Genomic DNA, 57,671 nt, shown 5'->3' with positions numbered 1-57,671 from the left:
CCCGTGCTTGGGCTCGCCGGAATTTCGAGCGCGCGCAGTCCGAGGCTCTCCAGTACCTGCAGCAGGCCAAAAAAACATGGCGATTCGACCGCGACGGTGTCCCCGGGCTGCGTCACCGCGCGCAACGCGAGGTTCACGGCTTCGATGCCGCCGTGCGTCATGATGATCTCATCCGCGCCGATCTCGATGCCGCCTTCGAGCGCACGCCGCGCGATGATCGCGCGCAAAGCCGGATCGCCGAAGTCAGGGCCGGCCGAGGTCAGCAGCTTGGGCTCGCGGCGCAACGCGCGCATGGCTGCCTGCTGTAGTGCATCGGTCGGATAGAGATCGGGTGCCGCGGTTGCGCCACCGAGATTGAGCGCCTGCGGATAGCGCTGGTACCTCGACACGATCGCCGAAATCGTCGCATGGATGCCGACGAACTGCGCCTCGCCCGGCGGCATCGTCAGATCCGGTTCGGAGGCATTGGGCAGCACCGTGGCGGGCACGCGGACGAAATAGCCTGAGCGCGGCCGCGCATCGATCAACGCGTCGCGCTCGAGCACACGGTAGCTCTCGGTCGCGGTCGCGAGGCTCACGCCATGCCGCTGCATGAACGCACGCATCGACGGCATGCGGTCGCCTGGGCGCAGCACGCCGTTGCCGATCGCGCGGCGATATTGATCGGCCAGTTGCCGATAAAGAGGCTGGCGGTCCGCTGAAGGGGTAGCGAACGCGTCGCGCGGTTCGAAGGTCAGTTTGCTCATACGCCGATCGTGCGGACAGTCCGCGCGGAACAACAGATACACAACGGCACGATTGGGACCGATACAGCACGGCGAAAGCTTTCGCTGTATCGGTTCCGATCGTCGATGGATGTCGCTGTTCGCACGTCAGTGGACTCAATAAGCTGTACCGCATGAAAACGAATCGAAGGAAAGCGTGATGCCCGTTCCGACCTCCGCTGGGATTCAGGCTCGCCCTGCTGCATTACGCCTCGCGCGCGACCAGGCCGCGATGCTCGATCTGAACGCCGGGACCACGATCGTGGCCGTCGAAGGCGATCTCGAACTCGAATTTCGCGATCACGCGCTCGCGTGGCTCGGCGGCGCCGTACCCTGCACGTCGATCATCGTGCGCGATGGTGAGCATTTCATCACCGGCCAACGCGGCGTCATGTCGATCCGCGCGTCGCGTGCGGGCGCTGCGGTGCTGATCGCGCCAGCTTCGCCCGGCAATGCAGCGGAACTTCGCGAACTCGTCCGTCGAACCGTCCGGCGTCTCGCTGGTGTCGTCGCGAGATCGTGGCGGCGTACTGCCTGAACTCCGACTCGATCGCCAAAATCGACGCCTCGCCGCCAGTTAGAATGCGTGACCAACCGCTTCCTGCTTCGAGGTGCCGGTCATGTCCTTCCCTCGCACGCGGCGTTCCAGCCGTTTCGCCACCTTCGTACGCTATTTCCACCTCGCCTGCGCGATCACGCTGACGCTTGGCGCATGCGCCGGGCTGCTCGGCGGCGATGCGTTGCGCGTCAATGTCGCCGGCATCGAGCCGCTGGCCGGCGAAGGCCTCGAGATGCGCTTCAACCTGAAGCTGCGCGTGCAGAACCCGAACGATTCCGCTGTGAGCTTCAACGGCATCGCGGTCGAGCTCGAACTGAACGGCAAGCCGTTCGCGAGCGGTGTCAGCGATGAGAGCGGCACCGTGCCGCGCTTCGGCGAAACCGTCGTCAGCGTGCCGCTGACCGTGCCCGCGTTCGCCGCAGTTCGCCAGGCGCTCGGGCTTGCGGACATCGCGCAGTCCGGGCAGGTTCCGTACCGGCTGCAAGGCAAGCTCGCGGGCGGCCTGACCGGCACGACACGCTTCACCGATCAGGGCATGTTGACGCTGCCGGGCATGGCGTCGCAGTAGACACGAAGACGGCGGATAAAAAACGTCGCACCGCGGCACCCGTCTTCTTGAGGCGCGTTCGCGCCCGACTTACGCGATCTCGAACAGACCCGCCGCGCCCTGCCCGCCGCCGATGCACATCGTCACGACGACGTACTTCACGCCGCGCCGCTTGCCTTCGATCAGCGCATGGCCGACGAGCCGCGCACCCGATACGCCATACGGATGGCCCACCGCGATCGCACCGCCGTTCACGTTCAGGCGGTCGTGCGGAATACCGAGCTGGTCCGCGCAATAGAGCACCTGCACCGCGAACGCTTCATTCAGCTCCCACAGGCCGATGTCCTCGACCTTGAGGCCGGCCTTCTGCAACAGCTTCGGCACCGCGAACACCGGGCCGATGCCCATTTCGTCGGGCTCGCAGCCAGCCACCGCGAAGCCGCGGAAAATGCCGAGCGGCTGCAGCCCTTCGCGTTCGGCCAGCGTCGCGTTCATCACGACGCAAGCCGATGCGCCGTCCGAAAACTGGCTCGCGTTGCCCGCGGTGATCACGCCGCCCGGCAGCGCGGTGCGAATCTTCGACACGCCTTCGAGCGTCGTGTCGGCGCGGATGCCTTCGTCGCCGCTGACGGTCACTTCCTTCGTGTAGAGACGGCCGCTCGCCTTGTCGGCGACACCGGCGAGCACCGTCAGCGGCACGATCTCGTCGTTGAACCTGCCGGCTTCGAGCGCGGCCGCCGCGCGCTGCTGCGAGCGCACGCCGTATTCGTCCTGGCGCTCCTTCGAGATCGAGTAGCGCTTCGCGACGTTCTCGGCGGTCTGCAGCATCGACCAGTAGATTTCCGGCTTGTGCTCGGTGAGCCAGCCGTCGGTCATCATGTGGGTGTTCATCTCGTTCTGCACGCACGAGATCGACTCGACGCCACCCGCGACGTACACGTCGCCCTCACCGGCGATCACGCGTTGCGACGCGAGCGCGATCGTCTGCAATCCCGACGAGCAGAAACGGTTCACGGTCATGCCCGGCACGCTGACCGGCAGGCCGGCGCGCAATGCGATCTGCCGCGCGATGTTGCCGCCCGTCGCGCCTTCCGGATTCGCGCAACCCATGATCACGTCCTCGACGCGCGCCGGATCGAGCTTCGCGCGCTCGACCGCGGCCTGCGTCACGTGGCCGCCGAGCGTCGCGCCGTGTGTCATGTTGAAACCGCCGCGCCACGATTTGGCGAGGCCCGTGCGGGCGGTGGATACGATTACGGCGTCAGTCATGGGTGTCTCCAATTGCAATGTCGAAGTGGCGCGCCGGCTCCCTGCCGTGCGTTCAAAAGCGCATCACCGCGCCGCCTCTGTCGTTTGATGCGAGCCGCTGCGGGCGTCACCCGCAGCGCTCGATTCGTCTGCTGAAGTGGGCCGTGCTCAGCCGTTGAAGCCGCGACCTTCGGCCGCCAGCTTCGCAATGCTCGGCGCGAGCTTCCACGCGTCGCCGTTCGGCCGCGACGCATAGCGGCGAATCGCGCGCTCGACGTTGTAGAGCCCGACCGTATCCGCGTACAGCATGGGGCCGCCGCGATATAGCGGGAAGCCGTAGCCGGTCAGATAGACCATGTCGATATCCGACGCCTTCGACGCGACGCCTTCCTCGAGAATCTTCGCGCCTTCGTTGACGAGCGCGAACACCAGACGCTCGATGATCTCCTCGTCGCTGATCGTGCGGCGCTCGGAGTGGGTTTCCTTCGAGTACTCGACGATCATTTCGTTGACCACGCCGGACGGATACGCGTTGCGATCGCCCGCCTTGTAGTCGTACCAGCCACCGCCGGTTTTCTGGCCGAAGCGGCCCATTTCGCACAGACGGTCGGGGATCTTCGAGTAGTGCATGTCGGGATGCTCGATATAGCGGCGCTTGCGGATCGCCCAGCCGATGTCGTTGCCGGCGAGGTCGCTCATGCGAAACGGGCCCATCGCGAAGCCGAATTTCTCGATGGCCTTGTCGACCTGCGCGGGCAATGCGCCCTCTTCGAGCATGAAGAGCGCCTGACGCAGGTATTGCTCGATCATCCGGTTGCCGATAAAGCCGTCGCACACGCCCGACACCACCGCGGTCTTCCTGATCTTTTTCGCGAGCTTCATCACGGTGGCGAGCACGTCTTTCGCGGTCTCTTTGCCGCGCACGACTTCGAGCAGCTTCATCACGTTGGCCGGGCTGAAAAAGTGCATGCCGACCACATCCTGCGGTCGCTTCGTGAACGCGGCGATTTTGTCGAGGTCGAGCGTCGACGTGTTCGACGCGAGGATCGCGCCCGGCTTCGCGACTTCGTCGAGCCGGCGGAACACCTGCTCCTTCACGCCGAGCTCTTCGAATACGGCCTCGACGATCATGTCGGCGTGCTTCAGGTCGTCGTAGGACAGCGTCGGGCTCAGCAGCGCGAGACGCTGCTCCATCACCTCGGCCTTCAGCTTGCCTTTCTTGACGGTCGCATCGTAGTTCTTGCGGATCGTTGCGAGACCGCGGTCGAGCGCTTCCTGCTTCGTTTCCAGCAGCGTGACCGGGATGCCCGCATTGAGGAAGTTCATCGCGATGCCGCCGCCCATCGTGCCGGCGCCGATCACCGCCACCTGATTGATCTCGCGCACGGGCGTATCGGACGGCACGTCGGGAATCTTGCTCGCGGCGCGCTCGCCGAAGAACGCATGACGCAGCGCGTGACTCTCCGGCGTCTGCACGAGCGCGATGAAGCATTCGCGCTCGAATGCGAGGCCCTTGTCGAAGCCGTTCTTCACACCGGCTTCCACCGCGTCGATGCATTTGTGCGGCGCCGGGAAGTTCTTTGCGATGGCCGCGACGCTATTGCGCGCGAACTGAATGAAACCGGCCGCGTTCGGATGTTCGATCTTGCGGTCTCGCACCTTCGGATGCGGGCCGGCTTGTGCGCCGACTTTGCGCGCGAACGCGAGCGCGGCTTCGGCCAGTTCGGCGGGATTCGCGACGAGTTCGTCGAACAGCCCCGAATCGGCGAGCTTTTCCGACAGCACCGGCGCGCCCGACACGATCATGTTCAGCGATGCTTCCAGACCGATCGCGCGCGGCAGACGCTGCGTGCCGCCCGCGCCCGGCAGGATGCCGAGCTTCACTTCGGGCAGCGCGATCTGCGCGCCGGCCGCGGCGACGCGGTAATGCGCGCCCAGCGCAAGCTCGAGGCCGCCACCCATCGCGACGCTGTGAATCGCCGCGACGACCGGCTTCGCGCTGCCTTCGACGGCCTTGATGACGGTCGCGAGCGTCGGTTCCTGGGTCGCCTTCGGCGTATTGAATTCGGTGATGTCGGCGCCGCCCGAGAAGGCCTTGCCCGCGCCCGTCAGCACGATGGCCTTGATGGCCGGATCGTTCTGCGCGCGCTCGAGCCCTTCGACGATTCCCGCCCGCGTCGACAGACCGAGCCCATTGACCGGGGGATTGTTCAGCGTGAGAACGGCCACGCCGTCATGAGTTGTGTAGTCCACTGCCATCTGCGTGCCTCCGTGCGATCCATGCATTCATTGAGGCGGCGCATGGCGCGCCGCCTGTCCGGTTCATCGAGCCTGATTATTGTCAGACTTTCTGGAGCGACAGTCCGGGTGTCAGCGCGCAGAATACACCGAAAAAGCACGAACGTTCAATTTATTATCGAACGGGGTTTCCCCTGGGGCTCGGGGTCAGCGGACAGTCGGGGTTGTCTTCGAGCGCGGACGGCAGCACGTGGTCGCGGAAGAGGTCGCGCAGCTTCAGCTTCTGCAGCTTGCCGGTCGCCGTGTGCGGCAGTTCGTCGACGAACACGACATCGTCGGGAATCCACCACTTCGCCACTTTGCCGTCGTAGAACGCCAGCAGTTCGTCGCGCGTGACGTCGTGCCCCGCGCGTTTGACGACGAGGAGCAGCGGCCGCTCGGTCCACTTCGGATGCGCGCACGCGATGCACGCGGCTTCCGCGACCGCCGGATGCGCGACCGCGACGTTCTCGATTTCGATCGAACTGATCCATTCGCCGCCCGACTTGATCACGTCCTTCGAGCGATCGGTGATGTGTAGGAAGCTGTCGGGGTCGATCGTCGCGACGTCGCCGGTCGGAAACCAGCCGTCGATGAGGGGCGACTCTTCCTTGCGGAAGTACCGGTCGATGACCCACGGCCCGCGCACGTGCAGATCGCCGAACGCGACGCCGTCCCAGGGCAGCTCGCGGCCGTCCTCGCCGACGATCTTCATGTCGACGCCATAGATCACATGGCCCTGCTTTTCGAGCAGCTTGCGCTGCTCGGCGAGCGGCCGCTGGCTCTGCTCCCAGTTCAGCTTCGACAACGTACCGAGCGGCGACATCTCCGTCATGCCCCATGCATGGATCACCTGCACGCCGTAGTCGTCCTCGAGCACCCGCAGCATCGCGGGCGGACAGGCGGAGCCGCCGATCACCGTGCGCTCGAGCGACGAAAACTTCGCGCCGGTTTCGCGCAGGTGGTTCAGCAGACCGAGCCACACGGTCGGCACGCCGGCCGAGCACGTGACGCGTTCGCTCTCCATCAGTTCGTACAGCGACTTGCCGTCGAGATCCTTGCCGGGGAACACGAGCTTCGCGCCGGTGAGCGGCCCGGCATGCGCGAGGCCCCACGCGTTGACGTGGAACATCGGCACGATCGGCAGCACCGAGTCGCGCGCCGACAGGCTCATCGAGTCGGGCAACGCCGCGCCGAACGCGTGCAGCACAGTCGAGCGATGCGTGTACAGCGCGCCTTTCGGATTGCCGGTCGTGCCCGACGTATAGCAGAGGTACGACGCCTGCTGCTCGTCGAGCGCGGGCCAGTCGAAGCCGCCGTCCTGCCCGTCCATCAGCGTTTCGTAGCACAGCACCGACGTTTGCATCGGCGGCCGATGCGCTTCATCGCACAGTGCGATCCAGCCGCGCACGCGCGGGCACTGCGGCGCGAGCGTGTCGACCAGCGCCGCGAACGTCGTGTCGAACAGCACGTACGCATCGTCGGCGTGATTGATGATGTAGGCGATCTGCTCGGGGAAAAGGCGCGGGTTGATCGTGTGACACACGGCGCCGAAGCCGGTGGTGCCGTAATACGCTTCGAGATGCCGGTAGCCGTTCCACGCGAGCGTCGCGACCCGGTCGCCCGATTCGACGCCGAGCGCGATGAGCGCCTGCGCGAGTTGCTTCGCGCGCTTCTCGCAATCGCGATACGTGTAGCGATGCAGGTCGCCTTCGATGCGCCGCGACACGATTTCGGTGCTGCCGAAATGGCGTGCGGCATGCGCGAGCAACGATGATACGGTGAGCGGCACGTCCATCATCTGGCCCAGCAGCGGCGTCGTCATAAGGCGGGGTCTCCTCGGCTCGTTAGTGTGTAGATGGGGTTGCGGTCGGGTCCGTTGAATGCGCGGTCGTGAAACGGATAGCGCGCCGAACAGCGCGACGTGCAAGATCGTGGCGGCGTTGTCCGCAGCATGGTCCGAACGATGTAGGCGGCCGCCCAGCATCGCCGCGGGCGCGGACTTACAATATCGGCTAATCCAGAGGCGCTCAACATGTCGTTTTCCCCAAGCTTTGCAGGCTTATCCGCAGCATTGACGGATCTTTCCAACACACTCGCCACACCCCCAGCCAACGCGTTCGCGCGGCTCGGCGGCACCTTCTTCACGCGGCTGCCCGCCGCGCCGCTCGACGCACCCTACCTCGTCGGCTTCTCGGCCGACACCGCCGCGCGGCTCGGAATGCCCGAGGGCATCGAGCGCGAGCCGGGGTTCCTCGAGCTGTTCTGCGGCAATGCGACGCGCGACTGGCCGGCCGACGCACTGCCTTATGCGTCGGTGTACTCGGGGCATCAGTTCGGCGTGTGGGCCGGCCAGCTCGGCGACGGCCGCGCGCTCACGCTGGGCGAGCTCGAACACGACGGCGAGCGCAATGAACTGCAGCTCAAAGGCGCGGGCCGCACGCCTTATTCGCGCATGGGCGACGGCCGCGCGGTGCTGCGCTCGTCGATCCGCGAATATCTGTGCTCCGAGGCGATGCATCATCTCGGCATTCCGACCACGCGCGCGTTGTGCGTGATCGGCTCCGATCAGCCGGTGCGGCGCGAGACGATTGAAACCGCCGCGGTGGTCACGCGCGTCGCGCCTAGCTTCGTGCGCTTCGGCCACTTCGAGCATTTCTATGCGAACGATCGCGTCGACGCGTTGCGCGCGCTGGCCGATCACGTCATCGAACGCTTCTATCCGCATTGCAAGGAGGCCGACGATCCGTATCTGGCGCTGCTCGCCGAAGCGGTACGGTCCACCGCCGATCTGATGGTCGACTGGCAGGCGGTCGGTTTCTGTCACGGCGTGATGAATACCGACAACATGTCGATTCTGGGCCTGACGATCGACTACGGCCCGTTCGGTTTCATGGATGGCTTCGATGCTGGCCACATCTGCAACCACTCCGATACGCAGGGGCGTTATGCCTACCGGCTGCAGCCGCAAATCGCGTACTGGAACCTCTTTTGCCTCGCGCAGGGATTGCTGCCGTTGTTCGGCGAGAAGCACGACGAAAGCGTGCGCGCCGACAAGGCGGTCGAAGAAGCGCAGCACGTGCTCGCGGGCTTCAAGGAGCGCTTCGCGCCGGCGCTCGAAAACCGCATGCGCGCGAAGCTCGGCCTCGAACAGCCGCGCGACGGCGACGACGCGCTCGTGAACCGGCTGTTCGAAGCGATGCACACGAACCGCGCCGATTTCACGCTGACGTTCCGCAACCTCGCGCGCCTGTCGAAACACGATGCGAGCGGCGATGCGCCGGTACGCGACCTGTTCCTCGATCGCGCCGCCTTCGACGCATGGGCGAACGACTATCGCGCGCGGCTGGCCGTTGAGTCACGCGACGACGCTGCGCGCGCCATTGCAATGAATCGTGTGAACCCCAAATTCGTACTTCGCAACCATCTGGCGGAAACGGCGATCCAGCGTGCGAGGGAGAAGGATTTCTCCGAGGTGGAACGGCTCGCGGCCGTGCTGCGTCGCCCGTTCGACGAGCAGCCCGAATACGCGTCGTATGCGGGCCTGCCGCCCGACTGGGCAAGCTCACTGGAAGTGAGCTGTTCGTCATGACGCGCCTTTGCAGTTGAATCGCCACGGCCGTCCCGCCAGAAAACACCGGTACAAACCCGAGACAGGAACCTGACCATGAGCAACCCCGACGATCTCAAGCATGACGCCCCAGCCGTCCAGAAAAGCGACGCCGAGTGGCGCAAGGAGCTGTCCGACATCGAATACCAGGTGACCCGCCACGCGGCCACCGAGCGGCCGTTCACGGGCCGCTACAACGATCACTGGGAACGCGGCGTCTACGACTGCGTGTGCTGCGGCACGCCGCTGTTCGAATCGGACACCAAGTTCGACGCCGGCTGCGGCTGGCCGAGCTATTTCCGGCCGATCAACGGCGAGGTGATCGCCGAGAAGACCGACCGCTCGCACGGCATGCTGCGCATCGAGGTGCAGTGCAAGAACTGCGGTGCGCATCTGGGCCACGTGTTCGAGGACGGTCCGGCGCCGACCGGTCTGCGCTACTGCATCAATTCGGCTGCGTTACAATTCGAGCCCAAGTAACGCGGCGCGGCAGCAGCCTTGCCCGCTTCGGGCGCCGGGGCGCGAAACCGCGCGCGGCGCCCTTTCAATGCGGTACCCCCGCTCGTTGGCGGGCACCGCGCACCTTGCACGCCAGGCTGGCGGGCATCAATGTTCGACTCACCGTTCGACTCACTCTCCGACTTCCCGACCAGATAATGAAATTCCTGTTCGATCTGTTCCCGATCATCCTGTTCTTCGTCGCCTTCAAGATCTGGGGCATTTTCACGGCGACGGCAGTGGCGATCGTCGCCACGCTGGTGCAGATCGCGTGGGTGGCGTTCCGCCACCGCAAGGTCGACCCGATGCTGTGGGTGAGCCTTGGCGTCGTCGTGGTATTCGGCGGTGCGACGCTCGTACTGCACAACGACACCTTCATCAAATGGAAGCCGACTGTGCTGTACTGGGCGTTTTCGGTCGCGCTGATCGTGTCGCAGCTCGGCTTCAACAAGAACCTGATCGAAGCGATGATGGGCAAGCAGATCACGCTGCCGCACGCGATCTGGGGCAAGCTGAACCTGATCTGGGCGGTGTTTTTCGTGCTGCTCGGTCTTCTGAACCTGTTCGTCGCGTATCACTACACGACCGATCAGTGGGTCAATTTCAAACTGTTCGGTGCGACCGGGTGCCTGCTCGTGTTCATCGTCGGACAGAGCCTGTGGCTGTCGAAGTACATGAAGGAGGAATGACATGAGCGACCTGTTCATGCACGCCACCACCGCCGAGCGCGCCGCGCTGATCGAGGCGCGCCTCGCGGCCGCGCTCGCACCCGTCGAGTCGATCCGCATCACCGACGACAGCGCGCAGCACGCGGGCCACGCAGGTGCCGCCGCCGGCGGGCATTTCAGTGTCACGATCGTGGCCGTCGCGTTTGCCGGCAAGCCCCGCGTGGCAAGGCATCGCATGGTGTATGATGCGCTGGCCGATGCCATGCAGCGCGGCATTCATGCCCTTGCCATCACGGCGTACACGCCCGAAGAATTTGCTTTGTTGCCCCGCTAGGAACCTTTCGATGACCTTGAAGAAAACCCGCCTCTGGGTATTGCTGGCTGCGTTCGCGGCCGCACCTGCATTCGCACAGAACATCGCCGTCGTGAACGGTACGCCGATTCCGAAGTCGCGCGCCGATGCGTTGATCCAGCAACTGGTTCACCAAGGCCAGCAGGACACGCCGCAGCTGCAGCAGGCGGTGCGCGAAGAGCTCGTGAATCGCGAAATCCTGATGCAGGAAGCCCTGCGTCGCGGGCTGCCGAACCGTCCGGACATCAAGGCGCAAATCGCGGTCGCACAGCAAACCGTCGTGTTGCGCGCACTGATCGAAGATTTCGTGAAGAACAACCAGCCGACCGACGCCGAAGTCACCGCGCGCTACAACGCGCTCGTCAAGGAAGCAGGCGGCAAGGAATATCACCTGCACCATATCCTCGTTGACAACGAGCAGCAGGCGAAGGACCTGATCGCGAAGATCAAGGCCGGCGCAAGCTTCGAAGATCTCGCCAAGCAGTACTCGAAAGACCCGGGATCGGGCAAGAACGGCGGCGACCTCGACTGGTCGGACCCGAAGGCCTACGTGCCTGAGTTCGCGGACGCGGCCGCCCATCTGCAGAAAGGCCAGATGACCGACACTCCGGTGCGTACGCAATTCGGCTGGCACATCATCCGTGTCGACGACATCCGCGCCGTCACGCCGCCGCCGCTCGAGCAGGTGCGTGCGCAGATCGTGCAGCAGATCCAGCAGGAAAAGCTGCAGGCGTTCGAAGAGAATCTGCGCAAGAACGCGAAGATTCAGTGAGTGTCAGCGGGCGGATTGTCTTTAGATAGTCTGCCTCGCTCTGAGACGCCTGAATGCGAAAAGGCCGCCCGTGGGCGGCTTTTTTGTTGCTGCGAGGCCGCCGCGCAAGGCGGCAGCCCCTTGACACATCAACCCAACCAGCGACGCGCGTTCTGGAACACACGCAGCCACGGGCTCGCGTCCGTGCCGATCTCGCCCCAGCCCTGCGGATGCCAGCTCATCTGCACCGCGCGATGCACGCGCTCCATGTGCGGCATCAGCACCGTGAAGCGGCCGTCGGCCGTCGTGACGGACGTGATGCCCTCGGGCGAACCGTTCGGGTTGAACGGATACTGCTCGGTCGCCTGACCACGGTGATCGACGTAGCGCATCGCGACCGCGACCTTCGACTTGTCACCCTGCTGCGAGAAGTCCGCGAAGCCTTCGCCGTGCGCGACGGCGACCGGAATGCGCGAGCCTTCCATGCCCGCAAAGAACAGCGACGGCGATGCCTGCACCTCGACGAGCGAGAAACGCGCCTCGAACTTCTCCGACTTGTTGCGCGTGAACTTCGGCCATGCTTCGGCGCCGGGGATCATCGACGCGAGGCTGCTCATCATCTGGCAGCCGTTGCAGATGCCGAGCGCGAACGTGTCTTCACGACCGAAGAACGCGGCGAACATGTCGGCCAGTTGCGCGTTGAAGCGGATCGTCTTCGCCCAGCCTTCGCCGGCACCCAGCGTGTCGCCGTACGAGAAACCGCCGCAGGCCACCGCACCCGCGAAATCGGCGAGGTTCGCGCGGCCCGCGAGCAGGTCGCTCATGTGCACGTCGTACGCGTCGAAGCCGGCGCGATCGAATGCATAGGCCGTCTCCAGATGCGAGTTCACGCCCTGCTCGCGCAGGATCGCGACGCGCGGACGCGCGCCCTTGCCAACGAACGGCGCGGCGACGTCTTCCGCCGGATCGAAGCTCAGCACCGGCGTGATGCCCGGGTCGGCCGCGTCGAGCAGCGAATCGTATTCGGCGTCGGCACAGGCGGGGTTGTCGCGCAAACGCGCGATGCGCCAGCTCACTTCGCTCCACGTGCGATGCAGTTCGGCACGCGGCGCTTCGTAGACCTTCTTCGCGTCGCGATAGATCTCGATGACATCACGCTCGTTGGTCTTGCCGATCACGTGCGAGCACGCCGACAGGCCATGTTCGCGCAGCGCGGCGAGCACCGCGTCGCGATCGGCCGCGCGCACCTGCACGACGGCGCCGAGCTCTTCGTTGAACAGCGCGCGCAGCGTGCGGTCTTCGCGGCGGCCGCTGGTCTGCTTCGCCCAGTCCTTCGCATCGCCGTAATCCGATTCGTGGTTTGCATCGAGTACCAGCATGTCGACGTTCAGCGACACACCCGCGTGACCCGCGAACGCCATTTCGCAGACCGTCGCCCACAGGCCGCCGTCCGAGCGGTCGTGGTATGCGAGCAGCTTGCCGTCGCTATTGAGCGCCTGGATCGCGTTGAAGAAGCGCTTCAGATCTTCCGGATCGTCGACATCCGGCACCGTGTCGCCGACCTGCTGCGTGACCTGCGCAAGGATGCTGCCGCCCAGACGCTGCTTGCCGCGACCGAGGTCGATCGCGATCAGCACCGACTCGCCGACTTCGCTCACGCGCCGCAGTTGCGGCGTCAGGTGCTTGCGCACGTCTTCGACCGGCGCGAATGCGGAGATGATCAGCGACACCGGCGCGACCACTTCCTTCGCGACGCCGCGGTCTTCCCAGCGCGTGCGCATCGACAGCGAATCCTTGCCGACCGGAATGCCGATACCAAGCGCCGGGCACAGCTCCATGCCAATCGCCTTGACCGTGTCGTAGAGCGCCGCGTCTTCGCCCGGCGCACCGCACGCGGCCATCCAGTTGGCCGACAGCTTCAGCTTGTCGAGCGACGCGATCGGCGCGGCCGCGATGTTGGTAATCGCCTCGCCGACCGCCATGCGGCCCGAGGCCGGCGCGTTGATGACGGCGAGCGGCGTGCGCTCGGACATCGTCATCGCTTCGCCGCTGAAGCCCGCGTAATCCATCGTCGTGATCGCGACGTCGGCCACCGGCACCTGCCACGGACCGACCATCTGGTCGCGCGCGGTCGTGCCGCCGACCGAGCGGTCGCCGATCGTGATCAGGAACGACTTGCTCGCGACCGTCGGATGACGCAGCACGCTCTGCGCGACCTCTGGCAGCGCGAGGCCGGTCACGTCGACCGGTTCGAGCGCGCGCTCGACGCGCTTCACGTCGCGGTGCATACGCGGCGGCTTGCCGAGCAGCACTTCCATCGGCATATCGACCGGCTGGTGCGCGGCTTCGTTCTGCTCTGAATCGATCAGTTTCAACTGACGCTCGGCGGTGGCCGTGCCGATCACTGCGAACGGGCAGCGCTCGCGCTTGCACATCGCCTCGAACACCGGCAGATCGGCCGGCGCGATCGCGAGCACGTAGCGCTCCTGCGCTTCGTTCGACCAGATTTCGCGCGGCGACAGGCCGCTTTCTTCGAGCTGGATCTTGCGCAGTTCGAACCGTGCGCCCTTGCCCGCACCGTCCACCACTTCGGGGAACGCGTTCGACAGACCGCCCGCGCCGACGTCGTGAATGCTGAGGATCGGGTTCTTCTCGCCGAGCTGCCAGCATGCGTTGATCACTTCCTGCGCGCGCCGCTCGATTTCCGGGTTGCCGCGCTGCACCGAGTCGAAGTCGAGTTCAGCGGTGTTGGTGCCGGTCGCCATCGAGCTCGCGGCGCCGCCGCCCATGCCGATGCGCATGCCCGGGCCGCCGATCTGTATCAGCAGCGAGCCTTCCGGCAGATCGTGCTTGTGCGTGTGCTGGTCGGAGATATTGCCGATGCCGCCCGCGATCATGATCGGCTTGTGATAGCCGCGCACGAGGCCCGCGACATTCTGCTCGTAGGTGCGGAAGTAGCCGCCGAGGTTCGGCCGACCGAATTCGTTGTTGAACGCGGCGCCGCCGAGCGGGCCGTCGATCATGATCTGCAACGGCGACGCGATGCGGTCCGGGCGGCCGTACGCTTCGTGCTGGTCGGCGGGATTGCGCTGCGCGAGCGGCTGTGCGGAGTCGCGCGCGTTTTCCCACGCCTCGACGCCGTCCGGCAGTTCGAGGTTCGATACCGTGAAGCCCGTGAGACCCGCCTTCGGACGCGCGCCGCGGCCGGTCGCGCCTTCGTCGCGGATTTCGCCGCCCGCGCCGGTCGCGGCGCCCGGGAACGGCGAGATCGCGGTCGGGTGGTTGTGCGTTTCGACCTTCATCAGCGTGTGCGTGAGCTCGACGCTGCGGCCATAGTGCTCGGGCAATTCGCTCGCGCCGAGTTCGGCTGGCGTGCGCGGGAACCAGCGCTCGGCCATGCCGCCGACCATGATCGCCGAGTTATCCGAATACGCGACGATGGTGCCCTGCGGGTTCAGCTTCTCGGTGTTGCGGATCATGTTGAACAGCGACATGTCCTGCTTCTCGCCGTCGATCGTCCAGTCCGCGTTGAAGATCTTGTGGCGGCAGTGCTCGCTGTTGGCCTGCGCGAACATCATCAGTTCGACGTCGGTCGGATTGCGCTCGAGTTTCGTGAATGCATCGACCAGGTAGTCGATTTCGTCGTCGGCGAGCGCGAGGCCCAGTTCCACATTGGCGGTTTCGAGCGCGGCGCGGCCGCTCGCGAGCACGTCGACGGTTTGCAGCGGCTTGGCCGGCAGTTCGTCGAACAGATGCAGCGCGTGGTCGCGCGACGGCGCGACGCTCTCGGTCATGCGGTCGTGCAGCGCGGCGGCGACGGCCGCGCGCGCCTCGTCGGACAGCGTCTTCTTGCCGCCGAGCAGGCCGCTTTTCAGCGTCACCGAGTATTCGACGCCGCGCTCGATGCGGCGCACGTGCGTGAGCCCGCAATGATGCGCGATGTCGGTTGCCTTGCTGGCCCACGGCGATACGGTGCCGAAGCGCGGCACCACGAGGAAGGTCTCGACCGCGCCACGTTCCTTGCCTTCTTCGAATGGATCGCCGTAGTGCATCAGCGCCTCGATCTTCGCGCTGTCTTCAGCGGACAGTTCGGTCTGGGCATTGACGAAGTGCAGAAACTGCCCGCGCACGCCGGTGATATTCGGGTCGATGCGCGTGAGCGTGTCGAGCAGGCGGGTTTGACGGAAATCGGAAAGGGCCGAAGCGCCGGGGAAACACGAGAAGTGGGCCATGGGACTTGACGTTGCGTCGCTCATTGATGCCGGAGAGCCGCGCATGCAGGCGACGTGAGGCGGAAAGGAAGTCCGAGATTATACCCCGGGAACAAGCTTCCAGCGGGCTCCAGGGTGTGGCGCCGGCGGGCCGCGTTTGCCCGCGCGAGGCGCCGCCGGAGTGCCCGTCGCGTCGCCGCGCGGGTGCTTTGACTGCTATCATTCGCGTTTCACCAGATCGGCGCACGCGGCCCGGGCTTCACCCGGCGGCGCGCCGCATGTCACAGCCAGCGGGAACGCGCGCGAGCCGCCCGTCGGCACATCGAATCAGAGCATGGATGTCATCGTCATTGGCGGCGGGGTAGCGGGCGTCGCCACCGCTTATCACCTGCGCGCGGCCGGCCACCGGGTATGCGTCGTCGAGCGTCACGCGACCGTCGCCCAAGGCGCCACTTACGGACAAGGCGGCACCGTGCTGCCGACGCCGCTCGACGTCTGGTTCGGCCCGACCTTCATGGCGAGCCGCTACAACGCGAAAAATGGCGTGATCAGCAAGACCGGCTTCAACGGCGCCGCGCGGCAGTTCAGCAAACAGCTCGGAGCATGGCAGGAACCCGCAGCGTTCGCGCGCCAGTACGCGCTGTTGCGGCCGCTGATCGAATCGTCGCGCGAGGCGATGGCCGACGTCGAAGCCCGCTTCGGCCTCGAATTCGAACAGGCGAGCGGTCTCTTGTACCTCGTGCGCAGCGCGCACGAATGGGAGCTGAGCGCCGCTGCGCTCGATCTGCTGGGCCAGTTCGAGGTGCCGCATCATGTAATGAGCCCGGCCGAATGCGCGGCGTTCGAGCATGCGGTGCCCACCGATCCTGAATTTGCCGGCGGCGTGCTGTTCGAGCACGAGCGCACCGCGAACTGTCCGCTTTTCACCAAGCTCGTCAAACAGGTGCTCGACACTCAGGGCGGCGTGCAGTTCATGCCTAATTGCGAGGTGACCGGCATCCGGCTCGAAAATCAGCGCGCGGCAGTCGAACTGGCGCCGCGCGACGGCGCGCCCCGCTCGCGCGAAATCGACGTGGTCCAAGCCGACGCGGTCGTGGTCGCGGCCGGTTATGGCAGCCTCGCGCTGCTCGACCGCGCGGGACTCAAGCTGCCGCTGCATCCGCTGCGGCTGCATTCGCTAGTCGCGCCGATCGCGCACGAGGAATGCGCGCCGCATGTCGCGATCGTCGATGCGGTCAAGCGCATCGGCATCAGCCGCATGAACCATCGGTTGCGGATCGCGGGCGGCGCGGTGCTGCAAAGCGCCAGCCAGATCGACAAGCCACTCGGCGAAGCGCTGACCAAGGAGGCGCTCGCGATGCTCGGCCAGGCGACGCACGACTGGATTCCGGGCGCCGCACGCATTTCGGCGGCGCTGCCGTGGGAAGGCGTGAAACTGCTGTCGCCGGACGGCTTGCCGGTGATCGGCAACGCGCTGCATCCGCGGCTTTTCGTCAACGTCGGGCATGGGCCCGCGGGCTGGGGCCTCGCCTGCGGCGCGGGCAAGCTCGTTACTGAACTGATGTCGGGACAGACGCCGACGCTGCCGCAAGACACGCTCGCGGCGTTGCGGCCGGAGCGGTTCCAATAAGGTTTCGCGCTTTTGCCGGCGGGTATGGCGGGCTGACAGCCCGCTGTCGACACCCCGCGTTCATCGCGCCATTCCCGCCGCCAGCACCGAAAGAGCCGCACGCCGCGCGCCTATCGGCACTACCATAGCGATTCCCCAGTCTGCCCGCCGCGCCGCGGGCGCACCGCCAGGTTTCGCCATGACAGACGCCGAAAACTCGCTGCTCACCCTTTTCGATCCGCTAACCGCCCCACTCAGCGACCCGCAGCCGCTTGCGCTGCCGCTGCTGACGCTGACCGACTTGCGGATCGCCGAATCCCAGGCCGCCGCGGCCCTGCCCGAGCACACGCTGATGGCGCGCGCGGGTCACGCGGCCGCGCGCTGGCTGCTCGAACGGATCGCCGCGGACACGTCGGTGACGAAATCGCAGCAGCGCGCATGGCTGGTCGCCGGTCCCGGCAACAACGGCGGCGACGCGCTGGTCGTCGCGACGGAACTGCACAAGGCCGGCATCGCCGTCGAAGTCTGCATGCCGGTCGAAGTGAAGCCCGCCGACGCGCGCTGGGCACTCGACGCCGCACGCGCCGCCGGCGTGCCGATCGACGCGGCGCCGCCCGCCTCGCTCGACGGCTATGGCTGGCTCGTCGACGGAATGTTCGGCATCGGTCTCGCGCGGCCGCTCGATGGCGTCTTCGCAACGCTCGCGCGGCAGCTGTCGCAGCGCACGAAGACGCGCGCGACACAAGGCGCCGTGCTCGCGCTCGATGTGCCCAGCGGGCTCGACAGCGACACCGGCGCGGTGATCGGCGGCAATGGCGCGGCGGCGGTCCATGCGACCCACACGATCACGTTCATCGGCGCGAAACCTGGGCTTTTCACCGCGCAGGGCCGCGACCTCACCGGGCGGCTGACGGTCGCACCGATCGGGCTCGCCGCAGGGATCAACGGCGGTGGCGGTGGCCAGGACGCCGCCACAGGCGCCCCCCGCGCCGCGATCCAGCTCAGCGCCCCCGACCTCTTCGGCCCGTTCATGCCCCCGCGCAACTTCGCGACCAACAAGGGCACCTTCGGCAGCCTCGCGGTGGTCGGCGGCGACACCGGCATGTGCGGCGCGCCGATCCTCGCGGCGCGCGCGGCGCTCTACAGCGGCGCGGGCAAGGTCCACGTCGCGCTGCTCGGCGAAGGCGCCCCGCCCTACGATCCGCCGCACCCCGAACTGATGCTGCATCCGATCGACACGCTGCCGCTCGATTCGATGGATGCACTCGCGGTCGGCTGCGGCATGGGGCATGGCGAACGCGCAACGCGCGTCCTGCACGACGTGCTGAAGCTCGACGTGCCGAAGCTGTTCGATGCCGACGCGCTGAATCTGATCGCCAAAGACCCTGCGCTCGCCGCCGAAGTCACCGCGCGCGGCGTGCAAGGCGATCCGTGCATCCTGACGCCGCATCCGCTCGAAGCGGCGCGCCTGCTCGGCGGCGATGCGGCGAGCGTGCAGCGCGACCGTCTCGCGGCCGCCCGTGCGCTCGCGGCGCGTTTCGCGAGCGTCGTCGTGCTGAAGGGCGTCGGCACGATCATTGCCGCGCCCGACGGTCGCCTCGCGCTGAACCCAACCGGCAACGCCGCGCTCGCGACGGGCGGCACCGGCGACGTGCTCGGCGGCATCATCGGCGCGCTGCTCGCGCAGCACCTGCCGCGCTTCGAGGCGGCGCTCGCGGGCGTCTATCTGCACGGTCTCGCGGCCGATACACTGACCGCGCAGGGCCAAGGTCCCGCGGGATTGACGGCCGGCGAGCTGGCACCGATGGTGCGTACCTTGCTGAACCGGCTGTTCTATTCGGCGACCCCTGCCTGACGGGCGTGTCGCGCGGCTTGCTCGCCTCGCTCTTTCACACCGGTGAAACATCGCCATCCCAATCATTGCGAGCGCGCGCAACGCACTGCTGCCCGCCACGCATCCCCGCTATACTGATTGCCTGCGCCGCGCGTCGGATCGATGTCGCGGGTCGCGGCGATACTCCAGCGGGCGCGTGCGCCGCCTCGCGTTTTGGCGAAGCTCACCCTTTTCGCGAAGTATCGTCGGCACCCGCTCGCGAACCGGCCCGCGTGGCATCGCTCTGACTGAATCGCCGCATCATTCTCGGCCGCGCTTCATGCGCGCGCCTTCCTTCGTGCCCCTTGGTTAGACGGACGCTATGACCCAGAACTCGCTCCCCTCCTGGTCCTCGCTGCAGACGCATTACGACACGATTCGCGATGCGCATCTGCGCGACTGGTTCGCCCCCGAGAACGATCCCGCTCCCACCCGCGCCGAACGCTTCACGTTCGCGGGCGGCGGTCTCGCAGCCGATTTCTCGAAGCACCGCATCACCGACGAAACCCTGCAACTGCTCGTGCAACTCGCGCGCGAAGCCGGCGTCGAAAAGCGCCGCGACGTGATGTTCGCGGGCGAAGTCGTCAACCCGACCGAAGGCCGCGCCGCGCTTCACACGGCATTGCGCGCAACCGACCCGAAGGCGCCGTTCTTCGCCGACGTGCAGGCCGAGCGCAAGAAAATGGCCGCGTTCGCCGAACAGGTTCGCAGCGGCGCGTGGACCGGCTACACCGGCAAGCGCATTCGTCATGTCGTGAACATCGGCATCGGCGGCTCGGATCTCGGGCCGAAGATGGTCGTGCACGCGCTGCATCATCTGGCGACGCCCGAGATCTCGACGCACTTCGTGTCGAACGTCGACGGCGCCGATCTGTACAACGTGATGCAGCAGATCGATCCCGAGGAGACGCTCGCGATCATCGTGTCGAAGACCTTCACGACGCTGGAAACGATGACCAATGCGCGCTCGCTGCGCGACTTTTTCATCCAGAAAGGCTGCCCGGAAAGCGCGCTCGCGAAGCACTTCGTCGGCGTGTCGGCGAATACGGCCGAAGTCGTCAAGTTCGGCATCGCGAAAGAGAACGTGTTCTCGATGTGGGACTGGGTCGGCGGACGGTACTCGCTGTGGTCGGCCGTCGGTCTGTCGATCATGATCGCGGTCGGCCCGCAACAGTTCGACGAACTGCTCGCCGGCGCCAACGAGATGGACCAGCACTTTCGCACCGCGCCGCTCGAAAAGAACCTGCCGGTGCTGCTCGGCATGATCGGCATCTGGTATCGCAACTTCTTCGGCTCGCAGAGCTATCTGGTCGCGCCGTATTCGCAGGCGCTGCATTTCCTGCCCTCGTATCTGCAGCAGCTTGAAATGGAGAGCAACGGCAAGTCCGCGCGTCTCGACGGCGCATTTGTCGACTATGCGACTTCCGCGGTCACTTGGGGCGAGCCCGGCACGAACGGTCAGCACGCGTTTTTCCAGATGCTGCACCAGGGCCCGACGATCGTGCCGATCGATTTCATCGCGGTGCTGACGCCCGAGCATCCGCTCGCGAGCCATCATCCGAAGTTGCTCGCGAACTGCTTCGCGCAAAGCGAAGCGCTGATGCTGGGTCGCACGCTCGAGGAAGCAAAGAAGGTTGCCGGCCCCGACAAGCCGGAACTCGCGCCACACCTGACGTTCCCCGGCAATCGCCCGACCGCGACGCTGCTGCTCGACGCGTTGAGCGCGCGCACGCTCGGCGCGCTGATCGCGCTTTATGAACACAAGGTGCTGGTGCAGGCGTCGGTGTGGAACATCAACCCGTTCGATCAGTGGGGCGTCGAGCTCGGCAAGATCCTCGGCAAGGTGGTCGAAGCCGATCTGGGCGCGGCGAGTGCCGACGTGAAGAAGCATGACTCGTCGACGTCGGCGTTGATCGCGCGGGCGCGGGCTGCGTTGAAGCGCTGAGTGGAAGTTTGAAGTGCGCGATAGTGCGCCCTGGACAAAACAAAGCGGGCTACGGCCCGCTTTGTTTTTGCTTCGACGACTACATCGGTGCGGCGGTCAGCGAGCGCGAGCCCGCGATCCGCGCAGATCATTACGCGAGCCGCCCCGCTTCGATCGTCACCGTGGTGTCGCAACGCCGCGCGAGTTCGATGTCATGCGTCACGAGCACGAGCGTCGCGCCGTGCGCGCGATTCATCTCGAACATCAGATCGATGACCGCGTGGCCGGTGGCCGCGTCGAGACTGCCGGTGGGTTCGTCGGCAAACAGGATCTTCGGGCGGGTGACGAACGCGCGAGCGAGCGCAACGCGCTGCTGCTCGCCGCCCGACAGCAGCTTCGGATAATGACCGGTGCGCTGCCCGAGCCCTACCTGTTCGAGCAGTTCACGCGCGCGCGCCGAGGCCTCGCGTGTGCCGATGCCGCCTTGCAGTTCGAGCGGCAACGTGACGTTTTCGAGCGCGGTCAGATGCGGCATCAATTGAAACGACTGGAACACGAAGCCGACCGCGCCGCTGCGCAATGCGGCGCGCCCGTCTTCGTCGAGCTCGCCGAGTTCGCGGCCGAGCAGCCGAACCGAGCCCGCGCTCGCGCTGTCCAATCCCGCGAGCAGCCCGAGCAGCGTAGACTTGCCCGATCCGGATGCACCGACGATCGCGACGCTGCTGCCGGCATCGATGGCAAGATCGATGTCATCGAGAATCGTGAGTTCGCCCGTCGCATCCTTAACCCTCTTGCACAAACCCCGCACTTCAATGACTGGATCAGTTCTGTTTGGCATGGTGAAGCGTAGGTTGAAAGTGCGCGCCATCGCCGCTCGCGCCGCGGCGCTGACTGCGGCATTCGGCGCGACCATGATGGCCGCCGCGCTGGTTTGGTTACCGTTGCAGGCTCATGCGGCGAATGCGCCCGAACCCGCGAAGCCGGTGATCGTCGTGCTCGGCGACAGCATCTCCGCCGAGTACGGGCTGCCCCGCGATACGGGCTGGGTCGCGTTGATGCGTCAGCGTCTGGCCGAAGAGTGCATCGATTATAGCGTCGCCAATGCGAGCATCAGCGGCGACACGACGAGCGGCGGGCGCGCGCGTCTGCCCGCGCTGATGGAACGGCTCAAGCCGAGCATCGTGATCGTCGAGCTGGGCGCCAACGACGCGTTGCGCGGCGTGCCCCTCTCGACGACCGAGGCCAACCTGCGCACGATCATCGAACAGGCGCAGCAAGGCCACGCGAAGGTCGTGCTCGTCGGCATGTACGTGCCGCCCAATTACGGCCCCGACTATACGCAAAAGTTCCACGGTCTCTACGGCCAGCTGTCGAAGGAATTCCATCTGCCGCTCGTGCCTTTTTTGCTCGCCGGCATCGCGGATAAACCGGATATGTTCCAGGCCGATCAGATCCACCCGACGCAGCAGGCACAGCCACTGCTACTCAACAACGTGTGGCCCGCTGTCAAGCCACTCCTTCGCACAAGTTCGCCGCACTGAAACACCTGCCAACGACTTGTTTCCGGAACCTGGGGAGCACGGATCGCCGAGCCGTTTGACGCATGGGGCGTTCCGTATCACCCGGCTCAATCTTGAGCGACTCCTGAGGAGATAACGTTGAAATACTTACCGTTAATCGCTTTGACTGTTGCCATCTCGGCCTGCGCGGCTCAACCGCCGGCCGGGGTTCAGTCGGTGGGTCAAAGCCAGCAGCCGCCTCGCGCCGTCGCAACCTGCATCGCGCAGAAATGGGCGGATAGCTCACAACAGCAGGTCGTTTCGCAAAGCATCCTGGCCAACGATCAGGCCATGGACGTCTACGTCCCGGGCCAGCAACCGCCCAACGGCGCGGCAGCGGTGGTCCGTCCGTCGTATAGCGGCAAGGGTACGTGGGTCGGCTTCCGCGCAGGCGGCGCCGGCGCAAGCAATGCTACTGGCGCGATCAGCGGCTGTCTGTGAAACGGTCGTGCTGGGCGTAGATAGAAAAAGCCCCGCATTTGCGGGGCTTTTCCTTTGACCGGCAGGTAATGCCTACTGCGGCTTACTGCGGCGGCTTACTGCGGCGGCTTACTGCGGCGGCTTACTGCGGCGGCTTACTGGTCGGCCGTCTGCGCGGCGCTGTCGAGCGTGCCGTAGAACTGCACCTTCGAGCGCTCGCGCAGCGCCTTCAGATAGGCCTCGGCCTGCGACTGCGCGTCCACCTGCGCAATCTGCTGCTGCGCGACGGCGAGATGCTGCGTGTCGGTGGCCGCGGGCGGCACGATCTGGTTCACGCGATAGATCGCATAGCCGTCATCGCCGAGATCGACACCGACGTAGGCCGGCAACTTTTGCGCATCGACCTTGTAGATCGCGCTCAGTGCGGCAGGCGGCACGCCCTGCGCGTCATTGCGCGATACCTTCAGCGGCGACGAGAAACCGGCGGTCGCCTTCGATTTCTCGAACTCGGCCAGCTTCGCAGCGCCGTCCTTGTGCGCCGCTTCGTTCGCCTGCTCGGCGATGACCTTCTGACGTACCGAGTCCTTCACCGCGTCGAAGGCGGGCACGGCGGCGGCCTTGTAATCCGTCACGCGCGCGGCGATCAGCGTGTTGTTGCCGACGTCGATGGCCTGCGTGTTGTTGTGCGCCGATACCGAGTCGTTCGCGAATACGGCTGCGAGGAACTTCGGATTGTTCAGCGGGCTGTCGGGCGGCAGCTTCGCATCCGGCTGTGGCGTGACCGTCGCGGTCTGGATCTGCAGCTTGAACTTGTCCGCGGCCGGCTGCAGGCTCTTGGCCTTTTCATAGACCAGCGACGTGAAGCCTTCCGAGCCGTCGGTGAACGCCTTGCTCGCCAGTTGCGTCTTCAGCTCCCTGGTGATCTGGTCTTTCACTTCGTCGAACGACTTCGTGACCGCCGGCTTTACATCAGTGACCTTGATGATGTGGAAGCCGAAGTCCGTCTGCACGAGGCCACTGATTTCGTCCTTCTTCAGCGCGAACACCGCGTCGTCGAACGCCTGGCCGCCCGCGATCATGCCGCGGCCGAAGTAACCGAGATCGCCGCCCTTCGATGCCGAACCCGGGTCCTGCGAGCTCTGCTGCGCGATCTGCGCGAACTGGTCTGGATGCGCCTTGAGCTGCGCGAGCAACTCCTCGGCTTTCTGCTTCGCCTTGGCCTTGTCGGCCGCGCTCGCGTCCTTCGGTGCCGCGATCAGGATGTGGCTCGCGCGCACTTCGCCTTCGGTGCGGAAGTGGGCGATGTTGTCGTCGTAGTATTTCTTCAGGTCTGCGTCGCTCGGCTGCACCGATGCGCCCAGCGTGGCCGGCGACATCACCAGATACTGGATCGTCGCGGTAGCGGGCGTCGCGAAGTCGTTGCGATGCGCGTCGTAATACGTTTGCAGTTGCGCATCGGTCGGCTGGATCTTCGCTTCGTAATCGTGCGGATGGAACGCGATGCCCTGCACTTCACGCTGCTGCTGGGCCAGCTCGGTCAGGTGCTGCGCAAGCGTCTTCGACGTGAACGCGCTCGCCGCGATGCTCGCGGGCAGCTGTTGCATCGCGAGGTTGTAGCGCATGCGCTCGTCGTACTGATCGGGCGTCATGCCCTGCATCGCGAGCAACTGCTTGTAGCGCTCGAGGTCGATCGAACCGTCGGGATTTTTCAGCGACGAAATCACCGGATCGGACAGCAGCGCACGGCGCACCGCGTCGTCCGATGCGGTCAGATGCAGACGCTGCGTTTCGTCGGCGAGCACACGCTGCTCGATCATGCCGTCGAGCATCTGGCGGCGGCGCTCCGGTGTGTCGAACGACTTCATGTCGAACTGTGCACCGAGCATCTGACGCCCCCGGTCGATCTGCTGGCGCATCGCGTCGTCGTATTCGACGCGGGTGATCTTGTGACCGTTGACGCTCGCGACGTTTGCGCTTTCGTCAAAGAAGCCGCGGAAGCCCTGAATACCCACAAAACCCAACCCCGGCAAAATGACGAGGATGAGCATGAACATCATCAGGCGTTGGTGATTGCGGAAAAAATCGAGCATGCGTGAGGGATGCCAAAAACAGAACGCCCGATCTTACCTCAGCGGGCAACAAAAAAGGCGAACCGGAGTTCGCCTTTCGTGGATACTGGCGGAGTGGACGGGACTCGAACCCGCGACCCCCGGCGTGACAGGCCGGTATTCTAACCGACTGAACTACCACTCCTTTTACTGCGCTCTTGCTACTGAAAACACTGCCGCCGAATCTGAAACTGGTGGGTGCTGAGAGGCTCGAACTCCCGACCTACGCCTTGTAAGGGCGCCGCTCTACCAACTGAGCTAAGCACCCGTTTCGTGATTCAGTGCTTGATGTGTTTTCTGCCTTGCAGCCGCTCACCCGATGAATCGACGATGCAACCGGGTCAAGCAATTCCTCAAGCAGCAAGCCCGTTAGTTTAGCGCATCCTTCAGCGCTTTGCCAGGCCTAAATTTAGGAACTTTTGCTGCCTTGATTTTGATCGCGGCGCCCGTGCGCGGATTGCGCCCGGTGCGCGCGGTGCGCTTGCCGACCGCGAACGTGCCAAAGCCGACCAGCGTGACCGATCCGCCCTTCTTCAACGTGCTTTTGACGCCCGCGATGACTGCATCGAGCGCACGGCCGGCCGCAGCCTTCGAAATGTCGGCTTGCTGTGCGATGTGATCGATCAATTCCGTCTTGTTCATTCAAAACCCCCGTGAATGTTTATTGGCAATCGTGACAGTGCTTTCCAGCACCTCCCGCCACGCGGCCGGCGCTAACGCCAGGCCGCCCCATTAGAAGCGGCCGAAACCCTTGTGTCAACCGGGTTGAGCCTGATCGACGTGATTTTAGAGGGGCGCTTTCATCAAAGTATGTTGCAGCGGACAGTCTGGTGATGCGACACCGCGCCAAGGTCGTGCGGGCAATAAAAAACCCGCGGCCTTGACCGCGGGTTTTCTGCTTCAGCGAGCAACGGCGCTGCTGGATGCTTTGACGTCAGCGCATTCGGATGCGCTTCGGACCTTAGTGCTTGACGACGTCAGTCGCGGCATCCTTGCCCGGCTCGGCACCAACCGGCGCCGAAGGCTTCGGTTCTTCTTCCGGCAACGCCTGCGGCACGCGTTCGAGCGCAAGTTCGAGCACCTTGTCGATCCAGCGGACCGGCACGATTTCGATCGCGTTCTTTACGTTGTCCGGAATCTCCGTCAAGTCCTTGACGTTTTCTTCCGGAATCAGCACCAGCTTGATACCACCGCGATGCGCCGCGAGCAGTTTCTCCTTCAGCCCGCCGATCGGCAGGACTTCGCCACGCAACGTGATTTCGCCCGTCATCGCGACATCGGCGCGCACCGGAATACCGGTCAACACCGACACCAGCGCGGTCGTCATCGCGATACCAGCCGAAGGACCATCTTTCGGCGTCGCGCCTTCCGGCACGTGGATGTGAATATCCTGCTTGTCGAACGCTTCGTCCTTGATGCCAAGACGACGTGAACGCGAACGCACGACCGAGCGCGCCGCTTCGACGGATTCCTTCATCACGTCGCCGAGCGAACCCGTGCGGATCACATTGCCCTTGCCCGGCATCACTGCGGCTTCGATGGTCAGCAGATCGCCGCCCACTTCCGTCCACGCGAGACCCGTGACCTGGCCCACCTGATTTTCCTTTGCGGCCAGACCGAAGTCATACTTGCGCACGCCGAGGAACGTGTCGAGATTGCTACCGTCGACCTTCACCGCGCCTTCCGCCTTCTTCAGCAGAAGCATCTTCACGACCTTGCGGCAAATCTTCGACACTTCACGCTCGAGCGAACGCACGCCCGCTTCACGCGTGTAGTAGCGAATGATGTCGCGGATCGCGGATTCGGTCACATCGACCTCGCCATCCTTGAGGCCGTTGTTCTTCTTCTGCTTCGGCAACAGATAACGCTGCGCGATGCTGACCTTCTCGTCTTCCGTATAGCCGGACAGACGAATCACTTCCATCCGGTCGAGCAGCGGCGGCGGAATGTTCAGCGAGTTCGACGTCGCGACGAACATCACGTCCGACAGATCGAAATCGACCTCTACGTAGTGATCGGCAAACGTATGGTTCTGTTCCGGATCGAGCACTTCGAGCAGCGCCGACGACGGATCGCCGCGGAAATCCTGGCCCATCTTGTCGACTTCGTCGAGCAGGAAGAGCGGATTGCGCACGCCGACCTTGGTCAGGCTCTGCAGGATCTTGCCCGGCATCGAACCGATGTACGTACGACGGTGGCCGCGAATCTCGGCTTCGTCACGCACGCCGCCCAATGCCATGCGCACGAACTTGCGGTTCGTCGCGCGCGCGATCGACTGGCCGAGCGAGGTCTTACCGACACCCGGAGGCCCAACGAGGCACAGGATCGGCGCCTTGACCTTGTCGACACGTTGCTGGACCGCGAGGTACTCGAGGATGCGTTCCTTCACCTTCTCGAGACCGAAGTGGTCTTCGTCGAGCACGCGTTCCGCATTCGACAGGTCGTTGTTGACCTTGCTCTTCTTGCGCCACGGCAAGCCGATCAGCGTGTCGATGTAGTTGCGCACGACCGTCGCTTCCGCCGACATCGGCGACATCAGCTTGAGCTTCTTCAGCTCGGCGTCGGCCTTCTTCTTCGCTTCCTTCGGCATGCGGGCAGCCGTGATGCGCTTCTCGAGCTCCTCGAGATCCGCACCTTCTTCGCCTTCGCCGAGTTCCTTCTGGATCGCCTTGACCTGTTCGTTCAGGTAGTACTCGCGCTGGCTCTTCTCCATCTGACGCTTCACGCGCCCACGGATACGCTTTTCGACCTGCAGGATGTCGATCTCGGCTTCGAGTTGCGCGAGCAGATGCTCGAGCCGCTCGATCACCGGGAACATCTCGAGGATGTGCTGCTTCTGGTCGAGCTTGAGCGGCAGATGCGCGGCAATCGTGTCCGCGAGACGCCCGGCTTCGTCGATACCCGACAAGGAGGTCAGGATCTCCGGCGGGATCTTCTTGTTCAGCTTCACATACTGGTCGAACTGCGACACGATCGCGCGACGCAGCGCTTCGGTTTCAGCGCTGTCGGCATGGTCGGGTTCGAGCGGCATGACTTCGCACGAGAACTGCGTTTCCTGTTCTTCGATGGAAAGCGTCTTCGCGCGCTGCAAGCCTTCGACGAGCACCTTCACGGTACCGTCGGGCAGTTTCAGCATCTGCAGGATGTTGGCGATACACCCTACTTCGTACATGTCCTTTTCGGTCGGCTCATCTTTCGCAGCCGTTTTCTGGGCGACGAGCATGATGTGCTTGCCGCCTTCCATCGCTGCTTCGAGAGCCTTGATCGACTTCGGGCGGCCTACGAAGAGCGGAATCACCATGTGCGGGAAAACGACTACGTCGCGCAGCGGGAGCAGCGGCAGCGTAATGCGTTCCGGCGGGAGGAGTTGGGTTCCTGACATTTCATTTCCCCATGAGTGGAATCAGTTCGTTCGATAGGTGAGGCCAGCAGAAAATAATGCAAGCCTCCGCGTGTGGGAAAAGTTCAGTGACTCCGAAGGTTCAGTGACTCCATAGTTGAGAACAACCAGCCTGACCACACGATAAACGAAAAAGCCGTTCACGTCGCCATGAACGGCTTTTTTGCAGAACTCGAAAGCCGATCAGTTCGAACCCGCGACCTTCGGCGCGTCTTCGTAGATCAGCAGCGGTTTGCCGTCGCCGTCGATAACGTTGTCGTCGATGATGACCTTGCTGACACCTTTCATTTGCGGAAGGTCGTACATCACGTCGAGCAACGCCTGTTCCAGAATCGAACGCAGGCCCCGCGCCCCGGTCTTGCGGCGGATCGCCTTGCGCGCCACGGCCTGCAGCGCGGCCGGACGAATTTCCAGTTCGACGCGCTCCATGCTGAAGAGCTTGTGATACTGCTTGACCAGCGCATTCTTCGGTTCGACGAGAATCTTCATCAGCGCCGCTTCGTCGAGCTTGCCGAGCGTGGCAACCACCGGCAGACGGCCGATCAGTTCTGGAATCAGGCCGAACTTGATCAGATCTTCCGGTTCCACTTCGCGCAGCACTTCACCGGCATCGCGGTCCTGTTTGCTCTTCACGCTGGCGCCAAAACCGATGCCAGTCTTCTCGGTACGGTCGACGATGACCTTTTCCAGGCCGTCGAACGCGCCGCCGCAGATGAACAGGATGTTGGTCGTATCGACCTGGATGAAGTCCTGGTTCGGATGCTTACGGCCACCTTGCGGCGGCACCGACGCCATCGTGCCTTCGACCAGCTTCAGCAGAGCCTGCTGCACGCCCTCGCCCGACACGTCGCGCGTGATGGACGGGTTGTCGGACTTGCGGCTGATCTTGTCGATCTCGTCGATGTAGACAATGCCGCGCTGGGCCTTGTCCACCTCGTAATTACAATTCTGCAGCAGCTTCTGGATGATGTTCTCGACGTCTTCACCGACGTAGCCGGCTTCCGTCAGCGTGGTCGCGTCGGCGATCACGAACGGCACGTTCAGAAGGCGCGCGAGCGTCTGCGCGAGCAGCGTCTTGCCGGAGCCGGTCGGGCCGATCAGCAGGATGTTGCTCTTCGACAGCTCGATTTCGTCCTTCTTGTCGAGATGCTTGAGACGCTTGTAGTGGTTGTAGACCGCGACCGCGAGGATTTTCTTCGCGCGTTCCTGACCGATCACGTACTGGTCGAGAATTTCGCGGATTTCCTGCGGAGTCGGCAGGTCGGACTTGGACAAGCCCGCCTCGATGCCCGCGCCTGCAGCCTCGTCACGAATGATTTCGTTGCATAGATCGATACATTCATCGCAGATGAATACCGACGGGCCAGCAATCAGTTTCTTGACCTCATGCTGGCTCTTGCCGCAAAACGAGCAATACAACAGCTTTTCGCTGTTAGAACCTTTCTTGTCCGCCATAGATGTGTGAGCCTCCGGACACCGGATTACATAATACGCCGTTTGCCCCCACCACGCAGTTTGGGCGCGGCAGAGCTAGTGAGCAGGATAACGGCGCTTGCCGCAGACGCCCGGACGGAAGTTGAACATTCACCACCGGCCCGATGACGGTTTTGCCGCAACAGTCGGCAAAACAGCGTGGCAAAACCGTACCAGATCAAGGACGCTTGTGCGCCACTTGGTCAACAAGGCCGTACGCCTGCGCGTCATCGCCGGACATGAAATTGTCGCGGTCGGTGTCACGCGCGATGCGCTCGACGGGCTGACCCGTGTGGTGTGCGAGCAGATGATTCAGTCGATCCTTCAGGTACAGGATTTCGCGCGCCTGGATTTCGATGTCCGATGCCTGACCGCGCGCGCCGCCGAGCGGCTGGTGAATCATCACGCGCGAATTCGGCAGCGCGAAACGCTTGCCCTTCGCGCCGGCCGCGAGCAGAAACGCCCCCATGCTTGCCGCGAGCCCCATGCAAAGGGTCGAAACGTCCGGCTTGATGAACTGCATCGTATCGTAGATCGCCATACCGGCAGACACGGAGCCGCCCGGGCTGTTGATGTAGAAGTAGATGTCCTTGTCCGGATTCTCGCTTTCGAGAAACAGCATCTGCGCAACCACCAGGTTGGCTGTCTGGTCGTTCACTTCGCCCACGAGGAACACAATGCGTTCCTTCAGCAGCCGCGAATAAATATCATACGAACGCTCGCCCCGGCCGCTCGTTTCCACGACGATCGGCACCAGACCGAGTGCCTGCGCTTCGAGATCCCGGGACGACTGGGAGGTCAACGTGTCCAGCATTTGGGCGCGAAAGGTCATGCAATGGATCCTTGTCTGGAAATATTCTGAATATTAGCTGCTAGACACAGGTTGGTGCGACGAGCCCGTATTCAAGTGCCGTCTTTGTGTGCACCCAGGACCGGGATCCGGTACGTCACACACTCTCGCGGCGCAAAAAAACGGCGTGCGGGCCGTCGGTCGCTCCGACAGCCGGCACGCCGTTGCAGCGACGCTTACGCTTGCGCCGTTGCGCTTGCCAGTTCCTCGAAGCTCACTTCCTTGTCCGTCACCTTGGCCTTGCTGAGGACGAAGTCGACGACGTTGGCTTCAACGACGTACGCTTCCATTTCAGCAAGACGTTGCTGGTTCGAATAATACCAGCGGACGACTTCCTTCGGGTCTTCGTAGCTTTTCGCGAATTCGTCGACTTCGGCACGGATCTGCTCCGGCTTCGCCTGGAGCCCGTTCGCCTTGACGAGCTCGGCCAACACGAGACCCAGCTTGACGCGGCGCTCGGCCTGTTCCTTGAACATCGCAGCCGGGATCGGCGCGTCCTTCGCGTTCGGCACGCCACGCTGCTCCAGATCCTGGCGAGCCATAGCGACGAGGCGTTCCTGATCCTGTTCGATCAGCGCGTTCGGCACGTCGAGTTCCGAGATCTTCAGCAGCGCGTCCATCACCTGATTCTTGACGATGGCTTGCGTGCGGCGCTTCGCTTCGCGCTCGAGGTTGTCCTTGATTTCGGCGCGCATCTTGGTCAGATCGCCGTCCTGGATACCGAGCGATTTCGCGAATTCGCCATCGACTTCCGGCAGATGCGGCCATTCGATCTTCTTCATCGTGATCGTGAATTGCGCCGTCTTGCCCGCCACTTCCTTGCCGTGGTAGTCGTCCGGGAACTTCAGGTCGAATTCCTTCGCTTCGCCGACCTTCAGGCCGAGCGCCGCTTTTTCGAATTCCGGCAGCATGCGGCCTTCGCCGAGGATGAAGCCGAAGTCTTCGGCGCTACCGCCCTGGAACGCTTCACCGTCGATCTTGCCGACGAAGTCGACCGTCACGCGGTCGCCTTCTTTGGCCGACGCGTCAGCGCCGCCGTCGCCGTGCTCGCCGGCTTCGCCGCGAGCGTGGAAGTGCACGCGCTGCTTGCGCAGGATGTCCAGCGTGCGGTCGATCTCCGCTTCGCTGATGGTGGTCGTGGTGCGCTCGATTTCAGCCGTGGCGACGTCGCCCAGCTTCACTTCCGGGTACACCTCGAAGGTCGCGTCGAACGCGTAGCTGCCTTCAGCGGCGTCGGTCTTCGGCGCGAAGCTCGGCTGACCCGCGACACGCAGGTTCTCGGCGCGGCTGATGTCGAAGAATTCCTTGCCGACCTTGTCGCTCAGCACTTCGGCTTCCACCTGGCCCGAATACTGTTGCGTGACCATCTTGAGCGGCACTTTGCCCGGGCGGAAACCCGGCATGCGCACGTTCTTCGCGAGTTGACGGATACGCGAATCCACTTCCTTCTGCACGGCATCCTTCGGCAGGGAAATCGTCACGCGGCGTTCGAGCTTGCCGAGGTTTTCAACAACGTTAGCCATGGCTTCAATCGTCCTAAAATTATTCGAGCGAATCAGTTATCTTCTCCGTGCTGCCCGTCGATGTCGCTTCGCATCGATTTGCGCCGATTGCATCGATCGCGCACCTGCGCCGCGGGCTTGCAGGCCGCCGGCAGCACGGTTGAGTCCAAAGAGCCGAATATTTTAGCAAACTATTTGCGCGCCAAGCCGGGATTCGATGAATGCATCGAGTTTTCCCTTCATTCTGCGCGTTTTGCGGGGCATTTTCGGGTTGTTTTGGCACAGCAAGCGTGGTTTGTCTCTGGCGTCGCTATCCGGTTTGCAGCGATCCCGCCTATGCCTTTCGACATATTCAGCCGACGCCCCCATGCTGATAAGCTAACGCACTCGGTCGGGCCACCACCGCCGGTCACCAGCAGCCGGTCGCTTCATCGGCGCCAGCAACCGCTTACAACGACTCAAACCTCTCAGAGACACCATGCCGAATTCGTCGCCCTCGCCTGTCGTCGTCATCGCTCCCGATTCATTCAAAGGCTCGCTCAGCGCGGAAGAGGTCGCGCAGGCGATCGCAGCCGGCATACAGCGTGCACGCCCCGACGCAAGCGTGCGCATTTGTCCGATGGCCGACGGCGGCGAAGGCACGCTCGACGCCATGCTCACGAGCGGCGGCGAGCGCCGCACGCTTAGTGTGCGCGGCGCGGCCGGCCCGACGCGCGCGGCGCTCACAGGCCTGCTCGCGGATGGCAGCGCAATCATCGAAACGGCGGAAATCGTCGGCATTACGGACCCAGTCGGCATGGGCGTGCCGGTCGAGGCGCGCAGCACGCGTGGCATGGGTGAAGCGATTCGCGCGTTGCTCGACGCCGGCGTGCGGCGCTTTTTCGTCGCGCTCGGCGGCAGCAGCACGAACGACGGCGGCGCCGGCTTGCTGACCGGCCTCGGCCTGCAACTGTTCGACGCGCAAGGCAACGCGCTCGAAGGCACGCCCGAGCAGCTTGCACGCGTGGCGCGGGTCGATGCGTCGCTACTCGACGCGCGGCTTGCCGACACGCAGTTCGTGGGTATGTCGGACGTCGACAATCCGCTGACCGGCGAGCACGGCGCGACCGCGATCTTCGGACCGCAAAAAGGCGTGAAGCCCGAACAGGTCGCACCGATCGACGCGGCGCTCGCGCGCTTCGCCGATCTGCTCGAAGCCGCGCTCGGCCACAGCGCGCGCAACCTGCCGGGCGCGGGCGCGGCAGGCGGTCTCGGCTTCGCGTTGCATATGCTCGGCGCGCAGTTTGAGCCGGGCGCGGAGACCGTCGCGCGGCAAATCGGCCTCGACGCGGCGCTCGCCGGCGCCGACTGGCTGATCACCGGCGAAGGCCGCTCCGACGTACAGACGCTGCATGGCAAGGCGCCGTTCATCGCGTGCGCGCATGCGCGAGCCGCGGGCGTGCCGGCCACGCTGCTGTCGGGCGCAGTCGACCCCGCCGCGCTGCCACGCCTCGCCGAACACTTCAGCGGCTGCTTTTCGCCGGCGCCCGGGCCGATCACGCTCGACGTCGCGATTCGCGACGCAGCGCGCCTGCTCGCCAACGAGGCCGAGCAGTTGACGCGGCTGAAATACGGCGTGCGTTGACCCGCGAAACGGTTGCCGCAACAATCACAGCGCCACGACCGTTCCACACATCACGGGGTGACCATGAAGGACTCCGCCAAAGCCGGGCTCGAGCAACTCCTCACGTATCGTCTGCATGTTCTAAACAAACTGGCCGAGCGCGGCATCAGCGCGCGCTACGCGGCGAAGCTCGACGTAACGCTGCCTGAAGCGCGTGTGATTGCGTCGGTGGGATCGTTCGGACCATTCTCGATCATGGAACTGGCACGTCATGCCAATCTGGACAAAAGCCAGGCGAGTCGCGCAGCCGAAGCGCTGATCCGGCAGGGACTCGTGCAACGCGAGACGAGCGCCGCGGACGGCCGCGTCGTGCTGGTCTCGCTGACGCAGGAAGGCCGCGCGCTGTATCGCAAGGTGATGCCGATCGCGCGCAAGTGGAACGGCGATATGTTCGACTGTCTCGACGAAGAAGAAAGGGCCGCGTTCGGCGCGGCGCTCGACAAGGTAATTCGCGCGATGAACGCGCGGGAGTGATCACCCGCGGCGCACCGGCCACATTTGAAGAGCGCCGTTTCACGGCATTGGGCGGCGCGTGTCAAAATTGAGCATTGGCCAACGTGCCTTCACCCTCTTTTTCATCCAGGGACGTTTCAGTGGACATCAACAAACAGGTCGCGGCACTCACCGCGTCGGAACTTCAGACCGCCGGCGCGAGCCAGGCAACCGCAATCGCGGTCAGCGTCGTGCTGCGTCATCTTCGTTCGCCGGAACTGGCGAAACTTCTGTCGTCGGCATTTGAAAATCATCAGGCCGTGATGCTGCAAACGCCATGGCCGGACCAGATGCTGCAGGCGTTCGAGTCGACGCGCCGCTTCCTCGAAGGTGCCGCGCAAGCGGAGTTGCCGGGTTCGCAGCAAGCGCCGGGAACGCCGGGCGCCTAAGTCGCGCGGCCGCAATGACAGGCCGCCGGGCAACCCTGCGGCCTTGCAGAGACCGTGCAGCAAAGAAAAAACCCCGTCGGTCCAAAGACTTGACGGGGTTTTTCTTGACTACCAATAAATGGTGCGAGGGAGGGGACTCGAACCCCTACACCCTTGCGGGCGTCAGGACCTAAACCTGGTGCGTCTACCAATTTCGCCACCCTCGCAGCCGGGTACGCCGCGATGCGTCGTGCCCGATTGTCCTGTGCACTTCCATGCGCGCCAAACACGTGCCCGAAAGCGTAAGCGCGAGATTCTAACCGATTGATTCGCGCTTGTCTGCACCCGTCGGTATCTGCGCGCGCGGCGCCGATGCTACAATTTTCGGCTCGTCGAGACGGGCGCCGCAACGGACGCCTGCGCCCTTCTCGCCAGCCCTTCCCCACACTCTCATCCCGTGAATTTCGACGACTATTGCCAGCAGAAAGCGGCGCCCCCTGGATCGAGCACCTACTATGCGCTTCGCCAGGCCCGCGCAGCCAGTCAGCCGCTGTTGACGGCGCTCTTCGCATTGCGTCGCGAGTTCGAGGAAACGGTCAAGGAGACGAGCGATCCCGCGGTCGGCCGCACCAAGCTCGCGTGGTGGCAGAAAGAAATCGCCGCGCTCGCTGCGGGCTCGCCGTCGCATCCGGTGTCCAAGGCCCTCGCGGCCTATCTGCCCGACGCGCAGGCCGAGTATCCGGCTCTGCAGGAATTGCTCGCGGGCTTCGAGATGGATCTCGACCAGGCACGCTATCTCGACTATCCGAACCTGCGGCGCTATGTGCGCGGGGTCGGCGGCAATTTCGCGTCGCTGGTGTCGCGCGCCGCGGCAGCCGGATCGGCCGACGATGCCGAGCAAGCGTCGACGTGGGCGGCTCCGCTCGGCGAGGCGCTGATGCTCGCGCAGTTCGTCGCCGAAACCGGCAACGATGCGCGGCACGGCCGCATCTACGTGCCGATCGACGAGATGCAGCGCTACAACGTCACCGCCGCCGATCTGATCAACCGCAAATACACCGACGCGTTCACCGAGCTGATGCGCTTCGAGACGCATCGCGCGCGCGATGCCGTGCAGAGCGCGCTCGCCGCGGTGCCCGCGAGCGCGCGGCGTGCCCAGCGCACGCTGCTCGCGCTCGCAGCGCTCGCGTTGGCATTGCTTGATGAAATCGAGCGCGACGGTTATCACGTGCTGCATCAACGCATCGCGTTGACGCCGATCCGCAAGCTATGGATCGCATGGCGCGCGAAGTAGCCTGACAGCGAGGCGCGTCGATTCGCACCCATCCGCTCACGCCCGCAGCAATGGCAGCGGCTCGAACCGCTGCCGCAGAATCGTCGACGCGTCCAAGTCCCACCAGGGCCCGAGCACCGTCGCATAAATCTGGCGAAAATCCACGCCGACCGGCAGGTTGCCATTTCCGTCGAGCCGCGCAAGCATCGGCGGTACGCCATGCAAACCGCCCCGCACGCGACCACCCGTCACGAGGTGCGGCGCCACCGTGCCGTGATCGGTGCCGTTGCTCTCATTCTCGCGCGGACGGCGCCCGAACTCCGCATACGTCATCACGAGCGTATCGTTCCACCGGCCCAACTCGACGAGCGCGGCCTGCATCGCCACCATCCCTTGCGCGAAGTGTTGAAGCAACGCGGCGTGCTGTCCGCGCTGGTTCTGGTGCGTATCGAAACCGTTCATCGTTAGCCGGATCACGACCACACCTCGGCCGCTCGATGACTGCTCCATTGGCGCGCGTCCGGCGGCAGCTATCTTCAGGGTGTCCGAAGCGGCCAGCACCTGCATCGCCGTTTTGATCGAACTGCCGAACGCGCCATCAGGAAACGCGGTCTTCAACTCAGGTACCGGCGTCGCGAGTCGCAAGATTCCGACGAACTGTGTGCGATTGACCAGCGCGATCGCGCGCGCGCCATTTGCGAGCGGCCCCATTTCGGCGCTGCCGATCACGACGCCGTCGGCCGCGAAATCGAAGGGCACCGGCTTCATCGCGAACGCGCGCGTGAGCCAGCCGTCGCGCAGATACTGATCGGAGCGTGACGCGGTATCCCAGATCTCGATCGACCGGAAATGCGACAGGTTCGGCTGCGCGTAGCCGACACCCTGCACGATCGCGAGTTGCCGGCTGCGCCACAGCGGCATCAACGGCTGCAACGCTGGATGCAGCGTGGTGCGCTCGTCGAGGTGGATCATCTGTTCGCGTTTGATGCCGATGTTTTTGCGCAGCGCGTAGTACGCGGGATCGGCGAACGGGATCACTGTGTTCAAACCGTCGTTGCCGCCTTTGAGTTCGATCAGGATCAGCAGGTTGTCGTAACCGCGCCCCGGCACAACCGACGCTTTCGATGCATCCCGCCAATGCGCGGCGTTCGCGTCCTCCACGGCGAGCGCGCGAGGCAAACACAGCAATGCGCCGGCGGCCGCGCTCATCGACAGAAAGCTGCGTCGTTTCATGCTGCACCTCGTCGTGATCATGATGGCGCGTGCCGGGCCGCCCGTTGCCTCTGCGCGAGCCAGATCGCGATGTCAAAGCGTACGCCACCCCGGCCATTGCGCGCCATGACGCGCTGCAGCGGCGGGCGCACCTGATTCGAGGCAAGCGCTGGCCGCGCCATTCATGCGCGGCGCCCCTGCACTGCTGGTTGCGCGAAACAGTTGCTCGACGAACTGCTTGTGCGCGAGCAGCGTCGAGCTGTTGATCCGCGACCGAACGCGCGATCGGCGCGACGAACCGCGAGGTATCGTCGTAGCCGGCATCGAATGCGCGCGCGCCGATCACGAACTCGACTGGCGGCGAAGGCGTGTTCGCCCGGCGCGCACTCAGCTAGCACGTAATAGTTCGTAACGCGGTCCGAGCCGCATTTGTTGCTCGCGACGCTGGTCCGGTCTCCGTGTGATGCGCTCGGCACGCATTGGAATGGGCTCGAACACCCAGTCAGGAGACGCCGATATCGCTTCGCTGCGCGCGCTAACGCGCGACGCTCACCACACACGTTGAAAAGGTTCGCCAACGCTGATCCGTTGCGCGTGAAATCTCGAACGGATAGCGACTCAACAGAGCAGCGGACGAGGAAGTGGAAGCGGAAGGTGCAACAGGATTGTTCACGCGACGATGCGCGCGCTGAGACTAACGCTTGTACAACTCGCGCACGGCGTCTTCGATGTGCTGCCGCAGCAGCCGACGCTCTTCGGGCGTCATATGCCCGTCGCGCCGACGTTGATCGAGATCAGGGGGAACTGCGGTACGCAACATCACGTCAGAAGCAGGGTGATCGATGCTCGGATTGCGGTGGCTAGGTTTGCCATTGCCGGAGCGGGGCGCATGCTCGCTCGCCGCTCTATCCGCGGACGGCTGCGCATGGGCGAGCGTCGGGCCCAGTGTGCCTGCGAGCGTACCGGCAACCGCCAGTGCAATCACGCTCAGGCGCACATTTGGCCAAACCCCTCCCTTCATGTTGTTCCCTTCGTGGCGCGGCAACCGGCTACCTCAGATGCGTATACAAACCCCGGTAACAGCCGGGTGCGAGAGTTTTGTCGAGTGAAGTATCCACCGAACAGCCGCATTCAGTAAAGGAGTCTAAACGCGCATACTTTACGTCGCGCCATACCGCGGGTAAATTTTGTAACTGACTGTAACCCCAGAAATGGTGTAACCGCGCACCACTTTCTAATCGCGCTAAGATGCCGACCATGGAAACCAAAAACCCTTCGAAAATCCTCGTCGTCGACGACGATCCACGCCTGCGCGATCTTCTGCGCCGCTATCTCGGTGAGCAGGGCTTCAACGTCTACGTCGCCGAAAATGCGCCGTCAATGAACAAGCTCTGGGTGCGCGAGCGCTTCGATCTGCTGGTGCTCGATCTGATGCTGCCCGGTGAGGACGGCCTGTCGATCTGCCGGCGTCTGCGCGGCAGCAACGACCGCACGCCGATCATCATGCTGACAGCCAAGGGGGAGGATGTCGATCGCATCGTCGGACTCGAGATGGGTGCCGACGACTACCTGCCCAAGCCGTTCAATCCGCGTGAACTGGTCGCGCGCATTCACGCGGTGCTGCGCCGTCAGTCGCCGTCCGAATTGCCGGGCGCGCCGTCCGAGACCACCGAGGTGTTCGAGTTCGGTGAGTTCGCACTGAATCTCGCCACCCGCACGCTGACCAAGGCCGGCCAGGAAATTCCGCTTACCACCGGTGAATTCTCGGTGCTGAAGGTGTTCGCCCGTCATCCGCGTCAGCCGCTGTCGCGCGAAAAGCTGATGGAGCTCGCACGCGGCCGCGAATACGAAGTCTTCGACCGCAGCCTCGACGTGCAGATCTCGCGTCTGCGCAAGCTGATCGAGCCGGACCCGGGCAGCCCGCGCTTCATTCAGACCGTGTGGGGGCTCGGCTACGTGTTCATTCCCGACGGCGCAGCCTGAGTTTGTGCTCAGTTTTCATGTCGACCAGAGTAGGCGCTTTAGCTGTCGATCAGAGTTCGCGCTTCAGTGCGTCACCTGGTCCCATGCAAAGCGCCTGCTTCGGTCCCATATAGTTTCTGTCTTTGACTTCAGATAAGAAGGGCCCATGCGGATCGACCGGCGCCTCCTGACGCTCGCGTTCGGCGGCCTTTTCTGGCGGACCTTTCTGCTGATCGCGCTATTGATCGCAGTCAGTCTCGCCGCGTGGTTCCAGAGCTTTCGCGTGATCGAGCGGGAGCCGCGTGCGCAGCGCGTGGCTCTGCAACTCGTCGCGATCGTCAAACTCACGCGCACCGCACTCCTCTATTCCGATCCCGACCTGCGGCGCGCGCTGCTGCAGGATCTGGAGAGCAATGAAGGGGTGCGCGTGTATCCGCGCGAAGCCACCGACAAATACAAACTCCAGCCCGACGAATCACTGAATCGTCTGATCGAGCACGACATCCGCGGCCGTCTCGGCGACGACACCGTGATCGCGCAGAGCGTCAACGACATCAACGGCGTATGGATCAGCTTCAAGATCGACGACGACGATTACTGGGTGGCCCTCGATCGCGATCAGCTCGATAACGCGACCGGCCTGCAGTGGGCCGGCTGGGGCGTGTTCGCGCTTGCGCTGTCGCTGTTCGGCGCGGCGTTCATCACGAGTCTGGTGAACCGGCCTTTTGCGCGCCTCGCGATGGCCGCGCGTAGGGTCGGCTCCGGGCAATCGCCCGAGCCGCTGCCCGAGCGCGGCATGGGCGTCGCCGCCGAAACCAATCGAAGCTTCAATCAGATGGTGCGCGACCTCGAACAGCTCGAGGCCGATCGCGCGCTGATGCTCGCGGGCATCTCGCACGATTTGCGCACGCCGCTCGCGCGGCTGCGGCTCGAAACCGAAATGAGCCCGTCCGATCAGGCCACCAAGGACGCGATGGTCGACGACATCGAGCAGATGGACATGATCATCGGCCGCTTCCTCGACTACGCGCGTCCGGTGCAGCGCGTGCCGGAACCGGTCGACCTGTCGGTGATCGCGAGCGAGCTCGCCGCGCGGATGCAAAGCGAGGACAGCATGCGGCTGATCACGCGGCTCGCTCCGTCGGCGGTGATCGAGGCCGATGAAACCGACATGCGGCGCGTGGTCGGCAATCTGCTCGAGAACGCGCGCAAATATGGTCTCAGCGACGGTGACGGTGTGCCACACGTGATTCTCGAAACGCGCGTGTCGCATTCGCGCGTCGAACTGTCGGTGGTGGACGAAGGCCCCGGCATTCCCGAAGACCAGCTCGCGCTCGTCACGCGGCCGTTCTACCGCGTGAATTCGGCGCGCACCCAGGCCAACGGCACGGGCCTCGGCATGGCGATCGTGCAGCGGCTCGTCGCGCGTTATCGCGGCGCGCTGCGTCTGCGCAACCGCTCGCCCGGACCTGGGCTTGAAGTGACGATCGAGTTTCCGCTCGCGAAAAGCGCGTGAGCCGACGACGCGCGGCACGGCGCGCCGTCGTGATTCGAAGCACGCCGCTTTATGTGACTTCCGAAGGAGCCTTTGCATGAAAACCGTTGGCGACAAACTCGAAGCGTTCACCGTCATTGCCGCGAAACCGGGCTTCAACCATCACGAAGAACACGGCGTCTCGGCATTCGAATACATCACCGATCAGTCCTTTCCGGGCAAGTGGAAAATCATCTACTTCTATCCGAAGGATTTTTCGCTGGTCTGCCCGACGGAAATCGTCGATTTCAGCAAGCTCGTCAAGGAGTTCGAGGACCGCGAGGCGGTGCTGCTCGGCGGCAGCGTCGACAATGAGTACGTGAAGCTCGCGTGGCGCCGCGAGGACAAGGCGCTCGACAGGCTCAACCACTACTCGTTCGGCGACGTGAAAGGCGAGCTGATCGACCAGCTCGGCGTGCGCGACAAGGAAGCGGGCGTCGCGCTGCGCGCGACCTATATCGTCGATCCGGACAACACGATCCAGCACGTGTCGGTCAACAATCTATACGTGGGCCGTAACCCCCAGGAAGTGCTGCGCATCCTCGACGGCCTGCAAACGGACGAGCTGTGCCCGAGCAATCGGACGATCGGCGGCGCGACGCTGTAAGCGGCACCGCCGGTCACTCAAACAAAAAGTCCTCTCAGCTCCTGACCAGCAACACCGCGGCCTGCGCCTCGATGCCCTCGCCGCGGCCGAGATAACCGAGCTTCTCGTTCGTCTTCGCCTTGACGTTCACGCGCTCGATCGGCAGGCCGAGGTCCGCCGCAATATTCGCGCGCATCCCTTCGATATGCGGCGCGAGCTTCGGCGCCTGCGCGATCACGCTGCTATCGACGTTGCCGATCGCAAAACCCGCCGCCTTCACGCGCCCCACGCATTCACGCAACAGCACGCGGCTGTCGGCGCCGGCGAACTTCGCGTCGGTATCGGAGAAGTGGCGGCCGATATCGCCCAGCGCGGCCGCGCCGAACAGCGCGTCGGTGATCGCGTGCAGCAGCACGTCCGCGTCCGAGTGACCGAGCAGCCCGCGCTCGTACGGAATCGTCACGCCGCCGATGATCAACGCGCGTCCCGGCACCAGCGCATGCACGTCGTAGCCTTGCCCAATTCTGAAATCCATATGCGTCACATCCTCAAGTGCTGAAGCTTCTAAAGCTTCTTTAAAGCCTTTCCAAATCTTTCTATCGTGCGTATGCGAGGTATCACGAACCGGCGGCGCGGCTCAGAATCGCCTCGGCCAGATCGAAATCTTCCGGATACGTGACCTTGAAATTGCGCAGACTGCCTTGCACGAGCTTCGGCGCATGCCCTGACCATTCGATCGCGCTCGCCTCGTCGGTCAGATCGTGGCCGTCGGCCTGCGCACGCAGGATCGCCTCGCGCAGCATGCCGATGCGGAACATCTGCGGCGTCTGCGCCTGCCACAAGCCGTCGCGTGCCTCGGTACGGGCGATGCGGCCATCGGTCGACGTGCGATCGATACGCTTTAACGTATCGGCGACCGGCAGCGCCATGATGCCGCCGACCGCATCGTCCTTTAGCGTTCCGATCAAAGTGCGGATCAGCGCCGGCGTGATGCCGGGCCGGGCTGCGTCGTGCACGAGCACCCAATCGTCGTCGTGGGCGCCGAACTCGGCGAGCGCGTGCAGACCGTTGAGCACCGACGCCTGGCGCGACGCGCCGCCCACGCGCCGCACCGCGAAACGCAGATTGCCGAAGCGGCGCGCGTCGAAGTGCTGGTCGTCGGGTGCGATGACGACTAGCGTCTGCGTGAATTCGCTGCACGCGTCGAACGCGGCGAGCGAGTAATGCAGCATGTCGCGGCCGGCGACAGTGCGGTATTGCTTGGGCATCGCGGCGCCGGAACGGCTGCCGGTGCCCGCGCACGGGATCAGGGCGAAGAGACGGGAAGTCACGAGTGCGGATGCCGCCAGGTCAAAGTAAAGGACGGATTTTATAATACGTCCTTCGCATTCACGCCCGTGGACGCGTAAACTTGGCCGTCCGTCGTGTGAGCCCCGAGCCGCTTTCTCTTCTTTATGCCAGACATCGCCGCAATCTCGCAGTCCTCCTCGCCCGTCGCGCTCGTCAAGGCCGGCCAGCGTTTCGCCTTCGACGGCACGCGCGGTTCGTCCGACGCGCTGCTGATCGCCCGCTACCACCTCAGCTATCGCGAGAAGATGCCGCTGCTGGCGGTGGTCTGCGAAAGCGCGGTCGACGCGCAGCGGCTGTCGCAGGAAATCGGCTTCTTCGCGCCCGACGCGCGCGTGCGCCTCTTGCCCGACTGGGAGACGCTGCCTTACGACACGTTTTCGCCGCACCAGGACCTCGTGTCCGAGCGTCTCGCGACGCTGCACGATCTCGGCGAAGGCCGCTGCGACATCCTGCTCGTGCCGGCCACGACGGCCTTGTACCGGATGCCCCCCGCGTCGTTCCTCGCCGCTTACACGTTCTCGTTCTCGCAGGGCGAACGGCTCGACGAAGCGAAGCTGAAGGCGCAGCTGACGCTCGCCGGCTACGAGCACGTGAGCCAGGTCGTGCGTCCCGGCGAATACTGCGTGCGCGGCTCGCTGCTCGATCTGTTCCCGATGGGCTCCCCGCTGCCCTACCGGATCGACCTGTTCGATGACCAGGTCGACTCGATCCGCGCATTCGACCCCGACACGCAGCGCAGTCTCTATCCGGTCAAGGACGTGCGCCTGCTGCCGGGCCGCGAATTCCCGTTCGACGAAGCCGCGCGCACCGCATTCCGCAGCCGCTGGCGTGAGACCTTCGAGGGCGATCCGAGCCGCGCATCGATCTATAAAGACATCGGCAACGGCGTGCCGTCGGCGGGCATCGAATACTATCTGCCGCTGTTCTTCGAGGAAACGGCCACCCTCTTCCATTACCTGCCCGACGGTTCCCAGCTCGCGTTCGTCGGCGATCTGGACGCGGCGATCCGGCGCTTCACGAACGACACGAAGCAGCGCTTCAACTTCCTGTCGCACGACCGCGACCGGCCGATACTCGAACCGCAGAAGCTGTTCCTGTCGGACGAAGATTTCTTCACGTTCGCGAAACCGTTCGCACGGCTCGTGCTGCCCACCAACGGCGGCGGCGCCTGGTCGATCGCTCTGCCGAACCTCGCGATCGACCGCCACGCCGACGACCCCGTCTCGGCACTGCGCGCGTATCTGAGCACGACGCCGAACCGCGTGCTGTTCGCCGCCGAATCGGCGGGCCGTCGCGAGACGCTGCTGCAACTGCTCGCCGACAATCAGCTAAAGCCCGCCTCGGCCGACAGCTTCGCCGACTGGCTCAAGGGCGATGCGCCGTTCTCGCTCGGCGTCGCGCCGCTCGCGAACGGCTTCGCGGTGCCGGACGAAGGCATTGCGATCATCACCGAAACCGAGCTGTACGGGCCGCTCGCGCGCCGCGCGGGGCGCCGCCGCCAGGAGCAGGCGAGCAACGTCGATTCGATGGTGCGCGATCTGTCCGAGCTGAAAGTGGGCGATCCGGTCGTGCATTCGCAGCACGGCATCGGCCGCTACATGGGTCTGGTCACGATGGACCTCGGCGAAGGCGAAACCGAGTTCCTGCACCTCGAATACGCGGGCGACAGCAAGCTCTACGTGCCGGTCGCGCAATTGCACGTGATCTCGCGCTACAGCGGCGCCGATCCGGAAAGCGCGCCGCTGCATTCGCTGGGTTCGGGCCAGTGGGAAAAGGCCAAGCGCAAGGCCGCGCAGCAGATCCGCGATACCGCCGCCGAACTGCTCAACCTGTACGCGCGCCGCGCCGCCCGCGAAGGCCACGCGTTCGCGCTCGAACCGAAGGACTATGTGAAATTCGCCGAGAGCTTCGGTTTCGAGGAGACGCCGGACCAGGCCGCTGCGATTGCGGCCGTGATCGGCGACATGACGGGCGGCAAGCCGATGGACCGGCTCGTGTGCGGCGACGTCGGCTTCGGCAAGACCGAGGTCGCGTTGCGCGCGGCGTTCATCGCGGTGATGGGCGGCAAGCAGGTCGCGCTGCTGTCACCCACCACGCTGCTCGCCGAACAGCACACGCAAACCTTCAGTGACCGCTTCTCCGACTGGCCGGTGCGCATCGCCGAGCTGTCGCGCTTCAAGTCGACCAAGGAAGTGAACGCGGCGATCCAGCAGATCAACGAAGGTTCGGTCGACATCGTGATCGGCACGCACAAGCTGCTGTCGTCGGATGTGCAGTTCAAGCGGCTCGGGCTCGTGATCATCGACGAGGAGCATCGCTTCGGCGTGCGTCAGAAGGAAGCGCTGAAGGCGCTGCGCGCTGAAGTCGACGTGCTGACGCTGACCGCGACGCCGATTCCGCGCACGCTCGGCATGGCGCTCGAAGGCCTGCGCGATTTCTCGGTGATCGCCACGGCGCCGCAAAAGCGCCTTGCGATCAAGACCTTCGTGCGGCGCGAGGAAGACAGCGTGATTCGCGAAGCGATGCTGCGCGAGCTGAAGCGCGGCGGCCAGGTCTACTTCCTGCACAACGAAGTCGAGACGATCGAGAACCGCCGGCAGATGCTCGAAGCACTCGTGCCCGAAGCGCGCATCGCGGTCGCGCATGGCCAGATGCACGAGCGCGAACTGGAACGCGTGATGCGCGACTTCGTCGCGCAACGCGCGAACGTGCTGCTGTGCACGACGATCATCGAAACCGGCATCGACGTGCCGAGCGCGAACACGATCCTGATCCATCGCGCCGACAAGTTCGGTCTCGCGCAATTGCATCAGTTGCGGGGCCGCGTCGGCCGCTCGCATCACCAGGCGTATTCGTATCTGCTCGTGCATGATCCGCAGGGACTCACCAAGCAGGCGCAACGACGGCTCGAAGCAATCCAGCAGATGGAGGAACTCGGCTCGGGCTTCTATCTCGCGATGCACGACCTCGAGATTCGCGGCACCGGCGAGGTGCTCGGCGACAAGCAGTCGGGCGAGATTCACGAAATCGGCTTCCAGCTTTATACCGACATGCTCAACGACGCGGTGAAGGCGCTGAAGAACGGCAAGGAGCCGGACCTCACCGCGCCGCTCGCGGCGACCACCGAGATCAACCTGCATGCGCCGGCGATCCTGCCGTCGGACTACTGCGGCGACGTGCAGGAACGTCTGTCGCTGTACAAGCGCCTCGCGAACTGCGAACACAGCGATTCGATCGACGGTATCCAGGAGGAGCTGATCGACCGCTTCGGCAAGCTGCCGCCGCAGGCGCATGCGCTGGTGGAGACGCATCGTCTGCGGCTCGCCGCGAAACCGCTCGGCATTTCGAAGATCGATGCCGGCGAAGCGGTGATCGGCCTGCAGTTCATCCCTAATCCGCCCGTCGACGCGATGCGGATCATCGAGATGGTGCAGAAGCACAAGCACATCAAGCTCGCGGGCCAGGACAAGCTGCGTATCGAAACGCGCAGCCCGGATCTCGCAGTGCGCGTCGCGACCGTCAAGGAGACCTTGCGCGCGCTCGGTTCGCCGAGCCGCGGCACCGCGCCGGCGCCCGCGCGCTGAGGGTCCTGAAACAGCAAAAAAACGGGGGGACGTCCCCCGTTTTTTTGCATCGATGCTGCGCTGCGCCAACGCGCGCCGGGCGTTTTGGCCACCTTACCAAAATGCAATATGGGATATGATCGATAGACACAAAATGATGGAGTCATGTCATGTCTCACGTCGCTGAAACAGCGCAATCGTCGCAGTCGTCCGCCTCCTCCGCTTCTCCCGCTTCTCCGGTATCTCTGCCCTGGGTCACCCGTCTCGTGTCGATGGACACGGTGAGCCGCAATCCGAATCTCGGCCTGATCGAAACCGTGCGCGACGAACTGCGCGCGGTCGGTATCGACGCGACGCTGACGCACGGCAAGGGCGGCAAATGGGCGAACCTGTTCGCGACGATTCCCGCGCACGATGGCGAAACGAACGGCGGCGTCGTGCTGTCGGGCCATACGGACGTCGTGCCAGTGGATGGCCAGCAATGGGACAGCGATCCGTTCAAGCCCGAGATTCGCGGTGACAAGCTCTACGGCCGCGGCACCTGCGACATGAAGGGTTTCATCGGCGCGGCGCTCGCGCTCGTGCCCGAGATGCAGCGTACCAGGCTCGCGAAACCGATCCACTTCGCGCTGTCGTTCGACGAGGAGGTTGGCTGCGTCGGCGCGCCGCTGATGATCGCCAATCTGATGAAGCGCGGCGTGAAGCCGGACGGCTGTATCGTCGGCGAGCCGACCAGCATGCGCCCGATCATCGCGCACAAGGGCATCAACGCGTATCACTGCTGCGTGCGAGGCCAGGCCGCGCATTCGTCGCTGACGCCGAAGGGCTTGAACGCGATCGAGTACGCGGCGCGCCTGATCTGCCACATCCGCGACATGGCCGACCAGTTCCGCGCGCAAGGCCCGTTCGACGAACTGTACGACGTGCCGTTCAGCACCGCGCAGACCAGCACGATCACGGGCGGCAACGCGATCAACACGGTGCCGGCCGAATGCCAGTTCCAGTTCGAATTCCGCAATCTGCCGACGCTCGATCCCGAGCAGATCTTCGCGCGCATCGACAGCTACGCGCGCGAAACGCTGCTGCCGAAAATGCTGCGCGAGCATCCGTCGGCCGCGATCGAGATCACGAAGATCGCCGCGGCGCCCGGACTGGATTCGTCTGAACAGGCCGCGATCACGCAACTCGTGCGCGCGCTGACGGCCGACCAGGACAAGCGTAAGGTCGCGTACGGCACCGAGGCAGGCCTCTTCTCGAACGCGGGGATTCCGAGCATCGTCTGCGGCCCCGGCGATATCCAGCAGGCGCACAAGGCGAACGAATTCGTCGAGCTCGAGCAGCTCGTCGCGTGCGAGCGCTTCCTGCGCAAGTTCATTCACAGCATGTCGGTCGAGGCCGCTTAGCCCGTCTCGTTGCAGCGGCGCGCAGCCGCGGTGAACCTGCGCGCCGCGCCACGGGTCTGAGCGACATCGACGACTCCGGAGCGACCGCCATGTCCAGCGCCATGCAGCAGCACACGGATCACACGATCGACGGCGAGCCGATCCCCACGCTCGACGACATCGCCGCGCAGCATTTCGCATTGACGCCGTGGGTCGCGCGCACGCCGGTGTTCGACCGGCTCGACTTCTCGTCGCTGCGCGGCACCGTCGTCAATTTCAAGTTCGAGCTCTTGCAGGCGGGTGGCAGCTTCAAGGCGCGCGGCGCCTTTACGAACCTGCTCGCGCTCGACGACGCGCAGAAGAGCGCGGGCGTGACCTGCGTGTCAGGCGGCAATCACGCGGTGGCGGTCGCCTATGCGGCGATGCGGCTCGGCGTCAGCGCAAAGGTCGTGCTGTTCAGCGCGGCGAATCCGGCGCGCGTCGCGTTGTGCCGCGCATACGGCGCCGACATCGTCTATGCGGAAGATCTCGCCGAAGCGTTCGAACTGGTGCGACGCATCGAGGCCGAGGAAGGCCGTTATTTCGTGCATCCGTTCAACGGTTATCGCACGGTGCTCGGCTCGGCGACGCTCGGCTACGAATGGGCGACGCAAACACCCGACCTCGAAGCGGTGATCGTGCCGATCGGCGGCGGCGGCCTCGCGGCCGGCGTCTCCACCGCGCTGCGCCTCGCGAATCCGAACATACACGTGTACGGCGTCGAACCCGAAGGCTCCGATGTGATGAGCAAGAGTTTTGCCGCCAACCATACGGTCAGAATGGGCCATATGTACAGCATCGCCGATTCGCTGATGTCGCCGCATACCGAGCAATACAGCTACGAGTTGTGCCGCCGCCATATCGATCGGCTCGTGACAGTGTCCGACGATCAGTTGCGCGAAGCGATGCTGATCCTGTTCAATCAGCTGAAGCTCGCAGTCGAGCCGGCTTGCGCGGCCGCCACCGCAGCACTGCTCGGACCGTTGCGCGAACAGTTGCAGGGCAAACGTGTGGGCGTGCTGCTGTGCGGCACGAACACCGACCCGGTCAGTTTTGCCGCGCATCTGGAGCGCGCGCGTCATAGCGAGTCACAGTTTCCTCATTAACGACACGCGGCGAATGCAATTGTTGCGTCGGGGCCAAAGCACTAGCCTATCCGCTTCAGGTTGGTATGATTCGGCTATTCATATCAGGGAGGTGTGTGTATGAGCATGATCCAGGAATTTAAAGAATTTGCCCTCAAAGGCAATGTGATGGATCTGGCGGTCGGTGTGATTATCGGCGGCGCATTTTCCACCATTGTCAATTCCGTGGTTAAAGACCTGATCATGCCGGTCGTCGGGGTGGTTACCGGCGGCCTCGATTTCTCCAATCTGTTCGTTCGCCTCGGCCATATTCCAGCGACTTACAAAGGCAACCCCGAATCGTATAAAGACCTGCAGACGGCCGGCGTGGCGGTGTTCGGTTACGGCTCGTTCATTACCGCGACGATCAACTTCATCATTCTCGCGTTCATCATCTTTCTTATGGTCAAGTTCATCAACAAACTGCGCAAGGAGCCGCAAGCTGCTCCGGCGGAACCGCCGCCGACGCCGGAAGACGTGCTGCTGCTTCGCGAGATCCGCGATTCGCTGAAAAACCAGCAGCGTTAATTGTTAAATAAAGCTCGGTTTCAAATACCTGAGCCAGTGAAATGAAAAAGGCCTGTTGCGACTGACTTCGCAACAGGCCTTTGTCTTTTCACTTTGCTTTCAGCACACTGCCCTTTATAGAGCGTTACGCATTCTTTTGCGCCTTCAATTGCGCGGCGCTTTCGATCATCGCTTCGAGCTGGCCGAAATTGACAGGCTTCGTCAGATGCGATGTAAAGCCCGCACCCAAACAACGGCGCACGTCCTCGTCGGTGCCGAAGCCGGTCAACGCGACGGCTGGCACATCGGAATGTTCGCGGAACGCCTCGATGAAATCGAGGCCGGTGCCATCGGGCAACCCGACATCGCTGACAACCAGATCGAAATTCTGCAACTGCGTCGCCGCAAGCGCATCGTCGATGCGCCCGACCACCGTCACCTGATGACCCAAGCCGTGCATCAATTGGGCCATCACGTCGGCGGTATCGGCATGATCCTCGATCAGCAGCACGGTCAGCGAACTCGCCGGCTGCACGGTGCTCGGCACGATGACCGGCGGCGCGGTGGCCGGCGCGGCCGCCGTCGGCAGCGTGATCGTGAAGGTCGCGCCGCAATGCGGACCGGGACTCTGCGCGGTCACGGTGCCGCCGTGCACGTCGGTCAGCGCCTTCGTGATCGCGAGACCGAGACCCAGCCCGCCGAATTGCCGCGTCATACTCTGGTCGCCCTGCTCGAACGCGTTGAACAGCTTGCCGATCTGCTCCGGTTCGATGCCGATGCCGGTGTCTTCGACCGAGATCTGCACCTGCATGCGTTCGTCGCGCGTGCGTACGTAGATATGGCCGCCGTCCGGCGTGAACTTGGCGGCATTGCGAATCAGGTTCCACAGCATCTGTTGCAGACGCGCGCGATCGGCGAGCACGTAGTGATGCGTCGCGCGCTTGTCGACATGCACGTCCTGCTGCTTGACCTGGATTTCGCTGCGAAAGAGTTCCAGCACGCTGTCGATCACGTCGTGCACGTCGACGGTTTCCAGCGACAGCCGCAGCTTGCCGTTCGCGACGCGCGTCAGATCGAGCAGATCGTCGATCAGCCGTGCCTCCAGCTCGACGTTGCGGCGGATCATCCGCACGCTCGCGCGCGCCTGCTCGGGCAGATCGGCAATCATCTCGAGCACGCTCGCGCCCGCCAGCACCGGCGTGAGCGGCGTGCGCAATTCGTGCGACAGCATCGCGAGAAAGCGGTCCTTCGCGCGGTTCGCCTCTTCGGCGGCCTGGCGCGCGGCCTGCTCGGACTCGAGCAGCCGCTCGCGCTCCTCGATCGCCTCGCGCTGCGAGTGAATGTCGGTGCAACTGCCGAACCATTTGCTGACGTTGCCTTCGGCATCGCGCAGCGCGACCACGCGCACGTCGAACCAGCGGTACTCGCCGTCGTGGCGGCGAATCCGCATCTCGTGCCGATAGTCGCCGTTGCGGCTCGCCACGGCCTTGAGCCAGCTTTGCCGGATCTGCTCGCGATCGTCGGGATGCACGGCGTCGAGCCACGCAAGACCATGCGAGCTGGGTTCGGGCAAGCCCGTGTAGTCGTACCATTGCTTCGACAGGAAGTCGCAATCGCCGGCTGCGTCGCAGGTCAGCACCAGATGCGGCAACGTCTCCGACAGCGTGCGGTAATGCAGTTCGCGATCGCGCAGCAGCAGCGCATCGTCGGACGCGCGTTGCAGCCGCACCTGCGACAGCACGCGCTCCACGGCCTCCGGCAGATAGTCGAGATAGTCGCCGGACTTCGGCACCACGTCGGATACGCCCGCGCGCAGCGCTTCGATCACGCGCGACTCGTCGGTGAAGCCGGTCACGAGGATCGCCGGAATGCGCACACCCTCCGCGCGCAGACGCCGGAAGAAATCGAGCCCGGTCTCCGGCCCGTTCAACTGATAGTCGAGCACCAGCAGATCGAGGCCGCCGCTCGCGAGCCGCTCGCGGGCCGCCTCGACACCGGCGCAGATCGCCACCCGGCAGCCGGCGCGTTCGAGCGACTTGCGCGCGAGCCGCAGGATGCCCTCGTCGTCATCGACAACGAGCACATAAGCGGCTTGCGGCTTGGACACTTCTTCGGTCATGCGGATGCTCTGTGGCTAAGGTCAGTGCTTATGTTGTCATGAACGGCTTTCGGTCGCCTTCAGGCCGGCTCGAGCCGATGCGCCGGCGGCAGCTTGACCACTTGTAGAAAAAAGAGCCCAGCCGGCGCACGGCCTCGATGAACGTATCGTATTCGACCGGCTTGCAGACGTAGACGTTGCAACCGGGTTCGTAGCAGCGAGCGGACTCGCGCCGGCGCGGCGCGGATTCCGCTCGACGAGCGTTGCGTGGCCGTCGTCGTCTTCGATCAGAACGAAGCTGGCCGTTTGCGCGTGATTCATAGGCTCTGCGTGCCAACGATTCGTCATCCATGTCCGCGCCGGCATGCGCAACGCTCAGAAGCGCACGGGCTGCTCGGGCAGCACCACGAAAAAAGTCGAACCGGCGCCCTCGGCCGATTCGACCCAGACCCGCCCGCCGTGCCGCTCGACCGTGCGCCGCACCACCGCGAGGCCGATCCCCTCGCCGCTAGCGACGTCTGCATGCAGACGCTGGAACGCGCGAAACACCTTCGATAGATACGCGGCCGGAATGCCTAGCCCATTATCGCGGACGTAATAGGTGCGCATACGGACCGCGCGCGGCTCGCATTCATCGACGGGTTCGGGCGCCAGCGCGCCGACCTCGATGCGCCCGCGGCGCGCCGGATCGAGAAAAGTCAGCGCATTGCCGATCAGGTTGCTGAAGATCTGTTCGACCGCCGCCGGATCGCCCCATGCGGGCGGCAGCTCGCGCACCGTGACACTCGCGGCGCGCTGGTCGATCGTGCCTTGCAGCCCATCGACGACCCGCGCCACCGCGCGCCCGACGCTGACCCGCTGCCACTGGTATTCGAGCCGTCCCGCGCGCGAGATGCGCAACAGCGCGTCGATGATCGCCGCCGCGCGCGCAACAGCCGTGCGCAAATAGTGCAACGACTCGCGCACGTCGCCATTCAGAATCTGCGTCATGCGCCGCGCTTCGATCTCAGGCAGGCGAGCGCGCCCGACGAGGCCGTCGAGTTCGTCGCACGATACGTGCAGTTCCTTCGAAAACCCTTGCAGATTCACGAGCGGCGAGCGCAGATCATGCGACACGCTGTAGATGAACATCTCGTTGTCCTGCGTTTCCTGGCGCAATTCCTCATTGACGGCCGTCAGTTCGCGCGCGCGTGCTTCGAGCTCGGTCTTCAGGGCCTGCTGCCCGGCTTCCGCCTCGCGCAGACGCTTATCGGTCTGATGCAGCACCGAGTCGAGCGCGGCGATTTCGTCGCTGCCCGACAACGGCGCCGCGAGCGGCCGGCCGCTGCCGAGCCGCTCGGCGTTATCGGTCAGCACTTCGAGACGCTGGCCGATGCCGCGCGCGAACACGAAGGCGGTGACCGCCCAGATCAGCATCGAGCCGAATGTCGCGGCGATCAGCGCGCGCTGCTGAAGCTCACGACGCTCGCCGAGCGCGCTCGCGCGCTCGACATCGAGTACCGACGCCGCCGCGTCGAACTGGGCCAACTCCTCGCGGAACACGGCGATCTGCCCCGGCAACTCGCCGGTTTCGAGCGCGATATAGGGGCGTAGACTGCGCCCCTCGTGCAAAGCCTGCGAGATCGCGACACTCTGTTGGCGATACGCGCCGATCGCGCGCCGCATGCTGCGTACGCGCTCGGCCTGGGCCGGTGTTTCGGCGACGAGCGCATCGAGCTTCGCGAGCCGGTCGTTCAGTTCGACCCACACCGCGTGGCGGTCGATCAGCGACGCATCGCCCGTCACCATCGCGGTGCGCACGCGCGCGGCCTGGCGCAGCAGCGGGTCGACGATGGCCGACGACTCGTAGAGGATCTGCTTGCTGTTGTCGACCCATCGCGCGGCCTGCGCGGTGCGCTCCTGGGTGTCGAAGACGACCCCGAGCAGCGCGAGTTCGACCACGCTCGGTATCGCGATCAGCAGCAGGCCTTTTGTGAATAGTTTCATGGTTCCGTCAGGGCGTTCAGGCTGTGGTTCAGGCTGTCACTCGAACGGCGGGGCTCGCGCACCCGTGGCGCCCTGTAAGGCGGGCGCCGCGCGGCCGGACGGGCCATTATCGACGTGAACCAGAGATATTTCAACGGCGCGCCTGCAAGCGCTCGACCACACAAAAATGACTTTTTTATTGGGATGGGATGTTTTTTCCGCGCCGCCTGCGTCTATGATGGAGACAAGGTGTGCTGAGATGCGAATGCGCGCGGCGAGGCGGTTCGGCATGATTCGTGCGGGAGCGGTGGAGCGATGCAGCAGCGTCGAATCATCGTGAATCCGGCCTTGTCGTATGCTATAAAAGATCGACGTGCGGCGCGCGAAAGCCGGGAGTGGTCGCATGAGGACGCAGCGTTTCTTGCAATTCTTTTTCAGGCGAATTTTTATGTCCTTCCCGAAAAAGCGTAGACGCGCGAAGGTGGACGGCGACGAGTCGTTCCTCGCGGTTCTGCGGCATTTCAAGCCGTTCGGTCAACTCGACACCAAGATTGCGCGGGCTCGCGCGCAGGACGAACCGGTGCTCTATGCACACGTACTGCCCGGACTCGACGTGCTTCTATGCAGTGTGCGCGGCGCGCAGCCGCCCTACCCCGCACCAGCCGAATTGCGGCGGCGCTGCATCGAATCCATTACCAACGCACTGGAGCAACCGCTCGATGGTCTCGAGAACGGCGGCTACTGGTACGAAGCCGACGGCTTCGGCTTCCTCGTGTTCGCGAGTCGTGCGCGCGGCAAGATTCTGACGGAGTTCGGCGCGACGCGGATCGGTACTCGCCGCGGCGTGCGTCGCCAGGATGCGTCGGGCGATGCAACACCGCGCTCTCTCCGGTAGCGCCGATCAGAGACCCTGAAGTTCAGGGTTACTGACAGCTCGTTTCGTCGTCATTCATCCGCGGTTTCGACAGCCGATGTCGACACCCATCGCTGACGTCTTCGATGGCGCGCTGCGTTGCTTTCCAGTTCGCTTCATTGCATTGAAACACGGGCTTCGACGGCGACCGCGCGCAGTTGCGCGCGCGGCATCCTGCCATTCATTCGGCCATCGCATCATCGACGCGCTCGCGCGCGGGCGGCACGCTGATCAGCCACAGAAAGATCACGCACAGGCCGCCACCAAGGCCCCAGTTCAACCAGTCCACAGGCAAGCCCGACAACATCAGCTGCCCTTGTATTCGGCCGCGCTCGCCGGCGACTGCGTCGCGGGCTTTTGATTGCGATCCGTCGCGGCCGGCGACGACGCGCCGCCCGAGGACTTGTTGACCGGCGCGCCCTCCAGCGACATCGGCGCCTTCGGCTGTTGCTTCACGCCCGGCGGCGGCGCCTTCGGCATCTGCCGCACCTGCGCGAGCAATTGCGTGCACGGCAGCGGCTTGTTGTTGCTCGGCGCGAGCAGCGGGATCAGCGCCGCGAACGGATTGATCAGCCCGAGCCCGACCGCCGCGCCGCCACGCAGTGCAAGCGCGGCCGCATTGACACCGACGTGCGGGTCCTTGAAGGTGCCCTTCACGTACAGCGGCGAGCGCAGCGAAAAGACCCGGAAGCCCTTCGTATGCGGATGCACGCCGAGGTCCATCGTTTCGTCGCGCAGATTGATGTGACCGTCGATGTTGATCACCGCGTCGTCGGTATCGAGCGCGAACACGCGCGCTTCGAGCACGCCGTCGGTCGCGACGAAATCGGCGGCCGCGCAGTTGATCTTCACGTCGCGATTGCCGAACAGCTTTTCATAGACCACGTTCGCGACGTTCAGGCCGGCCGCCTCCATCAGCAGACGGCTCACGGTGCCCTCGGTCACGAGCGCCTTCAGCTCGCCGTTCGAGGTCGCGGCGAGCGCCGCCGGAGAGTTGCCGGTCGCGGACAGCGACGCGTCGCCATTGATCTCGCCGAGCGCGCTCTGCATCGTCTTGAAGTTCGGGAACAGTTGCTTGAGCTTCAGATGCCGCGCCGACATCGCGAAGCGCCCCTTCAACGGCGCCCCGCTGCCATCGAGATAAATGTCCGACGCGAGCGAGCCGCCCGCGACGCCGAACTTGAGCGGCACGAGCGACAACACGCCGTCGGTCATCACGACGTGCGTGTACAGATCCGTGATCGGCAGATTCGCGTTCTTGATGATGCGTCGGCCGGTGAACTTGACGTCGGCGTCGATCGCCTTCCAGCGGTCGGTGCGGAACTCCGCGACCGGCAGCGCGCGGTTGCTCGGCTGCGCGGCCGCGCCGCCGCGCTTCGCCTTGCTCGCGTTTGAATCGGCGCCGATCACGGGCGCGAGATCCGAAAACTGCAACAGGTGCGACTCGAGTTCGCCCTGCAGCAACGGACGCGGCTGGCGGCCGGTATAGGTCAACGAACCGTTCAGATCGCTGCCGCCGACCCGGCCTGTAAAGTTTTCATACGTGAACACGTTGCCGCTCGATTTGAACCGGCCGATCAGATGGCCCTCGGTCGCGTACGGCGGGGTCTCGGGCAGGGTCACCCCGGTCAGCGTATACAGCCGCGCCATGCTGTTGCCTTGCAGCCAGAGACGCAGATCGAGCGCCGCGAGATGCGCCGGATCGGTGATCGTGCCGACGAAGGCGATATGCAGATCGCCGGCTTTGACGTCGGCCTGCACCGGGAACGGCCGGTTCGCGTCCTGCAGCGCGAGCACGCCGCCGAGCTTGCCGCTGCCCGACAGCGGCGTGCGGTTGTAGGTGCCCTTGACGGTCCAGGCGATCGCATAGAGCGGCGTCGCGCGTGGCGCGCCGGGTGCGGTGCCGCTCGCGGCCGAGACGGCCGCAGGCGTGCTGGCGCTCTCGCTGGCGGTTTCACCACCTGGCGCGGCGGCGCCGCTCGTCGCGAGCGCGCCGGAAGACGCGGGCGCGCCTGATGTTGCGGCCGGGCCCGAGGCTGCCGACGCCGGTGCCGGCGTCTGTGCTCCAGAAGCCGCCGCTTCGGAAGCCGCCTTCGCCGCCGAGGCCGCCTGCGCTTCGGCCTGCGCGGCAAGCTTGCTCGCGCCCGCCCGGCCGACCACCTGCGCCGACGCGCTGCGCGAGGCCGCCTCCTGCTGCTTCAACGCGTCGCCGATCGGGATCGGCTGCCCGAGCGTATCGACGACCATCTGCACCTCGACCTTCTTCTGCTGATCCGACAGCGCGATATTGCCCTTCGCGAACGCGATATCGTGCAGATCGAGCTTCCACTCGGATGGCCCGGTCGATGAAGGCAGTTTGAAGGTCCAGTTATTGCGGCCGTCTACAAGACGTTCGAGATCGACCGATGGATTCACGAGGTTGATGGCCGGAATCACGATGTCGTGCGCGAGCAGCGGCAGCACCTCGACTTCGAAGTCGATTTCGTCGAGCGTCGCGAACTGGGGCTGTTTGGCCCAGTCGGGATTGCCGATCGTGATGTTGGCGGCCGAAAAGCGCGGCCAGGGCACCCAGCCGCGCCAGCCGGTTTCACCGACCGCATGACGCCAGCCCACCTTCAGATCGCCGTTGATCGCGAACGGCCGGCCGATCGCCTGGCTGACCTTGTCGTCGATGTAAGGCCGCGCGCGGTTCCAGTCGAAGGTCAGGATGAAGATGACGAGCGCGACGATCAGGATGACGAGCACGGCCAGCAGCCATGCAAGGATTTTTCCGACCCGTCGTCCGATGCTGCTCGACACTGCCATTGAAAGGCTCCGCGTGTTGTTCTGCGTTGTGCACCGTGCAGCAGTTATCGTGCCTGGCGCGTGGCAATGAATCGTCGCGCCGGTTGTGGGTTGTGTGCGCTATTCGCGCCTCGTCGTTTTATCATGGCGCACGCTTTGCCGACAGACCGACCGGCGCATTGACGCCGTCGCGCCGGCATCGAAGCGACACCCTCCCCACGACGTTCCAACCATGACGACCGATGTTCCCCTCCTCTTCGCCGACGGCATCGTGCGGCGTGATGCGCAGCGCGGCCAGACGCTGTTGCAGCAGACCACCTTCGTGCTGCGCGCCGGCGAGCGCGTCGCGATCACCGGACCGTCCGGCTCCGGCAAGAGCGTGTTCCTGCGCGCGCTCGCGCTGCTCGATCCGATCGATGCAGGGCGCATCTTGTGGCATGGTGCGCCGCTCGTGCGAGCGGCGATTCCGCGCTATCGGCGCGGCGTCGCGTATATCCGGCAGCGGCCCGCGCTGATCGACGGCAGCGTCGAAGACAATCTGCGCTATCCGTTCGATCTGCGCGCGTATCGCGACGCGCGCTTCGATCGCGCGCGGGCGGCCAGGCTTGCGATGCAGGCCGGCCGCGGCGAGGACTTTCTCGGCAAGCGCGCAA

General features: G+C 64.5%; 45 protein-coding genes, 3 tRNA genes and 1 pseudogene (2 of these 49 running past the window's edge). 25 read left to right on the top strand and 24 right to left on the bottom strand.

Translation table 11 applies throughout. The features are described 5' to 3' along the window. Positions 1–746, bottom strand: the 5' end (the start) of a protein-coding gene (locus tag AB3X95_RS02805) for a PLP-dependent aminotransferase family protein (RefSeq protein ID WP_368620608.1). The gene continues 766 nt to the left of window position 1, outside the view; 746 of the gene's 1,512 nt are visible here — the first part of the coding sequence; it begins with the start codon at positions 744–746; its stop codon lies beyond the left edge, outside the window. A 178-nt stretch (positions 747–924) separates the two neighbouring features. Between AB3X95_RS02805 and AB3X95_RS02800 the strand changes: the two genes are divergently transcribed. Together AB3X95_RS02800 and AB3X95_RS02795 are read left to right on the top strand one after the other, a co-directional pair. Continuing rightward, the gene (locus AB3X95_RS02800; protein ID WP_368620607.1) at positions 925–1,302 is read left to right on the top strand and encodes a hypothetical protein; all 378 of its coding nucleotides are present in this window, start codon (positions 925–927) and stop codon (positions 1,300–1,302) included. Positions 1,303–1,384: 82 nt separating this feature from the next. After that, positions 1,385–1,891 (top strand): LEA type 2 family protein, encoded by a 507-nt coding sequence (locus AB3X95_RS02795; protein ID WP_176367312.1) that lies wholly within the window; start codon positions 1,385–1,387, stop codon positions 1,889–1,891. Positions 1,892–1,960: 69 nt separating this feature from the next. Here AB3X95_RS02795 and AB3X95_RS02790 read toward each other — a convergent pair whose 3' ends face one another. The 3 genes from AB3X95_RS02790 to AB3X95_RS02780 all read right to left on the bottom strand — a co-directional run bounded on the left by AB3X95_RS02790 (position 1,961) and on the right by AB3X95_RS02780 (position 7,220). Then, positions 1,961–3,139, bottom strand: a complete 1,179-nt coding sequence (locus tag AB3X95_RS02790) for an acetyl-CoA C-acyltransferase (RefSeq protein ID WP_368620606.1) — start codon at positions 3,137–3,139, stop codon at positions 1,961–1,963. A 147-nt stretch (positions 3,140–3,286) separates the two neighbouring features. Continuing rightward, complete coding sequence (locus AB3X95_RS02785; RefSeq protein ID WP_368620605.1) at positions 3,287–5,377, bottom strand: 3-hydroxyacyl-CoA dehydrogenase NAD-binding domain-containing protein; 2,091 nt, start codon at positions 5,375–5,377, stop codon at positions 3,287–3,289. Positions 5,378–5,531: 154 nt separating this feature from the next. Beyond that, entirely contained in the window at positions 5,532–7,220 is a 1,689-nt protein-coding gene (locus AB3X95_RS02780; RefSeq protein WP_368620604.1) for a 3-(methylthio)propionyl-CoA ligase, read from the bottom strand. Between the two features lie 210 nt (positions 7,221–7,430). Here AB3X95_RS02780 and AB3X95_RS02775 point away from each other — a divergent pair, with 210 nt between their 5' ends. The 5 genes from AB3X95_RS02775 (at position 7,431) to AB3X95_RS02755 (ending at position 11,295) form a co-directional block, all read left to right on the top strand. Then, positions 7,431–8,987 (top strand): YdiU family protein, encoded by a 1,557-nt coding sequence (locus AB3X95_RS02775; RefSeq protein WP_184225832.1) that lies wholly within the window; start codon positions 7,431–7,433, stop codon positions 8,985–8,987. Between the two features lie 75 nt (positions 8,988–9,062). After that, positions 9,063–9,485: a peptide-methionine (R)-S-oxide reductase MsrB gene (gene msrB / locus AB3X95_RS02770; RefSeq protein WP_013089415.1), complete on the top strand. Its 423-nt coding sequence runs from the start codon at positions 9,063–9,065 to the stop codon at positions 9,483–9,485. A gap of 176 nt (positions 9,486–9,661) precedes the next feature. After that, positions 9,662–10,192 (top strand): septation protein A, encoded by a 531-nt coding sequence (locus AB3X95_RS02765; protein WP_085481354.1) that lies wholly within the window; start codon positions 9,662–9,664, stop codon positions 10,190–10,192. A gap of 1 nt (position 10,193) precedes the next feature. After that, the gene (locus tag AB3X95_RS02760) at positions 10,194–10,505 is read left to right on the top strand and encodes a BolA family transcriptional regulator (RefSeq protein WP_013089413.1); all 312 of its coding nucleotides are present in this window, start codon (positions 10,194–10,196) and stop codon (positions 10,503–10,505) included. Between the two features lie 10 nt (positions 10,506–10,515). Further along, positions 10,516–11,295 (top strand): peptidylprolyl isomerase, encoded by a 780-nt coding sequence (locus AB3X95_RS02755; RefSeq protein WP_176119846.1) that lies wholly within the window; start codon positions 10,516–10,518, stop codon positions 11,293–11,295. Between the two features lie 128 nt (positions 11,296–11,423). On the opposite strand, the gene purL is transcribed toward AB3X95_RS02755, so the two are convergent. Next, positions 11,424–15,506 carry a phosphoribosylformylglycinamidine synthase gene (gene purL, locus AB3X95_RS02750; RefSeq protein ID WP_368620603.1) on the bottom strand — a complete coding sequence of 1,361 codons (4,083 nt, stop codon included), beginning with the start codon at positions 15,504–15,506 and terminating at the stop codon, positions 11,424–11,426. Positions 15,507–15,819: 313 nt separating this feature from the next. Between purL and AB3X95_RS02745 the strand changes: the two genes are divergently transcribed. From AB3X95_RS02745 to pgi, 3 genes are all read left to right on the top strand, one after another. Further along, on the top strand, positions 15,820–17,115 hold the full coding sequence (locus tag AB3X95_RS02745) for an FAD-dependent oxidoreductase (protein WP_368620602.1): 1,296 nt from the start codon (positions 15,820–15,822) through the stop codon (positions 17,113–17,115). Between the two features lie 178 nt (positions 17,116–17,293). Further along, positions 17,294–18,949, top strand: coding sequence for an NAD(P)H-hydrate dehydratase (locus tag AB3X95_RS02740; protein ID WP_368620601.1), 1,656 nt, complete (start codon positions 17,294–17,296; stop codon positions 18,947–18,949). Between the two features lie 340 nt (positions 18,950–19,289). After that, positions 19,290–20,912: a glucose-6-phosphate isomerase gene (pgi, locus tag AB3X95_RS02735; RefSeq protein ID WP_368620600.1), complete on the top strand. Its 1,623-nt coding sequence runs from the start codon at positions 19,290–19,292 to the stop codon at positions 20,910–20,912. Positions 20,913–21,042: 130 nt separating this feature from the next. Here the strand turns inward: pgi and AB3X95_RS02730 are convergent, their stop codons facing one another. Then, complete coding sequence (locus AB3X95_RS02730) at positions 21,043–21,729, bottom strand: ABC transporter ATP-binding protein (protein ID WP_176108599.1); 687 nt, start codon at positions 21,727–21,729, stop codon at positions 21,043–21,045. On the opposite strand from AB3X95_RS02730, the gene AB3X95_RS02725 reads away from it, so the two are divergent. Continuing rightward, complete coding sequence (locus AB3X95_RS02725; RefSeq protein WP_368620599.1) at positions 21,728–22,432, top strand: arylesterase; 705 nt, start codon at positions 21,728–21,730, stop codon at positions 22,430–22,432. The two genes, AB3X95_RS02730 and AB3X95_RS02725, sit on opposite strands and share 2 nt — an antisense overlap. A 117-nt stretch (positions 22,433–22,549) precedes the next feature. Continuing rightward, positions 22,550–22,891, top strand: coding sequence for a hypothetical protein (locus AB3X95_RS02720; RefSeq protein ID WP_176108601.1), 342 nt, complete (start codon positions 22,550–22,552; stop codon positions 22,889–22,891). Between the two features lie 134 nt (positions 22,892–23,025). Here the strand turns inward: AB3X95_RS02720 and AB3X95_RS02715 are convergent, their stop codons facing one another. From AB3X95_RS02715 to tig, 8 genes are all read right to left on the bottom strand, one after another. Continuing rightward, on the bottom strand, positions 23,026–24,960 hold the full coding sequence (locus AB3X95_RS02715) for a SurA N-terminal domain-containing protein (protein WP_368620598.1): 1,935 nt from the start codon (positions 24,958–24,960) through the stop codon (positions 23,026–23,028). 86 nt (positions 24,961–25,046) lie between these two features. Continuing rightward, a tRNA-Asp gene (locus AB3X95_RS02710) sits at positions 25,047–25,123 on the bottom strand. A 47-nt stretch (positions 25,124–25,170) separates the two neighbouring features. Beyond that, positions 25,171–25,246 (bottom strand) — tRNA-Val (locus AB3X95_RS02705). 101 nt (positions 25,247–25,347) lie between these two features. Then, positions 25,348–25,620 (bottom strand): HU family DNA-binding protein, encoded by a 273-nt coding sequence (locus AB3X95_RS02700; RefSeq protein ID WP_008923411.1) that lies wholly within the window; start codon positions 25,618–25,620, stop codon positions 25,348–25,350. Between the two features lie 319 nt (positions 25,621–25,939). Next, on the bottom strand, positions 25,940–28,360 hold the full coding sequence (gene lon, locus AB3X95_RS02695; protein ID WP_018432018.1) for an endopeptidase La: 2,421 nt from the start codon (positions 28,358–28,360) through the stop codon (positions 25,940–25,942). A gap of 201 nt (positions 28,361–28,561) precedes the next feature. Beyond that, complete coding sequence (gene clpX / locus AB3X95_RS02690; RefSeq protein ID WP_013089402.1) at positions 28,562–29,833, bottom strand: ATP-dependent Clp protease ATP-binding subunit ClpX; 1,272 nt, start codon at positions 29,831–29,833, stop codon at positions 28,562–28,564. A 196-nt stretch (positions 29,834–30,029) separates the two neighbouring features. Further along, on the bottom strand, positions 30,030–30,683 hold the full coding sequence (gene clpP, locus AB3X95_RS02685) for an ATP-dependent Clp endopeptidase proteolytic subunit ClpP (protein ID WP_013089401.1): 654 nt from the start codon (positions 30,681–30,683) through the stop codon (positions 30,030–30,032). Positions 30,684–30,877: 194 nt separating this feature from the next. Further along, on the bottom strand, positions 30,878–32,224 hold the full coding sequence (tig, locus tag AB3X95_RS02680) for a trigger factor (protein ID WP_176367323.1): 1,347 nt from the start codon (positions 32,222–32,224) through the stop codon (positions 30,878–30,880). A 457-nt stretch (positions 32,225–32,681) separates the two neighbouring features. Here tig and AB3X95_RS02675 point away from each other — a divergent pair, with 457 nt between their 5' ends. The 3 genes from AB3X95_RS02675 to AB3X95_RS02665 all read left to right on the top strand — a co-directional run bounded on the left by AB3X95_RS02675 (position 32,682) and on the right by AB3X95_RS02665 (position 34,747). Next, positions 32,682–33,827 (top strand): glycerate kinase, encoded by a 1,146-nt coding sequence (locus tag AB3X95_RS02675; RefSeq protein ID WP_368620597.1) that lies wholly within the window; start codon positions 32,682–32,684, stop codon positions 33,825–33,827. A 63-nt stretch (positions 33,828–33,890) separates the two neighbouring features. Continuing rightward, positions 33,891–34,340 (top strand): MarR family winged helix-turn-helix transcriptional regulator, encoded by a 450-nt coding sequence (locus tag AB3X95_RS02670; RefSeq protein ID WP_176108605.1) that lies wholly within the window; start codon positions 33,891–33,893, stop codon positions 34,338–34,340. A gap of 119 nt (positions 34,341–34,459) precedes the next feature. Further along, complete coding sequence (locus AB3X95_RS02665; RefSeq protein WP_176108606.1) at positions 34,460–34,747, top strand: hypothetical protein; 288 nt, start codon at positions 34,460–34,462, stop codon at positions 34,745–34,747. A gap of 119 nt (positions 34,748–34,866) precedes the next feature. Here the strand turns inward: AB3X95_RS02665 and AB3X95_RS02660 are convergent. Next, positions 34,867–34,953 (bottom strand) — tRNA-Leu (locus AB3X95_RS02660). Positions 34,954–35,183: 230 nt separating this feature from the next. Here AB3X95_RS02660 and AB3X95_RS02655 point away from each other — a divergent pair. Further along, positions 35,184–36,020 carry a squalene/phytoene synthase family protein gene (locus AB3X95_RS02655; RefSeq protein ID WP_176108607.1) on the top strand — a complete coding sequence of 279 codons (837 nt, stop codon included), beginning with the start codon at positions 35,184–35,186 and terminating at the stop codon, positions 36,018–36,020. Between the two features lie 36 nt (positions 36,021–36,056). Here AB3X95_RS02655 and AB3X95_RS02650 read toward each other — a convergent pair whose 3' ends face one another. After that, positions 36,057–37,232 carry a DUF1501 domain-containing protein gene (locus AB3X95_RS02650; protein WP_368620596.1) on the bottom strand — a complete coding sequence of 392 codons (1,176 nt, stop codon included), beginning with the start codon at positions 37,230–37,232 and terminating at the stop codon, positions 36,057–36,059. 673 nt (positions 37,233–37,905) lie between these two features. After that, positions 37,906–38,232: a hypothetical protein gene (locus tag AB3X95_RS02645; RefSeq protein ID WP_176108610.1), complete on the bottom strand. Its 327-nt coding sequence runs from the start codon at positions 38,230–38,232 to the stop codon at positions 37,906–37,908. A gap of 236 nt (positions 38,233–38,468) precedes the next feature. On the opposite strand from AB3X95_RS02645, the gene ompR reads away from it, so the two are divergent. The 3 genes from ompR to AB3X95_RS02630 all read left to right on the top strand — a co-directional run bounded on the left by ompR (position 38,469) and on the right by AB3X95_RS02630 (position 41,314). Continuing rightward, positions 38,469–39,194 (top strand): two-component system response regulator OmpR, encoded by a 726-nt coding sequence (gene ompR, locus AB3X95_RS02640; protein ID WP_033379433.1) that lies wholly within the window; start codon positions 38,469–38,471, stop codon positions 39,192–39,194. Positions 39,195–39,339: 145 nt separating this feature from the next. Then, positions 39,340–40,689, top strand: coding sequence for an ATP-binding protein (locus AB3X95_RS02635; protein WP_013089393.1), 1,350 nt, complete (start codon positions 39,340–39,342; stop codon positions 40,687–40,689). A gap of 76 nt (positions 40,690–40,765) precedes the next feature. Beyond that, complete coding sequence (locus AB3X95_RS02630) at positions 40,766–41,314, top strand: peroxiredoxin (RefSeq protein WP_176119857.1); 549 nt, start codon at positions 40,766–40,768, stop codon at positions 41,312–41,314. A gap of 34 nt (positions 41,315–41,348) precedes the next feature. Here the strand turns inward: AB3X95_RS02630 and ispF are convergent, their stop codons facing one another. Further along, entirely contained in the window at positions 41,349–41,828 is a 480-nt protein-coding gene (gene ispF, locus AB3X95_RS02625) for a 2-C-methyl-D-erythritol 2,4-cyclodiphosphate synthase (protein ID WP_176119858.1), read from the bottom strand. An 82-nt stretch (positions 41,829–41,910) separates the two neighbouring features. Next, positions 41,911–42,624 carry a 2-C-methyl-D-erythritol 4-phosphate cytidylyltransferase gene (ispD, locus tag AB3X95_RS02620; protein ID WP_176119859.1) on the bottom strand — a complete coding sequence of 238 codons (714 nt, stop codon included), beginning with the start codon at positions 42,622–42,624 and terminating at the stop codon, positions 41,911–41,913. Between the two features lie 123 nt (positions 42,625–42,747). Between ispD and mfd the strand changes: the two genes are divergently transcribed. The 4 genes from mfd (at position 42,748) to mscL (ending at position 49,279) form a co-directional block, all read left to right on the top strand. Continuing rightward, positions 42,748–46,227, top strand: coding sequence for a transcription-repair coupling factor (mfd, locus tag AB3X95_RS02615; RefSeq protein ID WP_368620595.1), 3,480 nt, complete (start codon positions 42,748–42,750; stop codon positions 46,225–46,227). Positions 46,228–46,376: 149 nt separating this feature from the next. Then, positions 46,377–47,609: an acetylornithine deacetylase gene (gene argE / locus AB3X95_RS02610; protein WP_368620594.1), complete on the top strand. Its 1,233-nt coding sequence runs from the start codon at positions 46,377–46,379 to the stop codon at positions 47,607–47,609. Between the two features lie 89 nt (positions 47,610–47,698). Next, on the top strand, positions 47,699–48,733 hold the full coding sequence (locus AB3X95_RS02605; protein ID WP_368620593.1) for a threonine/serine dehydratase: 1,035 nt from the start codon (positions 47,699–47,701) through the stop codon (positions 48,731–48,733). Positions 48,734–48,832: 99 nt separating this feature from the next. Next, on the top strand, positions 48,833–49,279 hold the full coding sequence (mscL, locus tag AB3X95_RS02600; protein WP_176119863.1) for a large conductance mechanosensitive channel protein MscL: 447 nt from the start codon (positions 48,833–48,835) through the stop codon (positions 49,277–49,279). Positions 49,280–49,403: 124 nt separating this feature from the next. Here the strand turns inward: mscL and AB3X95_RS02595 are convergent, their stop codons facing one another. The 3 genes and pseudogenes from AB3X95_RS02595 to AB3X95_RS02585 form a co-directional block, all read right to left on the bottom strand. After that, positions 49,404–51,377, bottom strand: a complete 1,974-nt coding sequence (locus AB3X95_RS02595) for a response regulator (protein WP_368620592.1) — start codon at positions 51,375–51,377, stop codon at positions 49,404–49,406. Positions 51,378–51,436: 59 nt separating this feature from the next. Further along, a pseudogene (locus AB3X95_RS02590) lies at positions 51,437–51,677 on the bottom strand (hypothetical protein). A 54-nt stretch (positions 51,678–51,731) separates the two neighbouring features. After that, positions 51,732–53,342 carry an ATP-binding protein gene (locus AB3X95_RS02585; RefSeq protein WP_368620591.1) on the bottom strand — a complete coding sequence of 537 codons (1,611 nt, stop codon included), beginning with the start codon at positions 53,340–53,342 and terminating at the stop codon, positions 51,732–51,734. A 382-nt stretch (positions 53,343–53,724) separates the two neighbouring features. Here AB3X95_RS02585 and AB3X95_RS02580 point away from each other — a divergent pair, with 382 nt between their 5' ends. Further along, positions 53,725–54,216, top strand: coding sequence for a hypothetical protein (locus AB3X95_RS02580; protein WP_013089382.1), 492 nt, complete (start codon positions 53,725–53,727; stop codon positions 54,214–54,216). 199 nt (positions 54,217–54,415) lie between these two features. On the opposite strand, the gene AB3X95_RS02575 is transcribed toward AB3X95_RS02580, so the two are convergent. Both AB3X95_RS02575 and AB3X95_RS02570 read right to left on the bottom strand, forming a co-directional pair. After that, the gene (locus AB3X95_RS02575) at positions 54,416–54,541 is read right to left on the bottom strand and encodes a hypothetical protein (RefSeq protein WP_013089381.1); all 126 of its coding nucleotides are present in this window, start codon (positions 54,539–54,541) and stop codon (positions 54,416–54,418) included. Further along, positions 54,541–57,039 (bottom strand): AsmA family protein, encoded by a 2,499-nt coding sequence (locus AB3X95_RS02570; RefSeq protein ID WP_368620590.1) that lies wholly within the window; start codon positions 57,037–57,039, stop codon positions 54,541–54,543. Before AB3X95_RS02570 ends, AB3X95_RS02575 begins: the two co-directional genes overlap by 1 nt. 211 nt (positions 57,040–57,250) lie before the next feature. Here AB3X95_RS02570 and AB3X95_RS02565 point away from each other — a divergent pair, with 211 nt between their 5' ends. Next, on the top strand, positions 57,251–57,671 hold the 5' portion of the coding sequence (locus tag AB3X95_RS02565) for an ATP-binding cassette domain-containing protein (protein ID WP_176119867.1). Its footprint extends 323 nt past the window's final position; the window shows 421 of its 744 coding nt (coding positions 1–421); its start codon is at positions 57,251–57,253; the stop codon falls past the right edge of the window.

The organism is Paraburkholderia sp. BR13444 (assembly GCF_040948755.1).
GTDB classification, from domain to species: Bacteria; Pseudomonadota; Gammaproteobacteria; order Burkholderiales; family Burkholderiaceae; genus Paraburkholderia; species Paraburkholderia youngii.
The sequence above is the reverse complement of the archived record's forward strand: the minus strand, read 5'-3'. Positions and strand labels throughout refer to the sequence as shown.

Coding starts and splice junctions, on each gene's coding strand:
- mfd (WP_368620595.1), top strand. CDS start 42,748: ATGCCAGACATCGCCGCAATCTCGCAGTCCTCCTCGCCCGTCGCGCTC.
- AB3X95_RS02725 (WP_368620599.1), top strand. CDS start 21,728: ATGGTGAAGCGTAGGTTGAAAGTGCGCGCCATCGCCGCTCGCGCCGCG.
- AB3X95_RS02645 (WP_176108610.1), bottom strand. CDS start 38,232: ATGAAGGGAGGGGTTTGGCCAAATGTGCGCCTGAGCGTGATTGCACTG.
- AB3X95_RS02575 (WP_013089381.1), bottom strand. CDS start 54,541: ATGTTGTCGGGCTTGCCTGTGGACTGGTTGAACTGGGGCCTTGGTGGC.
- argE (WP_368620594.1), top strand. CDS start 46,377: ATGTCTCACGTCGCTGAAACAGCGCAATCGTCGCAGTCGTCCGCCTCC.
- AB3X95_RS02745 (WP_368620602.1), top strand. CDS start 15,820: ATGGATGTCATCGTCATTGGCGGCGGGGTAGCGGGCGTCGCCACCGCT.
- AB3X95_RS02715 (WP_368620598.1), bottom strand. CDS start 24,960: ATGCTCGATTTTTTCCGCAATCACCAACGCCTGATGATGTTCATGCTC.
- lon (WP_018432018.1), bottom strand. CDS start 28,360: ATGTCAGGAACCCAACTCCTCCCGCCGGAACGCATTACGCTGCCGCTG.
- AB3X95_RS02795 (WP_176367312.1), top strand. CDS start 1,385: ATGTCCTTCCCTCGCACGCGGCGTTCCAGCCGTTTCGCCACCTTCGTA.
- AB3X95_RS02570 (WP_368620590.1), bottom strand. CDS start 57,039: ATGGCAGTGTCGAGCAGCATCGGACGACGGGTCGGAAAAATCCTTGCA.
- AB3X95_RS02730 (WP_176108599.1), bottom strand. CDS start 21,729: ATGCCAAACAGAACTGATCCAGTCATTGAAGTGCGGGGTTTGTGCAAG.
- AB3X95_RS02605 (WP_368620593.1), top strand. CDS start 47,699: ATGTCCAGCGCCATGCAGCAGCACACGGATCACACGATCGACGGCGAG.
- pgi (WP_368620600.1), top strand. CDS start 19,290: ATGACCCAGAACTCGCTCCCCTCCTGGTCCTCGCTGCAGACGCATTAC.
- AB3X95_RS02780 (WP_368620604.1), bottom strand. CDS start 7,220: ATGACGACGCCGCTGCTGGGCCAGATGATGGACGTGCCGCTCACCGTA.
- tig (WP_176367323.1), bottom strand. CDS start 32,224: ATGGCTAACGTTGTTGAAAACCTCGGCAAGCTCGAACGCCGCGTGACG.
- mscL (WP_176119863.1), top strand. CDS start 48,833: ATGAGCATGATCCAGGAATTTAAAGAATTTGCCCTCAAAGGCAATGTG.
- AB3X95_RS02595 (WP_368620592.1), bottom strand. CDS start 51,377: ATGACCGAAGAAGTGTCCAAGCCGCAAGCCGCTTATGTGCTCGTTGTC.
- clpP (WP_013089401.1), bottom strand. CDS start 30,683: ATGACCTTTCGCGCCCAAATGCTGGACACGTTGACCTCCCAGTCGTCC.
- ispF (WP_176119858.1), bottom strand. CDS start 41,828: ATGGATTTCAGAATTGGGCAAGGCTACGACGTGCATGCGCTGGTGCCG.
- AB3X95_RS02755 (WP_176119846.1), top strand. CDS start 10,516: ATGACCTTGAAGAAAACCCGCCTCTGGGTATTGCTGGCTGCGTTCGCG.
- AB3X95_RS02580 (WP_013089382.1), top strand. CDS start 53,725: ATGAGGACGCAGCGTTTCTTGCAATTCTTTTTCAGGCGAATTTTTATG.
- AB3X95_RS02670 (WP_176108605.1), top strand. CDS start 33,891: ATGAAGGACTCCGCCAAAGCCGGGCTCGAGCAACTCCTCACGTATCGT.
- AB3X95_RS02585 (WP_368620591.1), bottom strand. CDS start 53,342: ATGAAACTATTCACAAAAGGCCTGCTGCTGATCGCGATACCGAGCGTG.
- AB3X95_RS02675 (WP_368620597.1), top strand. CDS start 32,682: ATGCCGAATTCGTCGCCCTCGCCTGTCGTCGTCATCGCTCCCGATTCA.
- AB3X95_RS02630 (WP_176119857.1), top strand. CDS start 40,766: ATGAAAACCGTTGGCGACAAACTCGAAGCGTTCACCGTCATTGCCGCG.
- AB3X95_RS02650 (WP_368620596.1), bottom strand. CDS start 37,232: ATGAAACGACGCAGCTTTCTGTCGATGAGCGCGGCCGCCGGCGCATTG.
- purL (WP_368620603.1), bottom strand. CDS start 15,506: ATGGCCCACTTCTCGTGTTTCCCCGGCGCTTCGGCCCTTTCCGATTTC.
- AB3X95_RS02740 (WP_368620601.1), top strand. CDS start 17,294: ATGACAGACGCCGAAAACTCGCTGCTCACCCTTTTCGATCCGCTAACC.
- clpX (WP_013089402.1), bottom strand. CDS start 29,833: ATGGCGGACAAGAAAGGTTCTAACAGCGAAAAGCTGTTGTATTGCTCG.
- AB3X95_RS02785 (WP_368620605.1), bottom strand. CDS start 5,377: ATGGCAGTGGACTACACAACTCATGACGGCGTGGCCGTTCTCACGCTG.
- AB3X95_RS02790 (WP_368620606.1), bottom strand. CDS start 3,139: ATGACTGACGCCGTAATCGTATCCACCGCCCGCACGGGCCTCGCCAAA.
- AB3X95_RS02800 (WP_368620607.1), top strand. CDS start 925: ATGCCCGTTCCGACCTCCGCTGGGATTCAGGCTCGCCCTGCTGCATTA.
- AB3X95_RS02765 (WP_085481354.1), top strand. CDS start 9,662: ATGAAATTCCTGTTCGATCTGTTCCCGATCATCCTGTTCTTCGTCGCC.
- ompR (WP_033379433.1), top strand. CDS start 38,469: ATGGAAACCAAAAACCCTTCGAAAATCCTCGTCGTCGACGACGATCCA.
- AB3X95_RS02700 (WP_008923411.1), bottom strand. CDS start 25,620: ATGAACAAGACGGAATTGATCGATCACATCGCACAGCAAGCCGACATT.
- msrB (WP_013089415.1), top strand. CDS start 9,063: ATGAGCAACCCCGACGATCTCAAGCATGACGCCCCAGCCGTCCAGAAA.
- AB3X95_RS02775 (WP_184225832.1), top strand. CDS start 7,431: ATGTCGTTTTCCCCAAGCTTTGCAGGCTTATCCGCAGCATTGACGGAT.
- AB3X95_RS02635 (WP_013089393.1), top strand. CDS start 39,340: ATGCGGATCGACCGGCGCCTCCTGACGCTCGCGTTCGGCGGCCTTTTC.
- AB3X95_RS02760 (WP_013089413.1), top strand. CDS start 10,194: ATGAGCGACCTGTTCATGCACGCCACCACCGCCGAGCGCGCCGCGCTG.